Here is a 54167-nt window from a genome sequence, read left to right on the forward strand (position 1 = left end):
CGATATATGTGGGGGGGGCGGGGGTGTAAAGACCGTTCGCACGATTATTGCGCACCTGTGCCCAAACAGGCCTGTTTTCGGGGCGGAGCGGGGATGACGTGCGACGAAATCGCCCGTCGGGAATGCCCGGTCAGGACAGCCGGTCGCGGAAATCCTCGTAGGAAAAGCGCTTCACGATCCTCAGTGAGTCGTTTTCGCTGTTCCAGAGTGCGATCGCGGGAAGCGGCACGCCATTGAAACTGTTGGTCTTGACCATCGAATAATGCGCCTGGTCGAGAAAGGCGATGCGATCGCCGGCAACCGGTGGCGTGGCGAATCGATAGTCACCGATGATATCGCCGGCCAGGCAGGACGGGCCGCCGAGCCGCACAGCCACACCATTCTCGGCTTCGCCGAGCAGCGCCGGGCGATAGGGGGCTTCGATCACATCGGGCATATGGCAGGTGGCGGAGATGTCGGTGATGCCGATCGGCACGGCATTCTCGAACGTATCGAGTATCTCGCCGACCAATATGCCTGCGTCGAGCGCGGTCGCTTCACCGGGTTCGAGGAAGAGTTCGAGCCCGGTCGATGCCCGCACGCCACGGATGAAGTCGACCAGTTCGTCACGCTGATAATCGGCGCGGGTGATATGGTGCCCACCACCAAAATTGAGCCATTTCAGTGATTTGAAATGAGAATTTAATTTCGGTTCGAGTGATTGCCAGGTGCGGCGCAACGGCTCGAAATCCTGCTCGCACAGGGTGTGGAAATGCAGGCCATCGACGCCATCGAGATGTTCGGAGCGCAGCTGCGACACCGGAAAGCCCAGCCGCGATCCGGGCTGGCACGGGTCATATTTGGGGACCTCGCCCTCGCTATGCTCGGGATTGATGCGCAGGCCGATATCGAACACGTCGCCCGCCGCGCGTGCCGCCGCGATCTCGGGCAGGAAGCGGGCATGCTGGGCGGGGCTGTTGAAGATGACGTGATCGGACAGCCGTAGGATCTCCGGCATGTCCTCAGCCTTGTAGCCGGCGCAATAGGTCGCGACTTCGCCGTGATATTTCTCACGGCCCAGCAATGCTTCCCACAGGCCCGAGGCGCAGACTCCGTCGAGATATTCGCCGACGACATCGCCCAGCGACCACATCGAGAACGCCTTGAGCGCGAGCAGCACCTTTGCGCCCGAACGGTCGCGAACATCCTTCAGCGCCGCGAGATTGCGCCGCACCGCTGTCTCATCGACGACGAAGCACGGGCTGGGCACACGGCTCAGGTCGAAATGCGCAAAGGCTCCGGGATCGCCGGCTTTGGTTTCCATTTTCAGGGCCCTTAGAGACCCGTTCGCCCTGAGCTTGTCGAAGGGCTGTCCTTCTTCTGCACTGAGGTAAAGAAGGGCAGGGCTTCGACAGGCTCAGCCCAAACGGGCCTGGAAAACTGAGTTCAGAACTGAAGAGGCCCGTCCAACTCCTTGACCTGCCAGGGCAGGCCATGGAGGTTCAGCATGTCCATGAACGGATCGGGATCGAACTGTTCCATGTTGAACACGCCGTCGCCGCGCCACTTGCCGGTCAGCATCATCGCCGCACCGATCATCGCGGGAACGCCGGTGGTGTAGCTTACCGCCTGGTTGCCGGTTTCCTCATACGCGTCCTCATGGTCGCAGATATTGTAGACATAGACCGTCTTCGCCGCGCCGTCCTTCTCTCCGGTCGCGATGTCGCCAATGTTGGTCTTGCCGTGGGTCGTCGGGCCCAGGCTGGACGGTTCGGGCAGCACGGCTTTCAGGAACTGTAGCGGAATGATCTCGCGGCCTTCGTAGATCACCGGATCGATCCGTGTCATGCCGACATTCTGCAGCACTTCCAGATGCTTGAGGTACGCATCTCCGAACGTCATCCAGAAACGGATGCGCTTGATCTCGGGATAGTGCTTTGCCAGCGATTCCAGTTCCTCATGATACATGAGGTACATGTTCTTCTCGCCGACGCTTTCGAAGTCGAACGTCTGCTTATGGCTGAGCGCGGGGCCTTCCACCCATTCGCCGTTCGCCCAGTGGCGCGACGGCGCGGTGACTTCGCGGATGTTGATCTCCGGATTGAAGTTGGTCGCGAAATGCTGGCCATGGTCGCCGCCATTGCAGTCGAGGATGTCGAGCGTGTCGATGCGGTCGAGCAGGTGCTTCTTGATATAGCTGGCGAAGACCGAGGTAACGCCGGGATCGAAGCCCGATCCGAGCAGCGCCATCAGCCCGGCTTCCTTGAAACGGTCATGATAGGCCCATTGCCAGCCATATTCGAACTTCGCTTCGTCGCGCGGCTCGTAATTGGCGGTGTCGAGATAATCGACGCCGGCCTTGAGGCAGGCATCCATGATCGACAGATCCTGGTAGGGCAGCGCCAGATGGACGACGAGCTTGGGCTTCACGCGCTCGATCAGCGCGGCGGTCGCCTCGACATCGTCGGCGTCGACTTCGGCAGTGTCGATCGTGACGCCGGTGCGCGCCTTCACCGACTCGGCGATCGCGTCGCATTTCGCCTTGCGGCGGCTCGCGAGCGTGATGTGCGAGAAGATGTCGGTGTTCATCGCCATCTTGTGCACCGCGACCGACCCGACGCCGCCTGCGCCGATCACCAGAACCTTGCTCACACCCATCTCCATTTGCCGGGGGAAAGGGCGGCTATATAGGGATGCTTCGTGACAGGGCAAAGTACGACATGACGATGCGCTGGAACGATCACGTCGATGCGAACCCCTGGAGCCCCCCTGATGCGCAAGCCCAATCGAGACGGCGTCCTCGCCGCCGCCGCGAAGATCGCCGAAATCCTTCCGGAAACCCCGTTGCTGTCGTTCGAGCATGAGGGGCACAAATTCTGGTGCAAGGCCGAATCGCTTCAGCCGATGGGCGCGTTCAAACTGCGCGGGGCCTGGCATCGTCTGACCGATCTCGATGCCGATGAGCGCGCGGCCGGCGTCGTCGCCTTCTCCTCCGGCAACCATGCCCAGGGGGTCGCCTGGTCGGCGAAGCGGCTCGGCATGCCGTCGACGATCGTCATGCCGGCCGATGCGCCGCGCAAGAAGCTGGAGAACACCCGCGCGCTTGGCGCCGAGGTCATGCTCTACGATCGGATGAAGGAGGATCGGGCGGTGATCGGCGCAGCGCTGGCGGCAGAGCGTGGCGCGACGCTCGTGCCCAGCTTCGACGATGCCTGGGTGATCGAGGGGCAGGGCAGCGCCGGCATCGAAGCGACGGCGCAGTTGGAGCGAATCGCCGGCGGCGGCCCCGACCGGATCGTCATTCCCTGCGGCGGCGGCGGTCTGTCGGCCGGAATCGCGCTGGCCTGCCCCGAAGCGGAGATCGTGATCGCAGAACCTGAAGGCTGGGATGACATGTGCCAGTCGCTCGCGGCGGGTGAGATCATCCCCGTCGGCCCCAATCCGCCGCCGACCGCATGCGACGCGCTCCAGACGCTGCGCGTCTCGCCACTGACGTTCGATGTGTTGCGGTCGCGCGGCGCGACCGGTGTCGCGGTGAGCGAGGCCGAGGTGGCGGCGGCGATGCGCTTCGCGTTCGATACGCTGCGCCTGGTGATCGAGCCGGGCGGCGCAGCCGCCCTTGCGGCGGTGCTGGCGGGCAAGGTCGCGGCGAGCGAGCGGACGTTGATCATCCTGTCGGGCGGCAATGTCGATGCCGCTCAGTTCGCGGCAGTGTTGGCGGGGTGAGCGGCGTTTATGGCTCGGTCGCATCCTTTGCGGTTGCGGTCGGCCCCGCAATCCTGATGATCGCCGCATTCGCGCTGGCGATCGGTGGTGTCAGCCTGATCCGCAAGGGCAATCGGCAGAAAGGGATATTGATGATTGTCTGTGCCGCTGTGTTCGTCGCCAATGTCGCGATCCTGACGGCATGAGCGGCGCCCGAATCTTCGATTTCACCGACGCGCTGGTACGGACGCCCGCGCCGAGCGTCGCCAACGGCCTGCGTGCCGGGGCGCAGGACGATCCGGACTATGCGGCGGTCCTGGCCGAACATGGCGGCTATGTCGCGGCATTGCGCGCGGCGGGCGTCTCGGTCGAGATCCTGCCGCCGCTCGATGCCTATCCCGATTCGGTTTTCGTCGAGGATCCTGCTTTCGTCATTCCCGAAGGGGCGATCCTGCTGCACCCCGGCACGCCGAGCCGCGCAGGGGAACGTGCGGAGATCGCCGACGCGCTTCGGCGGCGATTCGGTGTGGTGCTCGCGCTCGATCGCGGCCATGCCGATGGCGGTGATATCTTGATCCTGCCTGACGAGATACTGATCGGGCTGTCCGCCCGCACCGATCGCGAGGGTGCCGAGCGCTTCGCCGAACTGGCGGGCGAACTGGGGCGCCGGGTCCGTATCGTCGAGCCGCCCAGGGGCACGCTGCATCTGAAGACCGCTTCGTCGCTGATCGACGAGCGGACGGTGATCGCGACCCCGGCGCTGGCCGGGGCTGATCTGTTCGGCGATGTCGATGTCGTGACGACGCCCGAGGGCGAAGAGGCGGCGGCGAACCTGTTGCGCGTCAATGAAACGGTGCTGGTCGGCGCGGCCTATCCGGCGACGGCCGCGCTGATCGAAGCGCGCGGCCTGTCCGTGGTTCCGCTGGCCGTGTCGGAGATCGCGAAGATCGACGCCGGCCTGTCCTGCATGTCGCTGCGCTGGCGGGCCTAGAGCCTGATCGCTTGAGGTGGAAGTGCTACGCGCTTCCACCGATGGCGTGAATCAGGCTCTATTCAGATGGTTGAGACCAAGATTCACACTTCAGATTGATTCAATCTGAAGTGATCTTGGTCTAAGCCTGATCTCTTCCGGTGGAAACGCTTCACACTTCAGGCTGTTACAGCCTGAAGTGATCGCGGTCCGGCCGATCACTTGATCGGCGAGTTCGGGTCCAGACGCATGTCGAGATAATTGTCGACGGCACGCATCATCTCGTCGAGCTCATGCTCGAAGAAGTGGTTTGCCCGCGGAATCTCGTCGTGATGGATGGTGATGTGCTTCTGCGTGCGCAGCTTGTCGACCAGCTTCTGCACCGCGCCGGGCGTCACCACTTCGTCGCCGGTTCCCTGCACGATGATGCCGGAGGCCGGGCAAGGTGCCAGGAACGTGAAGTCGTACATGTTCGCTGGCGGCGCGATCGAGATGAAACCGCGCACTTCGGGGCGGCGCATCAGCAACTGCATGCCGATCCACGCGCCGAAGCTGAAGCCCGCGATCCAGGTGGTCTGGGCTTCGGGATGGAAGCTCTGCACCCAGTCGAGCGCCGCCGCCGCGTCCGAAAGCTCGCCGACGCCGTTGTCGAACGTGCCCTGGCTCTTGCCGACGCCGCGGAAGTTGAAGCGCAGCGTCGCGAAGCCGCGGCGCTGGAAGGTCTTGTAGAGCGCCTGGGTGATCCGGTCGTTCATCGTGCCGCCGCCCTGAGGGTGCGGATGCAGGATCATGGCGACGGGTGCGCGTGGGCGGGGCGGTGGGCTGAAGCGGCCTTCGAGGCGCCCTTCGGGGCCGGGGATGATGACTTCTGGCATGGCACCTTCGTGCTGAAATTGGATTGGGTGCGTGGCTCCATGCGGGATGGGGCTGTGCGCGGTCGCGCCAGCCTATATAGATGCGCCTCACGGTTTCGCAATCGTCGGGAGCTTTAGCGGGTGAGCGACCGCCTTTATCTGGATCACGCGGCAACGACGCCCGTGCTTTCCGCTGCACAGGCAGCAATGAACGACGCCATGACGCGATGGGCGAATCCGTCCTCGCCGCATGCCGAGGGCCGCGCCGCGCGCGCGGCCCTCGAGGATGCGCGTGCCCGGGCCAAGGCGGCGCTGGGCTGGACGGGCGAACTGATCTTCACCAGCGGCGCGACCGAAGCGATTCGGATCGCGCTGGCCCGCGCCAAGGCCGATGCGGTGCTGGTTGCCGCGACCGAGCATGACGCCGTTCATCGTGCCGCGCCCAAAGCCTTTTTCCTCCCCGTCCAGGGCGATGGCACTGTTGCGGGCCATGCGCTGACGGGGCGACTCGGCGCGCTCGGCGCCGAACGGCCGCTGGTTGCGGTCCAGTCGGCGAACAGTGAAAGCGGTGTCCTGCAGCCGCTTGCCGAATTGATCCCGATCATTCGCGCCAAGGGCGGGCTGGTCTTTGCCGATTGCGCACAGTCGGCGGGCAAGCTGGCGCTGCCCGATGCCGACCTGATCGCGATCTCGGCGCACAAGCTGGGCGGGCCGCCGGGGATCGGCGCCCTGCTGGTGCGCGATCTCGGCGATCTGGCGCCCGAAGGCGGCCAGGAAAAGGGCTATCGCGGCGGCACCGAGAATCTGCCGGCCGCGGTCGGCTTCGTCGCCGCGCTCGAGGCATCGCGGGCCTGGCTCAAGCGCGCCGAGGATCTGCGCGCGCATCTCGACGGCGCCATCGAGGCCGCGGGCGGCCAGGTGGTGGCGCGCAAGAGCCCGCGCATTCCGACCATCGCATCCTATCGCATGCCGGGCATGGCGGCGTCGGCACAGCTCATCCAGTTCGACATGGCCGGGATCGCGGTGTCGGCGGGCAGCGCCTGTTCGTCGGGCACGCTGAAATCAAGCCATGTCCTTGCCGCGATGGGCTGGGACGAGCGCGACGCGGCCGAAGTGATCCGCGTCAGTTTCGGCGCGCAGACGACACGCTCGAACGTCTATCGTTTCGTCGATCAATGGCAGCGGCTCGCCCGCGAAGCCAGGGCCCGCGCGGCGTGAATCGCACCATCTATCTCGACTATCAGGCGACCACGCCGCTGGCGCCCGAAGCATTGGCGGCGATGACGCCCTGGCTCGAATCGGGTTTTGCCAATCCGCATTCCCCCCATGCCCCGGGCCGGGCGGCACGCGCCGCTGTGGAGGTCGCCCGCGATCAGGTGATGGCCGCGCTCGCCGGGCAGGGCGGACGGCTGATCTTCACCTCGGGCGCCACCGAGGCCGCGAATATGGCGATCCAGGGGGCGATGCTCGCCGCACCGGCGGGGCGGACCAGGATCGTCACCATCGCCACCGAGCATGCCTGTGTCCGCGATACGGCGCTGTGGCTCGGCAGCCGCGGCTATGAATGCGTATTGCTGCCCGTTCATGGCGATGGAATCGTCGATCTCGAGGCGGCCGCGAAGGAGATCGACGATCGCACCGCGCTGGTCGCGGCGATGCTGGTCAATAACGAGATCGGTGTGATCCAGCCGATCGCGGCGCTGTCGGCGCTCGCCCGGGCCAGCGGTGCCCGCTTCTTCTGCGACGCCGTCCAGGGTTTCGGTCGCGTCGATCTGGTGCCCGACGCCTGCGACATGATCGCGCTTTCGGCGCACAAGCTGCATGGTCCGAAAGGGATAGGCGCGCTGTGGCTGGCCGATGGCGTCGAGATCGCGCCGATCATCCATGGCGGTGCGCAGGAAGGCGGACTGCGTTCGGGAACGCTGTCGCCCGCGCTTTGCGCCGGCTTCGGTGCCGCCGCCGCGCTGATGGTCGAACGGCGGACGGCAGATATGTCGCATGTCGCATCGCTGGCCGAACTGGCGCGGAAATATTTTGCGGGCTGGGATATTAATGGCTCTATTTCAGAGCGTTATTTCGGAAATCTCAATATTCGTCGTAATGGTGTCGACGCATCCCGATTGATTTCGGAGGTGCGGACGGTCGCCTTTTCGGCCGGTTCGGCCTGCGCCAGCGGCTCGGGGCGGCCGAGCCATGTGCTGTCGGCGCTGGGCCTGACCAATGCCGAGGCGCGCTCCAGCGTGCGGCTCGGTTTCGGTCGCTATACGAGCGAGGCGGAGATTGAGCGTGCCGCGAGTCTGATCGTCGAGGCGGCCGATCGCCAGCAGGCGCTGGCCGCGTGACCCTGGTCCGCTTCGTCAGTGCCGATGGAGAGACCGTGCGTGAGGTCGACGGCCGGCCGGGCGACAATCTGCTGACCCTGGGACAGAATGACGGCCAGCCGCTCGAAGGGACGTGCGAGGGCCAGATGGCCTGTTCGACCTGCCATGTCATCGTCGACGCGGAGGATTTCGCGAAGTTGCCGCGCGCATCCGAGATGGAGGAGGATATGCTCGATCTCGCCGCCGGCGCAACGCGTCACAGCCGGCTTTCCTGCCAGATCTGGCTCACCGAAACGCTCGATAGCCTGACCGTCCGCATCCCCGGCGAAGTGCGTAATATGCAAGGGCGTTGACAAACTTTGTCATCGACCACATTTTGCGGTGATGGCGACCATGAACGTCTCTCTTCCGGACGAACTAAAGCGCTATGTCGAGGCCCAGGTCGCGACGGGCAACTATGCCAATGCCAGCGACTTTGTTCGAGATCTGATCCGGAGCCGGAAAGAGTCGCTCGATCGGCTCGATGCGCTGATCCAGGACGGGCTCGATAGTGGTTGGAGCGAACTCGCCTTCGATGAGATCATCGGAGAAGCCAAGGCTCGAGCATAATCGCCCGCAATCTGCGATTTTCAGAGGCTGCGCGCTCAGATTTGCGCGAAATATGGCTTGAGGGAAATCAGCGATGGGGCGAGCAGCAGGCGGATCGATACGCCGCGATGCTGCGTCGAACCCTTGATGGTTTGCGCGCGTTTCCGCATCTCGGGCCGCTTTATCCTGGTCGTCATGGCAATCTGCGCTCCATCAAGGCCGGCGTTCATCGCATCGTTTATGAAGTGCATGCGGACTATCTCGGCGTCGTTCGTATTCTCCATGCCCATATGGATCATGACCGGCATCTTGGCTGACCTTGCGTTTGTGGCGCGCGACGTCCATATGCGCCGCGGGAGTCGGGCGGACGGTGCTCTCGCCAACCCGGTCAGGTCCGGAAGGAAGCAGCCGTAACGAATTCGCCCCGGGTCGTTCCGGCTCCCACCTCATCCCATTGTTATCCAGCACCGCCCCAGTTCGGCGACAGGCTTCCCTGAGTCCGCTGAAGACCGGAGCAGGCTCGACATTCGAACGCGATCCGGTCGGAAGGCGCCAGCCTTTGCTGGCATGACGGGGGGAGACTGGGTAGGTTGCCGGCAATGTCCGAATCTCCCCAGCCTTATCGCGTCCTTGCACGCAAATACCGGCCGCAGACCTTTGCCGAACTGATCGGCCAGGATGCGATGGTCACCACGCTCGGCAATGCGATCAAGCGCGACCGGCTGGCCCATGCCTTTCTGCTCACCGGCGTTCGCGGGGTAGGCAAGACCTCGACCGCGCGGCTGATCGCGAAGGCGCTCAACTGTATCGGTCCCGATGGGCAGGGCGGCCCCACCATCACGCCCTGCGGCGTCTGCGAGCCCTGTATCGCGATCGCCGAGGGACGGCACATCGACGTCGTCGAGATGGATGCTGCCAGCCATACCGGCGTCGACGACGTGCGCGAGATCATCGAGGCAGTGCGCTACGCCGCGGTTTCGGCGCGCTACAAGGTTTATATCGTCGACGAAGTCCATATGCTGTCGAAGAACGCGTTCAACGCGTTGCTGAAGACGCTTGAGGAACCGCCGCCGCATGTGAAGTTCCTGTTCGCCACCACCGAGGTGAACAAGGTGCCCGTGACCGTGCTGTCGCGCTGCCAGCGTTTCGATCTGCGCCGGATTCCCGCCGAGACGCTGGCCGCGCATTTCGAACGCGTCGCGCGCGCCGAAGGGGTGAATGCCGAACCCGAAGCGCTGGCGCTTGTCGCGCGCGCGGCCGAGGGATCGGCGCGCGACGGATTGTCGATCCTGGATCAGGCCATCGCCCATGCCGACATGGAGGGCAGTCATGGCGTCACGGCCGATCAAGTGCGTGATATGCTTGGACTTTCCGATCGCGGTGCGATCCGGCGTCTGTTCGGTCATTTGCTGTCGGGCGATGCGCCGGCAACGCTCGCGGCATTGAGGGAGCAGCATGATCTGGGTGTCGATCCGGTCGCGGTGCTGCGCGCGCTGCTGGAGACCGTGCATGGTGTGACGCTTGCCAAGGTGGGCGGCGGTGACGATCCGGCGCTTTCCGTCGAGGAGCGCGAGGCGCTGGCGGACTGGGCGAGCCGGCTCGGCTTCGCAGCACTCCACCGGCTGTGGCAATTGCTGCTCAAGGGGCATGACGAGACGGTGCGGGCCGCGCTGCCGATCGAATCGGCTGAAATGGCATTGCTGCGCGTGATCCATGCCGCGCAGCTTCCCGACCCCGGCGAATTGATGAAACGACTGGCGAGCGGAGAGGGGATCGCGGCATCGGGCCAGCCATCCGCGCCGGCGCCGGGCAATGTTGCGCCGCATGCCCCGGTCCAGCGTCTTCCCGCCGATTTTCCCGCGATGATCGCGCTGCTCGCCGACAAGGGCAAGGCGCATATGGCCCAGCAGCTTCACGACTATGTTGGGCTGATGCGCTATGCGCCGCCCGAACTCGACATCCGCCCGGCCAAACCCATGGCGAGCGAATTCAACCGCGATCTCGCGGTGGCGCTGAAAGCGATCACCGGCGAGACCTGGCAGGTCAGTTCACCCGATGGGCCGGCCGAGCCGACTTTGCTCGAACAGGAGCGGATGGATGAAAATCGTGCGCGTGACGCCATATTGGCGACGCCGCTCGTCAAGGCCGCGTTCGACGCCTTTCCCGAGGCGGAACTGGTCGAATGGAAACGGGCCGGGTAGAGCAAGCCGCACGAAATGTGAATCGCGCAGCTTGCTTCAGATGTTTGTGATTGCATCGTTTTTTGCGGAAAACCGGTTCCCACTTTTCCGCACGATGCTCTAATAGCGCGACCCGATGAGCATGACTCGTCGGATCGTGTTATGAGCCGAGCTTGCTTGGCGCTTGAGCGAACCGATCTTGGATGCGTCGGCCTCTTCGAGATCGCGTATGATGGAGTAAAGACATGAAATCCCTCGACGAAATCCTCAACATGGCGAAAAATGTCCAGGACGAGCTTGAGAAGGCACAGGCCAATCTCGATACGATCGAGGTGGAGGGCATTTCGGGCGGCGGCATGGTCAAGGTCCGTGCGACCGCCAAGGGCCGGATCATCGCCGTGGATATCGACGAAAGCCTGCTGGCACCGTCCGAAAAGCAGATGCTCGAGGATCTGGTGGCAGCTGCCTTCAACGACGCGCGCGCCAAGGCGGATGCCGCATCCAGCCAGGAAATGGGCAAGATGACCAGTGGCTTGCCGCTACCGCCGGGCTTCAAGCTGCCATTCTGAATCTGAGGCAGCCGTAACGCAGTCGGAACGTCCCGGAGCCTTGCCGCGTTGAATGCGCGGGAGGCTTTGGAGGATATTGCAATGGCTGAAGAAAGAATCACCGAACGGACCGACGCTGCGGGGAACGTCACCGAGCGAATCATCGAACGCGGAGAGCCAGGTACGACCGTGGTCGAGCGCCGCGGCGGTGGCGGCGTCATTCTGGGTATTATTGCGATCGCGCTGATCGCCGTGGTCGCCTTCTTCCTGCTCGACATGAACAAGGGCGAGACTCGCAAGGACGATGCGGTCGCGGAAGCCGCCGGAAAAGTGGGCGATAGCGCCAAGAAGATCGGCGATGCGGCGGAAAAGGCCGCGGACAAGCTGACGGGCGACAATAAATAATCGCCCGGTTCACGCGACGGGCTATTTCAGACAGCTATCCAGTCCGTCGCGGCGGACCACGCCGACCCAGCGCGCCAAGCGATTGCCGTGGCGGCGCGTGAAGCCCGACGGATCGACCGCTTCGCGCTTCTTGGGCAGCGGCAATACCGCTGCGATCCGCGCTGCCTCCTCGGGCGTCAGCTTGCTGGCGTCGTGGCGGAAATACCGCATCGCGCCGGCATTGGCGCCATAGGTGCCGATGCCGGTCTCGGCGACGTTCAGATAGACTTCCATGATCCGCCTTTTGCCCCAGATCGTCTCGATCAGCACGGTGAACCAGGCTTCCAGCCCTTTGCGGAAATAGCCGCCACCCTGCCACAGGAAGACGTTCTTCGCGGTCTGCTGGCTGATCGTCGATCCGCCGCGGATCCGGCCCCCCTTCGCATTGCGCTTCATGGCGTCCTCGATCGCGTCGCGGTCGAAGCCGCCATGCGAACAGAATTTGCCGTCCTCGCCGGCAATCGCCGCGCGCGCCATGTTCGGATCCATGGCCGACAGGCTCATCCAGTCCTTGCTGAGACCGCGCCCGGCAACGACATCGCCGATCATCGTGGCGGTGATCGGCGGCGGCACGAATTTATAGATCAGCACCCATAAAACGGATCCGGCGACGAAGAAGACGATGCCGCGCCCGATCCACCAGCCGATCTTGTAGGGGAGGGGGCGCTTCTTCGATCGGGTGGTCATGGCGATCTGTTAGCAAGCGGGACCGGGATGGTGAAGAGGCGCGTGTCTCGCCCGTTTCTGCCGCTAGAGCGATTTGTAGTTCGATGGAATCATCGAACGACTCGAGCCGTAGGCCAGCGAAGCTGAAATCGCGACAAGACAAAAACCTGGGGCATGCGATCCGCTTCCAGCGGATCACAGCATGCTCTAGTCGGTCACCGCCTCGATCACGGCGGCACGCAATTCGGGGATGCCCTGGCCGGTTTCGCTCGATGTCGCGATGATCTGGGGATGTGCGGCGGGGCGCTTGCGCGCCTCCGCTTCGGTCTGGGCAAAGGTCTCGGCGAGTTCGCTGGGCTTGATCTTGTCGGCCTTGGTCAACACCAGCCGATAGCTCACGGCGGCATCGTCGAGCATCTTCATGACGTCGCGATCGACATCCTTGATGCCGTGCCGCGCGTCGATCAGCACCAATGTCCGCTTGAGCACGGCGCGACCGCGCAGGAAATCGTTGATCAGGAAGCGCCACTGCTTGACGACATCCTTGGGCGCCTTGGCGAAACCATAGCCGGGCATGTCGACCAGCCGGAAGATCAACGGATCGCCGATATCGAAGAAATTGAGCTCCTGCGTCCGCCCCGGCGTGTTCGACGTCCGCGCCAGCGCGTTGCGCCCGGTGAGCGCGTTGAGCAGTGACGATTTGCCGACGTTCGAACGCCCGGCAAAGGCCACTTCGGGCGCATCCATTCCAGGCAGGAATTTCAGCGCCGGCGCCGATTTCAGGAACGCGATCGGCCCGGCGAAGATCTTCCGCGCCGCTTCGATCGCTTCCGGGTCTGCGCCCGTTTCCGGGGCGTCGGCGGTCATTTCGCCGGCGCCTGCTTGAGCGAGGGATGGCGACTATAGAGCCATTTCTGCTGCGCGATCGAAAGCATGTTGTTGGTCAGCCAGTAGAGCTGGAGGCCGGCGGCGAACGGCGCCATCACGAACATCAGCACCCAGGGCATGATCGAGAACATCTGCTGCTGGACGGGATCGGTCGCCTGCGGGTTCAGCTTGAACTGAAGCCACATCGACACGCCCAGCAGGATCGGCAGCACGCCCAGCGCGATGATGTGCGGCGGGGTGAAGTCGAGCAGGCCGAACAGGTTGATCGGCGTCAGCGGATCGGGCGCCGACAGGTCCTTGATCCACAGCACGAAGGGCTGGTGCCGCATTTCGATGGTGAGCAGCAGCACCTTGTAGAGCGCGTAGAAGATCGGGATCTGCAGCACGATTGGCAGGCAGCCGGCCAGCGGGTTCACCTTCTCCTGCTTGTACAGGTTCAGCATCTCCGCCTGCAGCTTCTGCTTGTCGTCCTTGAAGCGTTCCTGCAGCGCCTTCATCTTGGGCTGGACGGCGCGCATGCCGGCCATCGACTTGAACTGCTTCTGCGCGATCGGGAACATCAGGCCGCGGATGATCACGGTCAGGCCGATGATCGCCACGCCGAAATTGCCGAACAGCTTGAACAGGAAATCGAGCAGCTTGAAGATCGGCTTCTCGAAGATTTCGAACCAACCCCAGTCGATGGCCTTGCCGAAATTGGGGATGCCGAGCGTATCCTCATAGCGATCGAGGTGATTGACCTCCTTCGCGCCCGAGAACAGGCGCGCGGTGGTGCGCACGGCCTTGCCGGGCTGGACGACGGTGGCGGGCAGCGTGAAATCTGCCTGGTAATGGCGATCGGCACCGACGCGGAAATAGGCCTGCAGCGTTGCCGCCTGGTCCGGAATCAACGCGGTCAGCCAATATTTGTCGGTGAAGCCCATCCAGCCGCCGGTCGAACTGCGCGCGACGCCGGCATTGCCCGCTTCGTCGACGGTCGAGAAATTGATGTCGTAATCGACCAGCTTGTTGAACACGCCGATCGGGCCGGTGTGGATCGTCCAGCTGTCGGGATCCTTGGAAACGCCGTCGCGGCTGATAAAGCCATAGGGCTGGACGGCGATCGCGCCGGTCGCGGTGTTGGCAACCGACTGCTCGACGGTGAACATATAGTCGGGATCGACGCGATAGGTGATCTGGAAACGCTGGCCCTGGCCATTGTCCCAGGCCAGCGTGACCGGCGTCGAAGGGGTCAACGTCGACGCGCTTGGCGTCCAGACGGTATCGGGGCCGGGCAGGGCGATATTCTGTCCGGTCCAGCCGAAGCCCGCAAACTGGCTGTCCTTCGCGCCGGCCGGCGAAAGCAGGCGGATCGGCGGGGAATCCTTGGCGATCGTCTCGTTGAACCGGGTCAGCGTCAGATCGTCGATCCGTGCGCCCTTCAGGTTGATCGAGCCCTTGAGCGCGGGCGTGTCGATCGCGACGCGGGGCGCTTCCGCCAGCACCATCGCGCGCTCGCGCAATGCCTTGGGGGCGTTCGATGCGGGGCTGGCCGTTGGGTTGGCGACGGGCACCTGCTTGCCGTCGACGATCTTGGTCGCCGGCGGGTTGGCGGTCGGGAAGAACCGGCTCGAAAGCGCGCTCCAGCCGAGCAGCACCGCCAGCGACAGCACGATCGCGAGGATCATGTTGCGGTTATCGGTCAAGTGTCTTCCCCCAAGATCATGGAAACAGCGGGCTCAAGGAACCGGATCGTGGCCGGAGCCGCCCCAGGGATGGCAACGGGCGAGCCGTCTGGCGGATAGCCAGCCTCCCTTGAGCGCTCCATAGCGCCCCAGTGCGGTGATTGCATAGGCCGAACAGGATGGCGTGTAGCGACAACTGGGCGGCAGGATGCGCGAAGGGCCGATCTGCCACAGCCGGGCGACGCCGATCATGAGCTTCGCGATCATCGCGTGGCCCGTTCCAGCGCCTTGCCAAGTTCCTGGCGCAGCGCGGAGAAATCGCGCTCGACACCGCCGGCGCGGCCGATCAGGACATGATCGGCGCCCGCGATGCCGCCTTGCGGCAGCAGTTCGCGCGCAAGCGCACGAAAACGGCGCTTCATCCGATTCCGGACGACAGCGCCGCCGATCTTCTTGGTGACGGTGAAACCGATCCGCATCGCCGGATCGCCGTCCTCCCGGTTCTTCACCAACAGGACGAAACCGGGCATTGCCACGCGCTTGCCCGAATTCGCCGCGAGGAAATCCGCGCGGCGACCCAATATGCTGAAACTGGGTGGCTTCAGGCCGACAGCGACTTGCGGCCGCGTGCGCGACGCGCACGGATCACATTGCGTCCGCCCGGGGTCGCCATCCGCGACCGGAAGCCGTGCCGGCGCGCGCGCACGAGATTGCTCGGCTGAAAGGTGCGCTTCATCGCTCATGTCCTCATTCGTCAAAACGGAAAAGGGCCGCCTCTGCGAGCGGCCGCTGTTGCGGGCCCGATACGGAAAAGCACCCGGCAAGTCAATCGCTCTCGGTCGGCGTTTCGCGCGCGATCGCGTCGCGTCGCCGCGCGCTGGCGCGGCGCAGGCTCCAGTCGGACCAGCTTCCCCATTTGGGGTGACGCTGTTTGAACCGGACATAGCGACGCTTCGCCCAGCGCGAGTTCTTCAGGATCAGCCCCGCGCCGATTGCGAAGGTGATCACGCCGCCGGGGCCTGGGATGGGTCCGACCAAGGGCGTGATCGCGATGAACAGGCAGCCGATGACGAGCATGGCCCAGCGCATCGGTTCGCCGGCCATGAACACCCTGATCCGATGTCGCATCGTCATGACGGGCGATGTGGGAGCGCTGTTGTAGTCGTGCAAGACACGTTCGCGATATTTCGTCTCGACTCACGGGCGCAAGATCGTAGAAGAAGCGGAACAAAAGGGGGGTATTCGTGGTCTCGATCGTTTCGACCGTGGCCTATCTGGGGCTGGAGGCGCGCGGCGTCGAAACGCAGGTGCAGGTCGCCGCCGGCGTGCCGGCCTTCATCGTCGTCGGCCTGCCCGACAAGGCGGTGGCCGAAAGCCGCGAACGCGTTCGTGCCGCCATTGCTGCGATCGGACTGGCGCTGCCGCCCAAGCGGATCACCGTCAACCTGTCACCCGCCGATCTGCCCAAGGAAGGGTCGCATTACGACCTGCCGATCGCGCTCGCATTGCTCGGTGCGATGGGCGTGATCGATGCCGAAACGCTGTCCTCCTATCTGGTCGTCGGAGAATTGGGGCTGGACGGGCGCGTGGCGAGTTCGTCGGGCGTTCTGCTCGCCGCCCTCCATGCCTCGGAGCGCGGCCTGGGGCTGGTCTGCCCGGCGGCACAGGGGCCGGAAGCGGCCTGGGCGGGCGACGTCGAAGTGATCGCGGCGCCCGACCTGCTGTCCTTGCTCAACCATTTCAAGGGCAGTCGCGCGCTGCCGCCGCCCCAGCCCGGTGCGGTGTCCGATGCGCGGTCCGGCCCGGACCTGCGTCAGGTGAAGGGGCAGGAGACCGCCAAGCGCGCGCTGGAGATCGCGGCGGCGGGCGGGCATAATCTGCTGATGATCGGCCCACCGGGGGCGGGCAAGTCGCTGATGGCGGCATGCCTGCCGGGCATATTGCCCGATCTGACTCCGGTGGAAGCGCTTGAGGTTTCGATGGTCGCATCCGTCGCGGGCGAACTGACCGATGGCCGGCTGGTGCGTGCGCGTCCCTTCCGCAGTCCGCATCACAGCGCGTCGATGGCGGCGCTGACCGGAGGTGGGCTGAAAGTGCGGCCGGGCGAAGTCAGCCTGGCGCATCTCGGCGTGCTGTTCCTCGACGAGCTGCCCGAATTCCAGCGCGCCGTGCTCGATTCGCTGCGTCAGCCGCTGGAAACGGGCACGGTCAGCGTGGCACGCGCCAATGCCCATGTCACCTTCCCCGCGCGCGTCCAGCTGATCGCGGCGATGAATCCCTGCCGCTGCGGTCATCTCGGCGATCCGGCGCTCGCCTGCGCCCGCGCACCGCGCTGCGCCGCGGATTATCAGGCCAAGGTCTCGGGCCCGATGCTCGATCGCATCGACCTTCATGTCGAGGTCCAGGCAGTCAGTGCCGCCGATCTCGTCCTGCCGCCGCCCGCCGAAGGATCGGCCGAAGTCGCCGCGCGCGTTGCTGAGGCGCGGGCGGTGCAGACCGATCGCTATGCCGACAAGGGCGTGCGCAGCAATGCCGAAGTCGATGGCGACCTGCTCGAAGCCGTCGCCACCCCCGATGAAGCCGGCCGCAAATTGCTGGCGCAAGCGGCGGAGGCGATGCGGCTGTCCGCGCGGGGCTATACCCGCATCCTGCGTGTCGCGCGCACGATCGCCGATCTCGCCGGCAGCGACGGGGTCGGACGTATCCATCTCGCCGAGGCGCTGAGTTACCGACGGCAGGCGCCGCGCAACTGACATCCGGATGAAGAGTCGGCCGTCGCCGGGCGCGGGCATTGCATGGCCCGTTCGAGACGGACTTGCGCCTGCATCAGCGGGCAACGCGCCGTAACGCCGTGCTAGCCGATTGCAGAACCGCCACGAACAAGGGCATGCTGTTGACCGATCGGGAAGAACTCGAACCGGGTATCCGCCGGTTCCTTGACGAAATGCGTGCCGATTGGCGCGATCATCCGGCGTTGGAGACGCTGTCATTCCCGGAGCAGCGCATCGTGGCCGAAAAAGTGCGCGCGCGCTGGGCCATGGGCGGGCCGGTCATGTCCAGCACGCGCGAAACGACCTTCGATCCCGGCGCCGGCACACTCAGGATCCGGACATATATGCCGGAGGGCCTGATCGAACCGGCGCCGGTGATGGTGTATCTTCATGGCGGCGGCTTCACTCTGTTCTCGATCGACACCCATGACCGATTGATGCGCGAATATGCGGCGCGCGGCGGCTTTGCCGTGATCGGAATCGATTATCCGCTCGCCCCCGAAGCCAAATATCCCGAAGCCCTGAACCGGATCGAAGCCTTCATGCTCTGGCTGAAGGATCATGGCGGCGAACTGGGCATCGATCCCGCGCGTGTGGCGATGGGAGGGGATTCGGCCGGCGCCAACCTGTGTCTTGCGACTTCGTTGCGCCTCCGCGACCGCAGCGAACTGGGCATCGTGAGGGCGCTGCTGTCCAACTATGGCGGCTTTTCCGCACGGCGGCTGTCCGATGAGGCCGAGGCACGGTTCGGTGGGCCTGAATCGATCATGGACCGGGTCGAGGTTGCGCAATATTGGGCCAATTATCTGCGCGATCCGAGCGACGCGGATGATCCCCATGTCAGCCTTGTCGACGCGGACCTGACCGGATTCCCGCCGGTATTCCTGGTGATTCCTGAACGCGATATCATTGCGGAGCAGAGCATCGCGATGGATGCCCGCTTGCGCGCGGCGGGCATCGAAACCCGCAGCAGGATCTATCGCGGCGCGATCCACAGTTTCCTGGAAGCGATGGAGATATCGGCGCTGGCGCGCGAGGCGATCGAGGATGGCGCGCTCTTCGTCCGGGAACAGCTCGCGCGCTGACCTGCGCTGGCGTTGCCGACCCCCAGTTCCGGGCATGATGTTGCAGGTGATTCTGTTCTGGAAATCGGCCGGACGTTCGCCTATAGGCTCCGCACCATCGATCAGTGCCCGTAGAGCGTGCTGGTTGGCGACGCGGGCGTGGCGAAATTGGTAGACGCACGGCACTCAAAATGCCGCGACATTGTCATGTCGGTTCGAGTCCGACCGCCCGCACCAATCCATTCATCGTCGCTGATATGAAGCCGCCTCAGTTGCGCCAGGGCACGGGGCGCAGCGCGCGCCGGAGCAGGTTCAGGAAATCGGCGACGCGTGCCGATCGTACGCCCCGCCGGCCGAGCAGGGCGGTGATGTCGGCATCGGCAAGCGTCCAGCCGGGCATGAGCTGCACGAGCTGTCCGGTCGCGATCTCGTCGGCGACGTCCCATTCGGACCGCACGGTGATGCCCAGCCCCGAGAGTGCCAGCTTTTTGGTGACCTCACCGTCATTGCTCGTCAGGCAGGGGATGATCCGGACACTCGACTGTTCGCCCTGCGGGCCGCTGAAGCGCCAGAGCGTTACATCCTCGTCATTCTCCCGGAGCGCGATGCAGCGATGGTCGCGCAGCGTGGACGGCTCGGCCGGCACGCCATGTCGCTCGAGATAGGCCGGTGCCGCGCACAGCAGGCGGCGATTGGGCGCGATGACGGTCGCGACCTGATCGCTGTCGCGAATCTCGCCGATCCTGATCAGTATGTCGCAGGCGGAAACGAGCCCAACGCCCGGTCGGTCGGACAGAGTGAGATCGACATGCACATCGGGGCGCGTCGCATGATAGCGCGCGACGAGCGGTGCCATATGGCGGCGGCCGAAGCCGAAAGGCGCGACCAGCCGCAACTGGCCCGACACCGTGCCGCGTCGCTCCGCCAGCTCCTCCTGCAGAGACGACAGCCTCGTCAGAATGTCGTTCGACCGGTCGAGCAGCAACGCGCCATCGGCGGTGATGCGGAGGCCCTTGCCATCGCGTTCGACCAGCCTGAGCCCCAGCCTGCGTTCGATCTGGGCAAGTCGCTGGCTGACTGCGGGCGGCGTCACGCCCAGAGTGCGTGCGGCGGCCGCGAGCGACGGCGACGCGCCGATGGTGGCGAATAATTCGAGGTCGTCGGCGGACAGCATTAAGGTTCAGCTTAATCCATCAATTAGCCGATGTCACATGGCAGTGGCCGCGCCTGATAGTAGAAGCTGTCGCGATCCAGCATCGATGAAAGGTGATCCATGACGGAGCAAATCGGCACATTGCAGACGCCTGCGCTGCTGCTCGATCCCGACCGGATGTCGCGCAACATCGAACGGATGCGCGCCAAGATGGCCGGGCTCGGCGTCGCTCTTCGCCCGCATGTGAAGACCGCCAAATGCCTTGAAGTGATCGGGCGGATGACGGGCGCGCAGTCCGGCGCGGTCACGGTCTCGACGCTGCAGGAGGCCGAGCAGCTGGCCGCGGCGGGCTATACCGACATCGTCTATGCCGTGGGCCTTACGCCCAACAAGTTCGAGCGGGTCCGCGCGCTGCGCCGCACCGGTGTCGATCTGAAGGTGATTCTCGACAGCGTCGGGACGGCCGCCGCGCTGGCCGCCAGCGGCGCGGTCGACGACAGCCCCGTCCCGGTGCTGATCGAAATCGATTCCGATGGACATCGGGCGGGCGTGAAACCGCATGATCGTGACTTGCTCGGCGCGATCGCGACGCAACTGACCGGTGGTGCCCGTCTGGCGGGTGTGCTGACGCATGCCGGCGAAAGCTATTCGGCACGATCGCATGCGGAAATCCGCGACTATGCCGTGCTCGAGCGCGACGGGGCGGTGAATGCGGCGGAAATCCTTCGTGATCTTGGACATGCGGTCGACATCGTCAGCATCGGTTCGACCCCCAGCGTGCTCTATTCGGAGGATATGGCCGGCATCACCGAGGCGCGTGCGGGCGTCTATGTGTTTTTCGACCTGGTGATGGCGGGCATCGGCGTCTGCGCGATCGACGACATCGCACTGTCGGTGCTTGCCAGCGTCAACACCGTCCAGACCGAGCGTGGCCGCTATGTCGTCGATGCCGGCTGGACCGCGATGTCGCGCGATCGTGGAACCGCGTCGCAGCCCGTCGATCAGGGTTATGGCGTGGTCTGCGACGTGCATGGCAATCCCTATCCCGACCTGATCATGACCGAGGCCAATCAGGAACATGGCGCGATCGCGCTGCGCCCCGGCAGCACGGCGACATTGCCGAAGCTGGCCGTCGGCGATCTCGTCCGCATCGTGCCGAACCATGCCTGCGCGACAGCCGGGCAGCATGCCGGCTATCTGGTGACCGACGAGGCGAAGAATGCCATCGTCGATCGCTGGTTGCGTTTTGGAGGTTGGTGATGACCGATATTGTTCCTGTTTTTCCGTCCGACGTTCCGCCCCCGGGGGGGCATTATTCGCCCGGGATCGTCTTTGGCGATCTGGTCTTCGTGTCGGGGCAGCTCCCGGTTTCCGAGACTGGCGATCATGCGCTCGCCAAGGCCGATTTTGAAGCGCAGGCGCGGCAGGTGTTCCGCAATCTGCTCGCGGTGCTGCGTGCGGCAGGTGCCGGCGTGGAGGATGTGCTCAAGGTGACGCTCTATGTCTCCAGCGTCGAGCATTGGGGGCAATGCAACACCATCTATGCCGAGATCTTCGGCGCGTATCGTCCGGCGCGCGCGGTGGTTCCGACCGGTCCGCTGCACCATGGTTATCTGATCGAAGTGGAAGCAATCGCCCGCAAGCCGGCGTGACGGGGCTTCAGGAGATGTAACGATGATCCGTAGGTCGCACGCTGTCTTCATGTTCGCTTCGGCCCTGTTCGCAGTGGCGGCGTCTGCCAGCGATGGCGATACGGTGGCGACCGGCCTGCGGCCGGCGGTGCATATTGCAGGCACCCCGGAAACCCGCTGGACCGTGGCGGAGCGTATGGCGGTTCATGGCGTGGCCGGCACCAGCGTGGCGGTGTTGCGCGACGGCAAGCTTGCCTGGGCACGCGGATATGGCGTGTGCCAGGCGGGGAAGCCTGAGCCGGTGACCGCCGAGACGATGTTCTCGGTCGGATCGCTCAGCAAGGTCGGCACCGCGGCCGTTGTGCTGCGCATGGTCGACGAGGGGCGGCTCGATCTCGATCGTGACGTCAACGACTATCTCAAGCGCTGGAAGGTTCCGGCAAGCCCGCTGGCGCAGGGGCGTGCGGTTACGCTGCGCCGCCTGTTGTCCCACACGGCGGGGCTCAATGTGCATGGCTTTCCGGACTATCAGCCGGGCGCGGCGCTCCCCACCATCATCGATACGCTGGAGGGGCGCCCGCCGTCGCGGACCGAGGCGGTGCGCACGGTCTACACGCCCGGCACGCAATTCCGCTATTCGGGTGGCGGCGTGACGATCGAACAGCTCGTCGTCGAAGACGTGCTGGGCGTCGATTTCGAGACGGCGGCCAGGCGCTATCTGTTCGGGCCGCTGGGCATGACGCGCAGCACCTATCGCCAGCCGCTCGATCCCCGGTTCGGCGATATCGCGATGGCACATGACGCGAAGGGCAGGCCGACCGCGCTGCCGCGCGGCTATGAGACGATGCCGGAAACCGCGGCGTCGGGCCTGTGGACCACGCCCAGCGACTATGCCCGGATGGTCGCGGCGTTCATCGCATCCTATCGTGGCGCGCCGGGCGCATTCCTCAGCCGGGCGCTGGCGGAGCAGATGATGACTGAAGTGGCGCCGGGCACGGTCGGCCTGGGGCCGTTCGTCGAAGGCCATGGTCTGACGCGCCGTTTCCATCACGGCGGATCGAACGACAGCTACCGCGCATGGATGGAGGGCAATCTGGCCAGCGGCAATGGCGCGGTGATCTTCACCAACGGCACCGACGGTGCGCGGCTCTATCCCGAGATCCGGCGCGCGGTCGCCGCCGCGGAGGGCTGGCGGGACACGGGTGTCGAGGATCTGCCGGCAGTGACGCTGCCCGTCCAGCGGCTGGCCGAATTGCAGGGCAGCTATCGCCTGCAGCCGTCGCCGGGCGTGCTCGGAGAGAGGATGCGCATGCAGGCGCCGATCCCGGTCGTTTATGTTTCGGTGGTCGACGGTGCACTCAGGGTCGGCCGCGCCGCCGGCAGCGGCGATGTTCTGGTGCCGGCCGACCGCAGCAATTTCATCTTCTTGGGCGATGCGGACCGCTGGGTCGAATTCGTGACGGGCGGGGACGGCAAGATCGAGCGGATGATCATGCGCAACAATCTGTCGGCGATCGAAGCGGTGCGCGAACCCTGAGCTTTGAATGTTTCGATTTCTCTGGTCTTGCAGATCGCGCCGAGGCTCAGGCCGAACCGCTGCTGCCGACCGCGGAAAGCGCACCCAGCACTGCGCCCTTGATATGCGGCAGCGCGACCAATGTGGCGCCGATCATCGCCGGCAACACGATCGCGAGCGACTGCCATAGCGGCATCAGCCACAATGGCTCGATCAGCAGGATCGGCGCGAGCACGAGATGGCCGACCAGCAGCACGGTGAAATAGGATGCGGCATCGTCGACGCGGTGGCGGCCATTGTCCTCGCCGCAATGCGGGCATGTGGCATGGACCTTGAGATAGCCGCGGAACAACGGACCCTCTCCGCAAATCGGGCAGCGCTTGGCGAAGCCATGCTTCATCCGCGCGAGGAAAGGACCACCCTTGCTCATCTCGCTTCCCCCTTCGCTCAGCCGAGCTCACCGGGGAAGGTTTCGGTACCCACCATCGCCTGCATCTCGGCGCTGTAACGCCCGCCATGGACGGCGTCGCCGAGAAAGAGCGCGTCGACCTGCGACAGGATTTCCGAAGGCGGGGCATGGTCGGCCGCCGCGAGATTCTCTTCCAGATGGGCGATGCTGCGCGTGCCGGGAATCGGCACGATTGTCTCGTGGCGCGAAAGCACCCAGCAGAGAGCGAGTTGGGCCGGGGTCATGCCCGCTTCGGCGGCAAGCGCCTCGAACCGGGTGACCGCCACCAGATTGTGGCTGAGATGCGGCTCCAGGAAGCGTGGCAGTTGGTTGCGCATGTCGCCCTTTTCATAGGCTGCCATGCGCACCGTGCCAGTCAGCATGCCGCGTCCGACCGGCGAAAAGGCGAAGAAGCCGATGCCGAGTTCGCGGCAGGCGTCGAGCACCGCGATCTCGGGATTGCGCACCCAGGGCGAATATTCGCTCTGGACCGCGGCGATCGGGTGGACCTGATGGGCGCGCCGGATCGTCGGTGCGGACATTTCGCTCAGGCCGATCGTGCGGATCTTGCCGGCTTCGACCGCGCGCGACAATTCGCCGACCGATTCCTCGATCGGCACCTGCGGGTCGGGCCGGTGGAGGTAATAAAGATCGACATGGTCGGTGCCGAGCCGGGCGAGCGCATCGTCCAGCGTCTTGCGGATCGCCTCCGGACGCGCGTCCAGCACGCGTTTGCCGTCGACGGCATCGAGAACGCATTTGCTGGCCAGGGTGAATTCCGACCGGCGATGCATCACGGCGCGATTGAGCAGTCGCTCATTGCCGCCGACGCCGTAGATCGCGGCGGTGTCGAGAAAGGTGCAGCCGAGATCGAGCGCGCGGTTGATCAGCCTGATCGACTCGTCGTCGCCGGGCGGTGGGCCATAGCCATGGCTGAGATTCATGCAGCCCAGCCCGATGGCCGAGACGGTCAATGGCCCGATGCGGCGCGTATGTGTCGACATGGCCGTGCTTCAGCAGACCGGTGTGTCGACGGCAAGGCTTTCGCGTATTTCGGCGGCGATCGAGAAGGAGCGCTTGCGCGCATCATGATCGAACATCTGGCAGGTGATGATGAGTTCGTCCGCACCCGTCCGTTTCAAAAATGCCGCGACCTGGCGTTGCACGGTTTCGGGCGATCCGACCGCCGATGCCTGGAGGACATGGTCGAGCATGGTGCGCGCCTGGGGCGGCAGGGTATCGCGATAGCCGGGTAGGGGCGGGGGCAGCTTGCGCGGATTGCCGGTGCGCAGCGCGACAAAGGCCTGCTGCATCGAGCTGGCAAGCAGCTCCGCCTCGGCATCGCTGTCCGCCGCGAAGATATTGAAGCCGAGCATGACATAGGGGGCGTCGAGTTGCGCCGACGGCATGAAGTTGCGGCGATAGAGCGCGATCGCCTCGTCCATGTCGCCCGGCGCGAAATGCGATGCGAAGGCGAAGGGCAGGCCGAGTGCCGCGGCTAGCTGGGCGCCGAACAGGCTCGATCCCAATATGTAGAGGGGCACATCCTCGCCATTGCCCGGTACCGCTTCGATGCCGATGCGCGGATCGCCAGCGAAATAGGCCTGCAGCTCGACCACGTCGCGCGGGAACTGGTTGGCGTCGGAATTGAGATTGCGGCGCAGCGCTTGAGCCACGCGCATGTCCGATCCCGGCGCGCGGCCCAGGCCCAGGTCGATGCGGCCGGGATGGAGTGCCGCAAGCGTGCCGAACTGTTCGGCGATCACCAGCGGCGAATGATTGGGCAGCATGATCCCGCCGGCACCGATCCGGATCGTCGACGTGCCGTCGGCGACATGGGCGAGCGCGACCGCGGTCGCGGCGCTCGCGATCCCCGCCATGCCGTGATGCTCGGCCATCCAGAAGCGCTTATAGCCCAGCGCTTCGGCATGGCGCGCAAGATCGCGTGAGTTGGCGAGCGCGCGGCCCGCATTGCTGCCCTCGACGATCGAGGAGAGGTCGAGGACCGAAAAGGGTATCATGGCGCGGATATGGGGTGCCACCATATCGGCGGCAAGCGCATCATGAATCGTAGAGCGAAAGCGGCTTGCCGAGATCGAAGAAGGATTGCGCGACCGCCTGGGCGGTGGTGAGCACGCCGAGCGTATCGGGCGTCCCCATCAATTCGCCGAGCAGCGCATTGGCGCGGGGCGCATCCTCCAGCCCGGCCTCGATCGCGGTCAGCAGATCCGCTTCATGGCGCGTCATCCGCGTGCAGCAGCATGGGGCGACCATCACCGTCAGCGACGACGCGCGCGCGATCTCCGCCATCATCGCCCGGATGAGCACCAATGGTCGGCGATAGCCCAGCCCGAAATGCGCGAACATGGCATGGGCGGCATGGGCGTCATCCAGGCCATGCACCGCGATACGCCGCACCGCGAACAGCAGGATCCGGTCGCTCCGGCCGCTGGGGAGCGGGCGGGTGGAAGTGGAAAGATCGTCGGTATTGTGATCTGACATCGCGCTATCCTCGCTGATAGCGCCATCATGGCACCAGCTTATTGCAAGTCAATATCAATAGCGACTCTGTCGGAGGGATTTCGGCGCAGATGAAAAACGCTTCCCCACTGTCATCCCCGCCTCCGCGCACTGCTGTCCGGGATTTTACTGTCAGAATTTTCTCGCGGGTCCGATAAATCCCGAGAGGATGCCCACGAACTTACCGTCGAGACATGATCTGGACTGGGAGGGCCAAACCTCTCCTCCCTACGCGCAGCGTGGGGAGGGGGACCACGACGCGAAGCGGCGCGGTGGAGGGGAGTTTCGATGCGTCATTTCCCGCCGCAACGAGCAGAAATTGCGGGATAACGTCGCCGAAAACCGTGCGTGGCGTCAGCATCGCATTTCCCCTCCACCACCACGGCTCACGCCGTGGCGGTCCCCCTCCCCATCTTCGATGGAGAGGAGAAAATCCCGCCATCGCGCATCCCGAATAAAATCCCGGACACCAGTGCGTCTCCGCGGGAATGACAAAAGATGCGTCAATCCAGCCGGATCAATCCCTGATCGCGCGGCGCCCGATCCATCGAATGCCAGGCCGATCGCGTCTCAGGTCGGAATCTGGCCGTTCGCGGCAAGGACCTCGCCCGCAAGATAGAGCGATCCCAATATCAGCACCTGCGCCGGCCCGGCATCGTCGTCGGCGATCCGGCGCAGCGCGGCCGCGACGTCGGTTGCGGGCTGGGACGGAATGCCGAGCGCCGTGCCGATGCGCGCGAGATCGGCGGGCGCGTGATGCTCGTGATCGGGGACGGTCACGGTCTGCAGGCTCGCCGCGATCCCGGCAAAGGGAGACAGCAGGCCCTGTGGATCCTTGTTGGCGAGCATGCCCAGGATGATGTGGAGCCCGGTCGTGCCGGCTTCCCGGAAATGCGCGGCGATGGTCTCGCCCGCGGCCGGATTATGGCCGCCATCGAGCCAGAGCACGGCATCGGCCGGGAGCAGGTCGCGCAGCGGCCCGGCTTCGAGACGCTGGATGCGCGCCGGCCATTCGGCCCAGCCGGTCGCGGCCTTCAGCGCGGCGTCGGGAATGACGATGGAGTCCTGGTGTCGCAGCATCGCGAAAGCGAGCGCCGCATTCATCGCCTGATGCGCACCCGGCAGGCGGGGCAGCGGTGCCTCGACCTTGCCGCGCGAGTCGCGATAATGGAGGCGATCCTGATAGATTGCTGCGTCCCATGCATCGCGCCGGGCGAGGACCGGCGCACCCGCGCTTGCCGCAACCGTGGCGACTCGCGCGGCGAGCGCCGCGCGATAATCCATGGTGACGAGCGGTACGCCGGATTTGGCGATCCCCGCCTTTTCGCCGGCGATCTCGACCTCGCTCGCCCCCAAGAACGCCTCGTGATCGATACCGAGTTGCGCAATGCCGCAGGCGACCGGGTGGCGCAGGGCATTGGTGGCGTCGAGCCGGCCGCCGAGTCCGACCTCGATGACGCAGGCATCGGCCGGATGGCGCGTGAAGGCGAGAAAGGCGGCCGCGGTCGTCGCTTCGAAGAAGCTGGGCTGGATGTCCTCGGAGCAGTCGAGCACCTCGGCGAGCAGCCGCGCGAGTTCGGCATCGTCGATCAGCTGACCGGCGATCCGGATGCGCTCGTTGAAACGGACGAGATGCGGCGAGCTGTAGACATGGGCGCGCAGCCCCGCCGCTTCGATCGCGGCGCGCAGGAACGCGCAGGTCGATCCCTTGCCGTTGGTGCCCGCGACATGAAAGACCGGTGGAAGCTTTTCCTGCGGATTGCCGAGGCGTTCGAGCAGCGCGGTGATCCGCTCGAGCCCCAGAATGTCGCGGCCGGGCGACAGCATCGTCAGCCGATCGAGCTGACGCTGGACGGCGGGATCGGCGGAGCGAGCGGAATCAGCCATGTCGGGGCCTATGGTCAGGCGGCGGCCCGATCCCCGCACAGATATCCGATCAGCCGGCCAAGCGTGGCGGGCAGGTCCTTGCGTTCCGCCACCATGTCGAGCATCCCGTGAGCGAGCAGATATTCGGCGCGCTGGAAGCCTTCGGGCAGCTTTTCGCGGATCGTGCTTTCGATCACGCGCTGGCCGGCAAAGCCGATCAGCGCATTGGGTTCGGCGATCTGGACATCGCCCAGCATCGCATAGGATGCGGTGACTCCGCCCGTGGTGGGATCGGTCATCACAACGATATAGGGCAGGCCGGCTTCGCGCAGTTCGGCGATGGCGACCGTCGTGCGCGGCATCTGCATCAGCGACAATATGCCTTCCTGCATGCGCGCGCCGCCGGCCGCGGTGAAGATGACATAGGGTGCGCGCTCCTCGATCGCGGCACGGATGCCCGCGACGAACGCCGCGCCCACGCCGAGCCCCATCGATCCGCCCATGAACGCGAAATCCTGCACGCCGACGACGGCGCGATGCCCCTGGATCGTGCCGATGGCGTTGAGCAGCGCATCGACCTCTCCGGTGGCGGCGCGCGCGGCCTTGATGCGATCGGTATATCTCTTCGAATCGCGGAACTTCAGCGGGTCGTCCGCCACTTTCGGGTTCGGCACCGCACGATAGCGGCCTTCGTCGAAAAGCTGGGCGAAACGGATCTTCGGGCCGATGCGCCCGTGATGCCCGCATTTGGGGCAGACCGACAGATTTTCCTCATATTCCTTGACGAAGATCATCTGCGCGCAGCCCGGGCATTTGTGCCAGAGATTGTCGGGGGTTTCGCGCTTGGCGATGAAGGGGATGGCGTTGCGGACGCGGTTGATCCAGCTCATGCTGCGAGCTCCTTTCGTGCGGTCGCGAGTGCCGCGGCAAGCGACGCGACATAATGTCTGACCGGCCCGGCGGCGTCGGCACCATGGGTTTCGACCAGTTCGACGATCGCCGAGCCGACGACGACGCCATCGGCGACGCGGCCGATCGCGCCGGCCTGTTCGGGAGTGCGGACGCCGAAGCCGACCGCGACGGGCAAGTCAGTCGCCGCCTTCAGATGCGCTACGGCCGCCTCGACACTGGCCTGTGCCGCCTGTTGCAGCCCGGTGATCCCTGCGACCGAGACATAATAGAGAAAGCCCGACGCGCTTTCGAGCACGGCGGGCAGCCGCGCGACGTCGGTCGTCGGCGTGGCGAGGCGGATCAGGTCGATGCCCGCGGCGCGCAGCGCCGGGCCGAGCGCGTCGTCCTCTTCGCTCGGGATATCGACGCAGATCACGCCGTCGACCCCGGCATCGCGCGCAGCCGCGGCGAACCATTCGGGGCCGCGGCGGACCATCGGATTGGCATAGCCCATCAGCACCAGCGGCGTATCGGGATGGCGGGCGCGAAAGCCGCGCGCGATGTCGAGGATCGCGGCGGTCGTGACGCCTGCGCCGAGCGCGCGGAGATTGGCGCGCTGGATCGCCGGCCCGTCGGCCATCGGATCGGTGAAGGGCATGCCCAGCTCGATCACATCGGCGCCGCCGGCAACGAGCGCGTCGAGGACCGCCGCGGTGCCGTCGGGCGAGGGATCGCCGGCGGTGACGAAGGTCACCAGTGCTGCGCGGTTGTCCGACGCGGCACGAGCGAAAGCACTGCTCAACCTGCTCATCAGCATCCCCCCGTCATTCCAGCGAAAGCTGGAATCCATGCAGTGTCGACGGCAACAGTGATGTGGTTGAGATCGCATGGACCCCAGCTTTCGCTGGGGTGACATTGTGTGGGGACTGACATCACAATTCCACTCCCAGCGCCTGGGCGACGGTGAAGATGTCCTTGTCGCCCCGCCCGGACAGGTTGACGATCACGATCTTGTCCTTTGCCATGCCGGGCACGATCCGTTCGGCGGCGGCCAGCGCATGCGCGGATTCGAGTGCGGGAATGATCCCCTCCAGCTTGCACAGCCGCTGGAAGCTCGCCAGCGCCTCGGCATCGGTGACGGGTTCGTAGCGGACCCGGCCGATATCGTGCAGCCAGGCATGTTCGGGGCCGATCCCCGGATAGTCGAGCCCCGCCGAGATCGAATGCGCCTCGGTGATCTGGCCGTCCTCGTCCTGGAGCAGATAGGTGCGGTTGCCGTGGAGCACGCCGGGCACGCCGCCCGCGATGCTCGCCGCATGACGATCGGTATCGAGCCCGTCGCCCGCGGCCTCGACGCCGACGATCTCGATATCCTTGTCGTCGAGGAATGGATGGAACAGTCCGATCGCGTTCGATCCGCCGCCGACCGGCGCGATCAGCATGTCGGGCAGGCGCCCTTCGGCCTCCAGGATCTGCGCGCGCGCCTCGGTGCCGATCACCGACTGGAAATCGCGGACGAGCTCGGGATAGGGATGCGGACCGGCGACGGTGCCGATAATGTAGAAAGTGTCGTGGACGTTGGCGACCCAGTCGCGCAGCGCCTCGTTCATCGCATCTTTCAGCGTCTTCGCGCCCGATTCGACCGCGCGGACTTCGGCGCCGAGCAGCTTCATGCGGAACACATTGGGCTGTTGGCGCGCGACATCGACCGCGCCCATGAAGATGGTGCAGGGCAGGCCGAACAAAGCGGCGACGGTCGCGGTGGCGACGCCATGCTGGCCGGCGCCGGTCTCGGCGATGATCCGCGTCTTGCCCATGCGGCGCGCGAGCAGGATCTGGCCGACGCAATTGTTGATCTTGTGCGCGCCGGTATGATTGAGCTCTTCGCGCTTGAGATAGACCTTCGCGCCGCCGAGCGCTTCGGTCAGCCGCTCGGCGAAATAGAGCGGGCTCGGACGGCCGACATATTGCCTGAGCAGATATTCGAATTCGTCCCTGAACGCCGGATCCTGCTTCGCCGCGCGATATTCGCGCTCGAGGTCGAGGATCAGCGGCATCAGCGTCTCGGCGACATAGCGTCCGCCGAACTGGCCGAAATGCCCGCGTTCGTCGGGCTGGGTGCGGAGGGAATTGGCGCTTCCCGCGGGGGTGTGCTGAACTGTCATGATGCGGCCACGGCTTTAAGGAATGCCGCGATCTTGTCCACATCCTTGACGCCCGGCGCGGATTCGACGCCCGAAGATGTGTCGACCAGCGCGGCGCCGGTCATGCGGATCGCTTCGCCGACATTGCCGGCGTCGAGGCCGCCCGAAAGTGCCCAGGGCAGCGGATGCGCAAAGCCTTCGAGCAGCTTCCAATCGAAACGCAGGCCCATGCCGCCGGGCAGCAATGCGGCGTCGGGTGTCTTCGCGTCATAGAGGATGTAATCCGCCGCACCGCGGAAACCGGCAGCGGGCGCGAGATCGGCGGCGGTGCGCACCGGCACCGCTTTCCACATTTCCAGCCCCGTACGCGCCTTTATGGCGGCGGTGCGGGCCGGTGTTTCCTTGCCATGGAGCTGAAGCGCGTCGAGCCCGGCCGCGATCGCGGCATCGAGCAGCGCATCGTCGGGGTCGACGAAAACGCCGACCTTGCGGACATGCCCCGGCACGCGCGCTGCCAATGCCCGCGCCTGGCCGAAATCGAGATTGCGGGGGCTGGGCGCGAAGAAGACGAAGCCGACATGGCTTGCGTCGTTGGCGATGGCGGCGTCGAGCGCGGCCTCGGTCGACAATCCGCAGATCTTGGCTTGGGTCGGCATCGGATCCTCAGGGCAGCGGCTTTTCGAGCACGGTCATGAACAATGGCGGCGTCACAGCGATCGGAAAGTCGCGACGCTCGCCGGTCACGCGATAGCCCCGGCGCTCATAATAGGCGACCAGTTCGGTGCGCGCCTCGATCACCGTCATTTCCATGGTTGCGGCGCCGAACCGGTCGCGCGCGATATCTTCCGCCGCGCCGATCAGGCGCCGGCCGAGCCCGGCCGCCTGCAGCCGCGGATCGACGCAGAGCAGGCCGAGATAGCAGCGGCCTGCGCCACGATCGGTGACCTGGACGCAGCCGGCGATCTCCGCCCCGGCCTCGGCGACCAGCAATTGCGTGCCGGGCGTGTCGAGAATGGCGCGGAGCGAGCCCAGGTCGGTGCGCTGGCCATCGAGCAGATCGGCCTCATGCGTCCAGCCTGCATGCGCGGCGTCACCGCGATAGCCGCGCTCGATCACGGGGTGGAGCATCGCAAGGTCGGCGAATTCCGCGGCACGGATGGCAAGCGAGGCGATAGTCATTGCGCGCCCTTACCATCCGGACTTGTAGCCGCAAGTCCGAGCAGCCGTTCCGGCAGGTGGGATGAGGCACCGCGACGGAGCTGGCGCTGCGCAAGGTTCATCGTACGAGAGCCCAAGCGATCAGTGGGTGGTGCCGAGGCCATATTCATGATTCAGGTCGAGCAGATGGTGGCCGAATATCGTATCCCGTTTCAGGTCGATCACGACGACCACGAACACATTGGGATCCTGCGTAACCACCAGAACATGATCGAAGCTGCCATGTGCGTTGCGATAGGCGGCCTCTACGCAACCCTCGACAATCCTGTTTCCGAACAATTGGTCGATCGGGATATTCGAGACATAGGGCCAGATGTCGATGACATTCGTCGCGCAGGCCAGCCCATCGCGCATCGGGGCGGCGACGGTTGCCTGGAATTCGTCGGCGTCGAGCAGTCTGGTCCGCATGGGGCGATCCGGATCGGGAGGGCCCGCCGATATAGCGGGTGCGGGCGGAAGCGGCCAGTCGCGGACGCCGATCATGGTCAAAAGCTGCGATCGGAGAGCCGGTTCTACAGGCCCAGCACCATCACGCTGATCGCCGAATTGAGGAGCGATGCGACAAGCCAGGTCCCCAGCGCGCTGCGGATCGCCGGGAAAGCCCGGAGGCGTGCCTGTTTACGTAGCCAGGCTGCCTCCACGCCGACATACCAGGCGACGGCGGCAAGGCTGATTGCCAGCCCGGCAATCTGCGCCTCCAGGCTGTGCGCACGCGCCAGGATCGCCCCGATGCCGATCGCCAGGGCAGCCGGCGCCGCGATATAGCATTGCGCGAAAAAGGGCTTCCGGAGCGTCTCGCGGTCGAGCGGCAGTTTCTGCCGTTTCAGCCGGCGCATTGCGAACATCAGCGGATAGATGGCGAACAGGATCGATCGCAGGATCAGCAGATTCTGCTCGGACGCCATCAGATCCTTGCCGATGCTGGTCGTCGGCGCAGGCAGCGCCTGATGCGATGCCACTTCGATGGCGTGCGACAACAGGATGGTGATCATCAGGAACAGCGGCGGGCTGAGCAGATCGGTGAACTGCTTGTCCGGCTGGTCGGTCATCTCGATCTCGGAATAGCGCAATATGTCGAGCGGATGACGGATCGCGCGCCACAGCGTCCTGGGATAGAAGACCAGCCAGGACATCACCTCGTAGAGGAATTCCTCCAGCGAGCGGACGATGCGCAGGAAATCCATCCATCACTCCCTATCGGCGCGGCATTGCGCATGCTCCGGGCGAAACACGTTCCTCCAATGCAGGCGATCTGGCAATGGTGACGGCCGGCCGCGCGATCCGCCTTTGCGTGGGCAGCGCGCGACCGGCGCGGGGGATCAGGTCTCCACGATCGCGCGCCTCAGCTTCTCGATCGCGATCCGGTCGTTTTCCTGGTGATCGATCGTCGTCACGAACCGTCCCTTGCGATCCATCAGGAAGATCGAGGCGGTATGGTCGATCGTATAGTCGCCACCCTCCATCGGCACTTTCGCATAATAGATGTGGAAGGCCTTCACGATCCGCGCGATCTGTTCGTCGGTGCCGGTCAGGCCGATGATCGGTGTGCCGAACAGCTCCACATAGCGTCCGATATCTTCGCGCTTGTCATGGCCGGGATCGACCGAGACGAAGACGATGTCGAACTTGCCGCCGTCGGGGCCAAGCTGCTTGCGAAGCTGCGCCATGCGGTTGAGCGTGGTGGGGCAGACATCGGGGCAGCGGGTGAAGCCGAAGAAGATCGCATAAGGCCGTCCGCGCAGACTCTTGTCGGTGACGGTGCGGCCGGTCTGGTCGGTCATGGCGAAGTCGCCGCCAAATGCGGCGGCATAGGCATCGGCGGGCGTGGGCGTCCGCTGCAGGCTCACGACATAGAGTGCGCCGCCGCCGATCGCGGCGAGCAGCACGAGCCCCCAAAGCATAATGCGGAGACGGCCAAGCCTGGAGCGCTCGGGTGGCGGGGGCGGATCAATGGCGTCCATGGCTCGCCTCCGGTCCGGTCGCGCCCACCGGCTGGACGTGCAGGCGGACGGCGATGCTGCCTGCATTCTCGAAACGCAGCGTCACCGGCACCGATGCACCCGGCGCGAGCGGTGCTTTCAGCCCGATCAGCATGATGTGATAGCCGCCGGGTTTCAGCGCGATGCTGCCGCCCGCCGGGATCGGCAGGCCACCGGTCACCGGCCGCATGCGCATCACGCCGCCCGCCATCGACATGCTGTGGACTTCCACCTTGGCGGCAGCGGGCGAAGTGCCGCCGAGCAGCCGGTCGGCTGCCTTGCCGCGATTTGCGATGGTCAGGAAGCCGGCGCCATTGGACTGGCCCGGGGCCGTCTGGCGCGACCAGGGTTGCTCGATCGAGATCGTGCCCTGGCGGACGGTTTGTGCCGTCAGCGGCGCTGTCGCCGTTGCGGCAAGCGCGAGCGGCATGATGAGATATTTCATGAATTTCCTTCCTGTTGCGAGGTCGCTGCCGCGTTCGGCACCGGCATGTCGTTGATGGCGGCGTCGCCGATGCGCGCGATCGTGCAGGCGGCGATCAGCAGCCAGCTCGACCGGCGGATGCGCCGCAGACGTGCGATAAAGGCGCCGGGCGCCTCTGAAGTGGTGAACATCGATGTGCTTTCGCCCATGCCGCCCCGGACAAGAGACGGTGCAGCGCATGGCCGGGCCATACGCGGTTCTGCGGCGATCGGAGATGCGGGGCGCCGCGCGGCCGGTCAGGCGTGGGCGGGCGGCCCAAGCGCAGGTGGCGGCGGCGCGGCTAGGCGATGGACAACCAGATCGGCGATCGCGCGCGGCTGCGGCGGACGATGGCCGCTATCGGAACGGAATGCGAATTCGACCGGTGCGGGTTCGACAAGGCCACCACCCAGTCCGGCGGCAAAGGCGCATGGCGCTTCGGCGGATTTGTGATCGCCGGAACGGTCGTCCTTGCGCTCGATGGGAAGAAAGACCTTGGCGATTCCCTGCCCGGTGCAGAGCGAAACGAAGACGCCCTGCGCGGACTGGACGGGCATGAAGCCCATCGGCACTGCCGCGCGGATCGCGAGCGCACAGATCAGCAGCAGGGCGAACAGGCCCCGCGCCTGGCGCGACTCTCGGATCCGGGCGATCATCGGGGTGGCCTTAGCGCGGCGTTGGCATCTGTCGATTGGTCATCTTGTCCTACCGTTCGAGGCGCGGATGGCCGCCAAGGGGCGGCATCAATCTCTGGGCTGGAAGATCCGACCCGTTGGAAGTGGATCGCATCTCCCAGCTCTTGCAAACAGCGACTTGGAGACGGTCGTTCACCAGCAGCGTGCCGCTGCGGTTGCCGCGCTAAATATATCTGCAATATTCCTCTAGGCGCCAGTGATGGGGTACCGTCTTGGAGCAGTGGCGGGGCATAGTCGCATCAAACGCCTCCGGATTGATAGGCTTCAACCTTGGGCCGCGAGGATGCGTCGATGCCTGGCCGTCGCAGCCGATAGATCCAGGCGGCGGCGAGGAGGATCGCGATCGACCCACCGATCAGCACGCGGAAGCCCCAAACTTTTATCGTCGCGGGTGGGAGGCGAGGCTCGGACGACCATCGGGGCGGACCGGCGCGTTTGCCGGCCAGGTGGTCCAGGAAGGCACGTGTCCACAATACGCTGTTTTCGTAGGGATCTTCGTCAAAAAACTCCGGCCGACTATGAGACGCGGTGATGGGATAAAATTCCTCGCGACAGCCCAGCGCCGTTCGCCTGACCCCATCGGGCCCGATCGGACACCAACTGCTGCCGTACGATGTAGCCGTCCATGATATGCCCTGTTCGAAGCAGGAGAGCGCACGGTATCGTGGGCCGATCACGACATGGCCTTTGCCATCTTCGAAACCCCAAAGGCCGCGCCGTTGGAAGAGGCGTAACCCGCCTGGGCAAGTGAGCGATCGCCTGGGATCCGGCCGCCGCGCCGGTGGGCGCGCGACGGGTTTGGCATGGGTATCGATCCAGCGGGCGGCATCGCCGTCGCCCACCCTATAGATGCCCGCGTCTTCTGGCGTTAGCCGGTCGAAGACGGGTGGCGCGGTGAATCGGCCCTGTCGATTGATGATGCCCCATTTACCGCCCGTTCGAACGGGTATGAAACCATCGCGGAAATCATACTGAGCCTCGAAGCCGTCCGGGCCGCCGATCAGGCGACCATCCTGCGAGATAATATTCGATCTGCCGCCGCGTCGGACGGTGAGTGCTTTGTCACAGCGCCGCGCACCATAGCCGTGATCGAACCTGCCGATCAGTTTGCCCGACACGTCGTGCCGGATTTCGTCCAGATCACCCCGCCGAATAACGGTGAGGCCGCCAGGGCAGCGCAGCAGGCGTTCGCCGTCGAGTTGATCAGGCAGAAGCGCGCCGTTCGACGCGATGCTGTACCATTTACCGCCGGCCTGCACACGCGGCAGCCTGTCGGGGCCAGAGAGATCGACCTTGTCGAAATAGCGATGGGCCAGCAGCGTTCCGTTAGGATGGACGATCGCTTCGCCCAGATTTTGGCGGGCGTCCTCAGGACTAGCGGGGTCGCGCTTCACGGCGATGCCATAGCGGCCACGCCAGTGCAGATGGTCGAACTGCAAGGGGATAACGAGACTGCCGTTGCGATCGACCGCGCCGGAGCGGATAGCATCGCGGCGATCCGTCTGGCCATCAGGCACGCCGCTCACCACGGCGAGCGTGTCCTCCAAGCTTTGGACGTGCCGGTAGCGCGGGCGGACCTGCCATAAACCATCGGCGCGGATCAGACCCCATTTTTCGCCAGTGACGCGATCGTTCACTGCCGCCCAGGCAAGGCCGCGGCCTGGCGTATCGAACCGGCTGAAGCTTAGATTTCGCGCGGTCAGCCAGCCCTTGGTGATATGGTACAGCCCCGCACCGTTCCGTTGATAGGCCATCGGATCGGGAAAGCCGGACAGCGATCCGTCACGCACATCGCTCGTCGCATAACGGGGGCGCCGGGGTGCTGCGATGAAACTGTCAGCGCTGAACGGCATGATCCGGTCGAAATTCGGGTGTACCGCAAAGCGCCCGGCGCGATTGATGATGCCCGATCCCCGGCCGGTCCGAACCTCTGCATGTCCGCGAAGGAACGGCCCCGCCGCCCGGTAGCGCGCGGGGATGACGAGCTTGCCCGATCGGTCAACATAGCCGAAGCGCCCATCGATCCTCACGGCAGCGAGCCCCTCGCTGAAATCCTGAGCGATCTCGAAGCGGAAGGGGATGCGCTGAATGCCGCTGTCCCGCTCGACATAGCCGCACAGCCGGAAGGGGCCGCCGCAGCGAGGCGTCAACTGCGCGGCCGGATCGGGCGGAGGCGCGGCGAAACCCGATAGCGTAAGGCTCAAAAGCACGACCGTCGTGGCGTGCGCGATCGCATATCGATGGAGTTTAGAGAACAAAGCCGCCGATGATCCGTGCGATTTCGATAAGATTGGTTTCTCCGGTGAATTCGAACTTCACCTTGCCGAGGCCGGAGAAATACATTTCAAGTTCGGAATCCAAGTCGAAGGATCCAGCGGTTTCTACAGAGAATACCACGACCTTGCTGTAGGGCAGCGACGTATAGTCCTTTTTTCGGCCTGTGATGCCCTGCACGTTGACCGCGATGATGCGTTTGTCGGTAAAGACAACGCCGTCACGCAGTGCCTTGAATGCACTGATGATGTTCTCGCCTGGAAGGAGCAGGCTAGCAACCATGCCCGCATATTCGTTATTCTGCTTCAGTTTGAAGATCGAACCGTTCTGAAAGTCGATCATGTGCCCTCGCTGTTTTGAACACGCCGCTGGTCCCACGATCTTCGGTTGCCCGCAACGGCGCTTTGCTCGGGAATGGAGCTATTGGGTCGGCCTGCAGCGCATTGTGCTGAGGCTGTGCCGGCGGCGACCATGCGGGGGGATGTGTTCCAGGGTCAGGCCCTCGCGTAGGCCCTTGGAAACGAAGCGGGCATGGCAGGATATACGTGCAGGGGAGGGCTCGTCGCGAAACATATCCGTGCCGCCGATGCGGACAAGGGTGAAGCTGCAACGATACCCTGTGCTGCGTGGGCGGCATACAAGATCCAGGATGCGCATCTCCGGCGGGGTCGGGTTCTCGCTTGCGTTCTGATACCAGGCGCCGGCGACCTGATCACCGGTCCCGATAATCGTGTTGATGAGCAGGTCGTTCCAGATCGCTTCCTCAAAGTGCTCCTGAGGCGGCGCGAGTGGTGAGGCTGGTGCTGCCGCCGCGACCAGGAGCGTGATGAGCATCAAAAGCGCTGAAAATCCCTTTTGCAGCTATGGGCTGATTGGCGATCGCTCCAGGCTTTAAAGCGTGGCTTCGATCTCGCGCGCCGCCAGATCCGGATCTTCGGCCTGGGTGATGGGGCGGCCGACGACGAGCACCGATGCGCCGGCGTCCAGTGCGGCGCGGGGCGTCATCACGCGTTTCTGGTCGCCGATCGGGCCGCCCGGCGGCCGGACACCGGGAACCACGAAATAACCGCCGGGCCATAATTTCCGCGCCGCGGCGACTTCGTTGCCCGAACAGACCACGCCGTCGAGCCCGGCTTCGCGGGCAAGTGCGGTCAGGCGCATGACCTGCTCGTGCGGATCGGCGGCAAGGCCGACCGAGGATAGATCGTCGCCGTCGAGGCTGGTCAGCACGGTGACGCCGACCACTTTGGTGCCCAGCGGTGCCGCGGCCTTGGCGTCCTCCATCATCGCACGGCCACCCGAGGCATGGACGGTGATGATCGCGGGTTCGAGCGGGCGCAGCGCCTGCACCGCCTTTGCGACGGTGTTGGGGATGTCGTGGAATTTGAGGTCGAGGAAGATCGGCAGGCCGAGCGTCGCCATCTCACGGATGCCGGCGCGACCGTTAGCCGAGAAGAATTCGAGCCCGAGCTTGATGCCGCCGACATGGTTGCGGACGCGGGTGGCGATCGCCTTGGCGCGTTCGATGTCGGGCGTGTCGAGCGCGACGTAGATCGGGCTGCTCATGCAACCCCCGGCGGCACGGCGGTGGGAATCGACGCTGGCGGGATCGATTCGCGCGCCTCGGGTACCGCGGGGACGATGCCGCGCGCCTCGTTCAGTGCGCGCTCCATGCTTTCTAGCCGTTTGCGCAGGCGCCAGCGCGTCGCGCGATGGATGATCAGCATCGGCACCAGTCCGACCAGAAATGCGCCGACCATCAGCACCGGCAGCTTCGAATCGACCTGGACGTCTCCCCACAGTTCGAGCGTGACGGGCGTCCAGTTGCCCAGCGAGAAGACGACGGCGACCACGGCCAGAATCACCCAGAAGATCGTCTTCAAAAACTGCATGCCGATGATCCTGCCGGTAACGGGAGAACAACATTAGGCCGGATGTCCCTTCGGACTCAAGCCGGAGGAATCTCGGTACGCAGCTTGCGGAACAGTTCGGGCACTGCGGTCAGCCTTTCTTCCTCTTCGTCGAGGATGGCGAGGAACGCCGCCCGCTTGAGCGATGCGGCCTCGCCCGGCTGCAGCGTCCGGCCGGCGGGAAGGCTGGACAGCAATATGTCGATCAGCCTGTCGGCGCCGTGAAGGCGACCCCAGAGATAGTCGTTCTCGCGATAGGCACGACTGAAGAAGGCGCCGAAGCTGTTGAACTGGATGCCCTTCAGCGTCGCTTCCGCGCCGCCCTCGCGGATCGCCGTCGCATCGTCGGGCGAGATGCGGTCGACCTTGACGGGTTCATATTCGTCGAGCCCTTCGCCCTGGAGCAAGGGCAGGGTGGAAATATCGTAATAGGGAAAGCCGAGATAGGCGAGGAGCATGGGGCGGCGCTGCTCCTTGGGCAGTGCCGCCAGCGCCTCGGCGATGCGTTCGTCGGTCATGTCGTCGATCGCCCGCAGGTTGCGCGCGGCGGCGAGGGTGTCGAGCGCGCCCTGCGGATTCTCCACCGCCTGCGCGGCGGCTTCGCGTACCGCCATCGGATAGAAATCGCGCATCTCACGGTCGAGATAGAGCGCCAGGCAATGATAGATCGCATCGCGCATGCCGTCGATTGCCGCCGCCGGCGCGATCTCCGCATCGGCCAGTGCGGTCAGCCGGCGTGCCAGCAGTCGCAGGCGACGGACGCGGAAGCCCAGATCATGCGAGCGGAAAAAATCGATGGCCGCCTGGGTGGCGCCGCTGCGGCCGCTGATCCGGTCCAGCCCGCTCGTCTGGAGCGCGCCCCAGACCGCGTCGTCCAATGTGGCGCGAGAGACGCTGCCATGCTGGCCCGACAATGCGAACAGCATCGACACCGTCTCTTCCACCACGCTGGACAGCTTGAGGTGGCCATAGGCGGGATAGGCATGGCCCGCCGATTTTGCCGCGCGGTCCTGCGCCTTGGCGCGCCATGCGCGCAGGCGCGCCGGGGTGGGGCGGTCGAGGAACAGGGTGATACCGAACAGCGATTCGATCGATTCCTCGACCTCGGGGCGCAATGCCTCGATGACGCCGCGCATTCGCCGGATCCGGCTGGAGCGCAGCTCGATCTCCTCCAGATTGTCGCGGATCGGCTGGCTGCGCGGCAGGTTGGACAGTGCGCCGAAGATCGTGCCGAAAAAGCCGGGTAGCGCATCCTCGCCCGCGCCCTGGGGCAGGCCGATGCTGCGGATGCCGGGCTTGGGATCGATATAGACGAAGCGGCGATCGACTTCGCGCCGGGCCGGCCGGTTCTTGAGCGCGTCGATCGCGGGCCTGAACGGCGCATTGGCAAGCACCGATCCGTCGATCAGCACTGTGCGATCGAGCATCTCGGCAGCGCTTTGGCGCGGCAAGGCACGTTTGAGGAATGCCGTGCGTCCCGGCCAATCGCGCTTGCGCGAGGCCAGGACGGTATCGAGCTCACCGACGGTGAAGGGCGGGAAGGCGCCCGGAAAGCTCGCGGTCGCGCGCGCCGCAAAGGCGAGTTCGGCGGCATGGCCGATACCGCGCGCATCGCGGTCGCGGTCGGAGAAGCCGAGCACCAGCCGATGCTCGGTCTCCACCACTTCGGGCGGACTGTTGAGCCGCAGCCGTTCGGGATGGCCGTGGAAATCGGTCACTGTGACGAACAGGTCGAGCGGCTGGCTGTCGGGTAGCAGGCGCGGCCCCCGTTCCGAAGCCGCCATCGCGTCGAGCGCGTCGATCAGCAGGTTGACGAAGCCCGGCCCGCCAAAGGGCGGGGCGAACCAGCGGGCCCGCACGAAGCTGGAGAGTTTCGACTTCACTTCGTCGCGGGTCTCGGGATCCACTGTCTGGTCGACGGTGCCGCCGGGTTTGTTCGCGGCCATCCAGGCGATCGGCGTCGCCCAGAATTTGGTGAGGCGGCTCAAGGGGCGCGCATCGGGGTCGAGCAGCTTCTCGACATCCGCGCATTCGAGCCACAAGGCGGTCAGGGGTTCGAGTGACTGGCCGGTCGAGATCGCCTGGGCGAGGAAGATGCCGTTGATCCCGCCGGCCGATGCGCCCGCGACGATATCGGCGAACACGCGCATCCGTACGCCCGCTTCGGTTTCGATGAGTTCGAGCAGGCGGTGATAGACACCCTGCGTTCCGGATTCCGCGGGCTTGCCGTCGAGGAAGTTACGGCTGGCGCGCGCGAGCTTCCAGATCTCCTTGGTGATGCCGTGCATATACACTGCGAGCGAGATGCCGCCGTAGCAGACCAGCGCCAGCCTGAGTTCCTTCTCCCGCATCGCCGCGATGGATGACAGGGGCGAGGCGGAAAGTCGAGCACAGGCCGGTTTTCACCCGCAAAAACCGGCGGAAAAGTTCGGAAGTGGCCAGCGGCCCGCCAATTGACAGTAAATATTGTCAATTGTAGAATTGGGCTATGGTGGAGAGTGAATCGCTCAATCTTGTCGGCGATCCGGTGGCGGCGCGGGTGGCCCTGTCGCCGCTCCGGCGGCAATTGCTCGAACGGCTGACCGAGCCGGTTTCCGCAACGGGGCTGGGCGACGCGCTCGACCTGCCGCGTCAGCGGGTGCGGCATCATCTCAAGGTGCTCGAACAGGCTGGGCTGATCGTCGAGGCCGGGGAACGCAAACGGCGCGGCTTCGTCGAGAAACTCTATGTCGCGCGGCCCGGGGCGATGATGATCGATCCGATGCTGCTCGGTGGGTCACCACCCGATCCCGATCATCGTGAAAGGCAGGATCGCCATTCGGCCGAACATCTCGTGCGCACGGCGGCGCGGATGGTGCATGAGGTGGGGCGGATGCGCGGTGAGGCCGAGCGCGAAGGGCGCCGCCTGCTGACCTTCACCATCGAGGCGGACGTCGGTTTCGCGACGCCGGCCGAGATCGATATGTTCACCGCCGCGCTGACGCGCGCGGTAAGCGATCTGGCAGGCGCCTATCCCGCGAGCGGCGATCGCCGCCGATTCCGCCTGACCGCGACGGGACATCCGGCGGTGGGCACATTGACCGGAGATGCAGAGGGCAAGACGTTGAACTGAGGAGGATGCGATGGCCGACCGGGTTCTTGTGGAAATGACGATCGCGGCACCGGCGGATGCCGTGTGGGATGCGCTGACCGATCCCGCCAAGATCTACAACTGGCATGGCTGGGACGATCCGAGCCTGAAGGACGAGGTCGAATTCATCTACGTCAAATATGGCCGCCCCGATCATGCGACGCGCATCTTCGGTTTCGAAGGCATGGGCGATCGCTTCGAAGTCGAGGCGCGAGGCGGCCAGACCGTGCTTCGCGTGATCCGCGCGGTGCCCGACGGCGAAAGCTGGGACGATGTGTATGAGGATATGGTCGAGGGCTGGATCAGCTTCGTCCAGCAGCTTCGCCTTGCCGTCGAAAGCCACGGTGTCGGCCCGCGGCGGACCATCTATCTGAGCGGATCGGACGCGGTGCCGAGCGAAGCGCTGGGTCTGGCGGCCCTGCTCGCTACGCCGCCGGGCCAGCCCATCTCGGTGACGCTGGCGACGGGGGACCGCATCGACGGCATCGCCTGGCATCGGACATCCTGGCAGTTCGGCATGACCGTCCCGCAATGGGGAGACGGGTTGCTGATCGTCACCGACAAATCGAAGACCAGCGAAACACCCGACGGCCGCGGCATGGTCATCCTGACCACCTACGGCCTGAGCGACGCCGATTTCGACGCGCTCGAAACGCGCTGGACGAGCTGGTGGAACGCGACTTTCGCGCCGGCGAAGGAGCAGGGCTGCGGATAGTCGGCAGGCTCCCGGAGTCTTGCGTGGCAGCTCTGGAAACTTCAGCTCCAGCTGAGATCCTGTGTCAGAAATGGCTGCCGCCGCAATCTCTTGCCCGTCGCGCGAAAAATGGCGTTACCCACCGCCGGGCCGACGGTGCCGACCGGCGGTTCTCCGATCTCGCTATACCGGTCGGCGCCGGATAGCCCACCGAAATGGACGTTGATCCGCGGCGCATCGGCCATGCGCAATATGGGATAGCTATCGAAATTGCCCTCCACCATCTTGCCGTCGGCGACGTTCATCTCCTCGTGAAGCGCCATGTTGAGGCCGAATATCAGCCCGCCCTCGATCATGTTGATGGTCTCGTCGCGGTTCATCACCTTGCCGGTATCGAACGCGCAATCGAGCTGCTTCACGCTGAGCAGACCGGCTTTGGTCACCGCCACCGTCGCAATCACCGCGATGCAGGTGCCGAGCGTTTTCTGGCCGTTCAATCCCCAGCCGGTAATCGCCACGCCTTGCGCGGTGCCCCGCGGCAGTTTCTTGCCCCAGCCCGCCTGCTTCGCCACTTCGCGCAATGATTTGGTCCAGCCCGGATTGGGGAAATCGGCGAGCAGGCGCAGCCGATAGTCGACCGGATCGGCGCCCGCCGCATGGGCGCATTCGTCGATGAACGTCTCCTGGAAGAAGGTGTAGCTGTTGTAGCCCGGCCCACGATATGGCCCCGGCGTCACGTGCAGCGGCAATTCCCGCGCATCGACGCGGACGGCCGGAATGCATCCCATGAAATAGGCGGTGTCGGCAAAGCGCGGATAATGGCCGCGCGAGGCCTGGCGTGCGATCGCTGCGACGGGCAGGCCGGTCTCGACATCCAGCGCGGCACTCAGTTTTGCTGCCATCATCGGCCGGTATTTGCCTTGCCTGGTCATTTCCTCGCGCGACCAGATCACATGCACCGGTCGTCCCGGAAAGCGCTTGGCGATCGCGACGACCATGCGCACATCGTCGCTTTCCAGGCGCCGTCCGAAAGCGCCGCCAACCAGGGTCTGGTGGAAAAAGACACGCTCCGGCACGATGCCGGCTTCGTCGGACGCGACCCAGAAGGCCTGCTGCGAATTCTGCGCGGGATGCCACACGTCGACACGCTCGGGCGTGACGAGCGCGGTGCCGTTCAGCGGCTCCATCGGGGCCTGGTCGCAATAGGGTGTCAGATAGACCTGCTCGACCTTGCGCGCGGCCGTCGCGATGCCGGAGACATCGCCATAGGCGTGCTCGACCCGTGAGTTCTCGTCGGTCTCGACCGCGGCCGTGGCGGCATCGTAGATTTGCCGGGTCGTCTTCCACTGGGCGCCGCGACCATCGTCCCATTCGACGGGAAGCGCTTCCAGCGCCTTGCGCGCCTGCCAATAATGCTCCGCGATCACCGCCACGGCGGCGCGGGGCGCCGTCAGCGAATAGCCATAGGGGGCACCCGACATCATCGCCACGCCTCTCGGCTCGTCGGGATCGACAGTGACCACCGCCAGCACGCCGGGCATGCCCTTCACCGCCGCCGCATCATGGCTTTTCAGCCGGCCGCCATGCACGGGCGATTGCATGAGTGCCGCATAGACCATGCCGGGCACGCGCACATCGATGCCATATTCCGCCGAGCCATCGACGATCGAGGGGATGGTGAGCTTTGACGGGCTCGTCTTGCCCATCAGCGTCCATTCGGCGGGTTTCTTGATCACCGGCTCGGCGCTCAGCTTCACCTTCGCCGCCTCCGCGACCAGTTCGCCATAGCGAAGCGTCCGCGCGGTTGCCGTATGGGTGACGACGCCTTTGCTGGTCGTCACTTCAGCCAATGGTACGGACCAGCGCGCCGCCGCAGCCGCGCGGATCCGTTCCCGCGCATTCGCGCCGACCTGTTGCATCGCCTTGATGCGCTGACCCATGGTTGAGCGGCCACCGAAAAACGCCGCGGCGGGATGGATCGGCGAATAGCCGCCATAGCTCCGGTAATCGCGGTTGGTGGACGCATATTCCGTCCGGATGTTGGCCCAGTCGCAATCAAGCTCTTCGACGACCATCAGCACCGACTGCGTCATGGCGCCGTTGCCGAACTCGGGGGAGGCCACGCGGATCGTGACGGTGTCGTCGGGGGCGATCAATATCCATGGGGTGAGTTCGGTATTGGCGTCCGCCCCCACGGAGCCGAGTGCGGCGTGGAAGGGAACCAGGCCGATCGCCAGGCTGCCGCCGATCAGGCCACTGCGAACCAGAAAGGCGCGCCGGTCGAGAGTGTTGCTATCGCTCATCGCTCAAGCCTTTCGCGATGTGATGCCGGCGACTTCGCGGATCGCGGACCGGATCCGGTTATAGGTTCCGCAGCGGCAGATATTGTCGACGGAGGTCGAGATGTCGTCGTCGCTTGGCCTGGGCTTTTCTTTCAGCAGCGCGGCAGCCGCCATGATCATCCCGGCCTGGCAATAGCCGCATTGCGGCACATTGTTCCTGATCCAGGCCTGTTGCAGCGGGTGCGATCGATCCGCCGACAAGCCTTCGATGGTCGTCACGGCGCCGGAAACTTCGCCGGCCGGGATCATGCACGATCGTGTCGCGGCGCCGTCGATATGCACCGTGCAGGCGCCACATTGGGCGATGCCGCATCCGAACTTCGTGCCGGTCATTCCCAGATGATCGCGAAGCACCCATAGCAGAGGCGTTTCCGGATCGACCTCCACTTCATGGATTTTGCCGTTGATCGTCATCTTCAACGGCATGGTCGCGCCTTTCTCATGTCTTCCACACCGACCTCTCCCGATATTTATTATAATGATACAGACCATTAAATCTCTGTCCGATGCCGATCTGCGATGCCTGAAGTGCCAAAAAGGCAGATTTCGGCAAAATCGGCATTGCTACGATTCAATCGCCATAACCCATTCGTATCAGGTCATATTATCGACGCCGCCAAGGCTTGGTAGCCGAAAATACGGGCCATTGTACCAATATGACTATTATTATAACCAAAGCCGCAATGAGCCAGGTTCAACTGGCTGAGCAAAGAGGGGATGACCATGACGCGCAGCTTCGTGAAGCGGAGGATTTCGTCGAAAATCGCAGTGAATGCCACGTGCTCGATCATGGCCGTTGCGGCGGGATTGTCCGTGGAGGCACCTGCTTTCGCTCAAAGTGCCGGCGCCGCCGCTGCCGATGCGGCGGCCGAGGACCCCGCCGGCCCCGGGCTGCAGGACATCATCGTCACTGCGCGCCGACGTGCCGAAAGTGCCCAGTCCGCACCACTGCCGGTCACGGCGATATCCGGCGCACAGATCGATCAGTTGGCGGTCGCCCGCCTGTCCGGCATCGCGCAACTGGCGCCGAGCCTGAAAGTGACGCAGGCGTCCGGCAGCGCCAATGCGCCCGTGGTGTTCATCCGCGGTATCGGGACGATCGCGACCACGCTCTACAGCGAGCCATCCGTCGGCATCTATATCGACGGCGCCTATACGCCGCGGCCCCAGGGCAACTCGCTGGACCTGCCCGATATCGAGCGGATAGAGGTTCTGCGTGGTCCCCAGGGGACATTGTTCGGGCGCAACACCGTCGGCGGCGCGATCCTGCTGGGCACGACCGAGCCCAAGGACGACGCTTCGGGTCGGGTGCAGTTCGGTTACGGAACCAATGACGAGACGATCCTGTCCGCCGTCGTCCATACCGGCCTGATCGGAGGATCGAGCTGGAAGGTGAAGTTTGCCGGGCAGATGCACGAGCGGGACGGCTGGGTGCGGACCGTCGGCTTCAACAAGACGGACTGGGGCGGCAATCAGAAGGATGTCAGCCTCGGGGTGGGGATTATGGGCGAGATCGGCCCGATCAAGGTCGACAATCGCGCACGTTACGGAAAGAACACGTCCTTCACCGGCTGGCAGGTCGTCGGCGGCACGCCGGCAGCGCTTACGGCCTATCGGAATGCCGCTGCCGCCAACCCTTCAGGCCCGCCCTTCGTGGTCGGCGACCGGCCGCTGGACCTCAGCTATCGCGACCCACGCGTACGCGGCAATTCGCAGATCGAGAATTATGGCGATACGCTGACGCTGACATATGACGCTTCGGACGCGCTGCAGGTGAAATCGATCACGTCCTATTCGCGCCTGAAAGAGGTTCTGGTCGGCCAGTTGGGCGGCAGTTACGTTCTGGGTCAGGTGTTGAACCCCGCCGTTCCGGGCAACCCGATCGAACCGGTCAGCGTCCATTCGACGCCCACCAATCCCGGACGCCAGCGCCAGTTCAGCCAGGAATTGCAGTTTTCCGGCGATCTCAAAGATATCAGCTATCTGCTGGGCCTCTATTATTGGGACGAGAAGGTTCACGAGAATGTGACGACGGTTCTCGGCGCGCTGGCTGGCCCCGCCTTTGTGCGGGTCAATCGCAGCGTGATCTATGACCAGACGACGCGTTCCCACGCCGCGTTCGGTCAACTCGTCTACAAACCACAGGCACTGGACGAGAAGCTCGAGGTTTCGATCGGCGGGCGATACACGAAGGACAAGAAGGCACTGACGACGGGCATCGTGCAAACCACGACGACGACGACACGAACGAACCAGGCGATCGGCGACGAATGGACCAACTTCGGCTATAGCGGCACCATCAGCTACACTTGGGCGCCGGGCGTGATGACATATGCCAGGATCGCCTCGAGCTTCCGGGCCGGCGGGTTCAATGCCGTGTCACCGGGCTCGCCGGGCTATGACCCCGAAAAGGCGCTTGCTTACGAGGCCGGGTTCAAGGCCGATCTCTTCGATCGCCATCTGCGCTTGAATGCCAATATCTTCCGGATCGATTACGACAATCTGCAGGTGAACCAGTATAACAGCACGACGCTGACCAATTTCGTCGTGAACGCCGGCAAGGCGACGTACAAGGGCGTCGAAGTCGAAGGCACGCTTCTGCTGGGCGAGCATATCCAGATCGACGGCAATGTCGGTTATGTCGATCCGAAATATAAGGAATATCTGCTCATCCAGGGCGGGGTTCCGGTCAATGTGGCCGGCACGGCGCACTTCCCCTATCTGTCCAAATGGACGACGCATCTCGGCGTGCAGTTCAAATCGGGCGAAACGCCGATAGGCGTCTTCACGCTGCGCGGCGATTATGAAACGAAAAGCAGCTCACGCCTTGCGGTGATCGATTTCCTGTCGCCGACGCTGCAAAATTTCCGCACGGGCAAACAGAAGGATCTGAGCGCGCGGATCATATTGAGCGACATTCCCGTCGGAGACGCCATTCGCCTGTCCGCGCAGATCTACGGTGCCAATCTCACCAACAATCGCTTCATCACCTTCGCAACCGATTTTGGCACCCTGGCGACAGCCAGCTTCAATCGGCCGCGCAATTACGGCTTGCGGGTCACGGCCGCTTTCTAAGCGTATCGCGCGGAAGGCCTTGAAGGCCTTCCCCGCGCCATCGCACTATTTCATTCCGCAGCGATCGCCTCTTCGAACCGGTCGGACGCGCGGATCAGCCCCGACATCTTCCATTGCTGTTCGAGTACGCCCGGGCCGTAATTCTGCGATCCGCCCAAAGTCTCGGCGAGCGCCTGGAGCCGTGCACCCTCTTCGAGCAGGACGATGTAGTTGGCGAGCGCGAGCAGGCCCTTGCGGCCCCAGGCGGTGGAGCCGCCATTGGCTTCGAGGATCGCGGGCACCTGGGGATCTTCGGCCAGCACCTCGAGAATGAAATTGGCCTCGCCCTGGCGGCGATCGATATAGATTGGCAGTTCGCGGGCCCGCGTCCAGCGCTGGACGGGGACGTAGCGGATCGGCAGCGCGCGGTGGCTTTGCGACCAGGCGCCGAGATAGGGCGTGTGGACATGGCTGACGGTGGTGATGTCGTCATGCGCGCGGAAGATCGGCAGATAGCGTCCGCCGCCGAGATTGGCATTGGGCGGGCCCTGAAGCACATCGCCCTCCAGGCTGTAGATCGTCGGCTTGAGCTCGGCATCGGGCGCGAATGGCCCCGGATAGCCGATCGAGACGACCGCGGCCTCACCGGGCACGCGCTCGACGAAATTGACGGTGCCGCTGGGCGAGATGGTGTGGGTGTCGCGCAGCCCCGCGAAAGCGGTGGCGGCGTCGCGCACGGCTTGCGCCGCGAAATCGGTGATGGTGGTGTTGAGAATGGTCATGGTCGGTCTCCTGGCGGGTCATTCGGCGGCTTGGAGCAGCGTCTCGGCCTTGCGGCCGAGCAGCGGCAGCACTTCCTCGCCGACGCGATAGGCTTCTTCGAGATGCGGCGTGCCCGCGAGGATGAAGGCATCGGTGCCGCGCGAGATCAGTTCGTCGAGCTTCGCCGCGCATTGCTCGTAGCTGCCGACGATTCCGAGCGCGGGGCCGCCGCGCAGCAGGTTGAAGCCGCCCCAGAGATTGGGGGCGACGATCAGTTCGTCATAGCGTTTCGCCTCGGTCGGCTTCAGCGCGGCCTGGCGCGCCGCGCCGACGGAATCGGTGGGCTGGCCACGCCAGCGCGCACGCGTTTCGTCGCTGACATTCTCGAAACCGATGCGGATATCGCGCCAGGCTTCCTCTTCGGTCGCGCGCGCGACCAGATCGACGCGGACGGCGCATTTCTGCTCGCCGCCGAGCGCCGCGGTGCGTTCCTTCACGCGCGCGAACTTGTCTGTGAGCTGGTCGAAGGGTTCGAGCCAGGAGAGATAATAATCGGCGTGCTTGGCCGCCGATTGCAATGCCGCGTCCGACGAGCCCGAGAACCAGATTTCGGGAATCTCCTCGCGGCCGAGCAGGGGCGGAAGGCCGCCATGCTCGACCTTGTAGAAGCGGCCGTCATAGCTGAAATCCTGATCCTTCCAGACACCCTTCAGCACGTCGAGGAATTCGGTGGTGCGGCCATAGCGGTCGTCATGGCTGAAACTGTCGCCCCACCAGAGCTGCGAAGGACCGCCGCCGCCGGTGATGATGTTGTAGACCGTCCGCCCGCCCGTCGCGCGCTGCAGGCTCGCGGACAGCCGTGCGGCCTGCACCGGATTGAGGAAGCCGGGCTGGAAGGCGATCATGAAGCGGAAGCTCTTGGTCTCGCGTGCGAGCAGCGGGGAGATCACCCAGGGATCGTCGGTATTGGGAAAGGACGGGATCAGCCCGCCGATAAAACCGGAGATCTCGGCTGCCTTCGCGATCTCGGCAAGGTGATCGATGTAGCGATAGCCGTCATCCTCGCCCGACGCGGTCAGACCCGGCGTCTGGTTACCGGGTACCAGCGGCGACCAGTCGCCCCGGTCGTACGAACCGCGACGGACGCTGGCGTGGCACCCATGGGTGGGCAGGCGCCAATAGAAATCGATGGACATAAATGTCTCCTGTTCAGGCGGCGCGCGCAGGCGCCACACGGGCACGCAGGCGCGGAAGGACGAATTGGCCGATGCGATAGGCTTCCTCGAAACCCGGCTGCGCAGTCAGCACGAAATGGCCGATGCCGAGCGATGCCAGTTCGGCGAGGCGATCGGCGACCTCGTCATAGCTGCCGGCAAGGCCCGGCTCATTGCCCTCATGCGCTTCGTCATCGGTCTCGCGCGCGACGAGCGGCTGGAGGATGCCATATTCGAGATTGCGGCCTTCTTTCAGCGCAAGCCGGTCGAGCGTCTCGATATGGCCGCGCAGTTCGTCGATCGGCGCATCGTCGAACAGATGAACGTCCGCATGGCGCGCGGACAGGGCAAGCGCTTCCTCGCTGGTGCCGCGCAGGAAAACCTTGGGAAAGGCGACGCTGTTGAGCGGTGCCTCGAAACCACCGCCCTCGACCTCGAAGAAACGCCCCTTGTAGCTGAATGGACGTTCGCCATGGACGCCCCGCGCGACGATCAGGAATTCTTCGGTTCGCGCGATCAGATCGTCCTCGGCCACCTGGTCTGCGCCGCGCGCGCGGGTGGCGGCATCGGCGTCGGGTGCGATCGCCCAGCCGAGCCGCTCATGGGCGAGGCGCTGGAAGCTGACCGCCTGCTTGGCGGCATAGACCGCCGAACCGACCGAAGCTGGGAATTCGGGAATGATCGTCAGCCGCGGCGCCGAACGCGCGACCGCCGCGGCGACGATCTGGCTGTCGTCGGCATCGGCGCGATGCGCGACGAACAGGCCGTCGAACCCCGTCAGCGCGGCGGCGCGGGCGATCTGCGCATAATAATCGTAGCGATTGATCGATGCGGTCCGGATATCGCGGACCACGGGCTGATAGCGTGGCCGTTCGGTCGGTTCGGACCGGCCATTCTCGGCGGCGACGTCGAGCTGCCAATAAATGCGGATCGTCATGCGGCGTTCCTCCCTGTCGGAAATGTGGGCGTCGGAAATGCGGGCGCACCGAAACGCCCGGAAAAGATGGTCTCGGTAAGCGGCTTGCGGCCGTTGGGCAGTTCGGCCGCGCGGAAATCCTCGTGCAGATCCTCTGGATCGGTGCGCCGGCTGAGCGCGATCATCGCCTGCACGTCATGATCGTCGGGAATGCCCAGGCGCTCGCGCGCCGCGTCGCGATCGAAGCCGCCAATGCCATGGGTATGCCAGCCGAGCAGCAGCGCCTGATGCGCGAAATTGGCCCAGGCCGCGCCGGCATCGAAACTGTGGCTGGTGATCGCGACGGGCTTGCCGTCGCGTTCGAACGCCCTGGCAGAGACGACGATGATCAGCGCGGAGGCGCGGTTCGCCCACAGCGTATTGCGCGGGTTGAGAAAGGACAGATAATCCGCCCAGCTCTGATCCCCCGGCCGCGCGAACAGGAAGCGCCAGGGCTGCGCGTTGAAGGCGGAGGGCGCCCAGCGTGCGGCCTCGAAGGCGCTTTGCAACACCGTATCGGGCACGGGTTCGCCGGAGAAACTGCGCGGCGACCAGCGTTCGACGAAGAACGGCTCGATGGGATGATCGGCCTTGCGCGCGATGGGACCGGTCATCAGCGCGCCTCCTGTCCCGGAAAGCGGACAAGGTTCTCGGGATCCGGCGCACCGGTGAGCTCGGCCAGGATCTCGTCGCGCAGGCGGTGGAGCACCGGCGAGCTGCGATCGCGCGGATGCGGCAGGTCGACATCGACGATGCGGCGGATGCGCCCCGGATTGGGCGCCATGACGATGACGCGATCGCCCAGATACAGCGCTTCCTCGACGTCGTGCGTCACCATCAGCACAGTCGAGCGCTGCCGCATCCAGATGCGCTGGAGCTCGGTCTGGACATGGACGCGGGTCAGCGCGTCGAGCGCGCCCAGCGGTTCGTCGAGCAGCAACAGCGTCGGTTCGGTCACCAGCGCACGCGCGATCGCCGCGCGCTGCGCCATGCCGCCCGATAGCTGGTGCGGATAGGCCTTTTCAAAGCCGGTCAGATTGACCAGCGCGATATGCTCGGCAACGATGCGCGCGCGCTGTTCCTTCGGGATTTCGCTGTTGAGCAGCGCGAGCCCGATATTCTCCTCCAGCGTCATCCAGGGGAACAGGCGGTGATCCTGGAACACGATGCCGCGATCGAGGCTGGTGCCGGTGATGCGTTTGCCGTCGAGCCTGATCTCGCCCGAATAATCGGTGTCGAGCCCGACGATCAGCCGCAGCAGCGTCGATTTGCCGCAGCCGCTCGCGCCGACGATGCTGACGAATTCGCCGGGGCGGACCGACAGGTCGATGCCGTCGAGCACGGGCAGCGCGCGGCCGTCGATCGCGAAGCTCTTGGAGAGGCCGGTAAGCGTGAGCGCGCCCTTTGCGGTGGCTTCGGCGGTGCCCGGCTGGGGCAGGATCCGGGGTCTGGCAGTCATGATGCGTCTCCGTTCACGCGGCATTGCCCTGCCAGCGCAGCAAATGGCCGCGCAGCCGGGCGAAGAGATGGTTGATGGTGAAGCCCAGCAGGGCGGTGACGGTGATGGCGACCAGGATGATGTCCATGCGCTGCTGCGCCTGTGCGATTCCCATCGTCGCACCCAGCCCGCCACCGGCGCCGAGCAGGATCTCGACGCCGATCGTGGCGATCCAGGCAAAGGCGATCGCCTGGGTGATGCCCGTCAGGATCAGCGGCAGCGCGGCGGGCAGCAGCACATATTGGAAGCGCTGAAGCGCGCCGAAACCATAGACGCGGCCGACATCGAGATAGCGGCGTTCGACATGCGCGATCCCTTCGTAGGTGCCGAGCACCGTCGGGTAGAAAGCGGCGAGGCTGATGATCAGCAGCTTGGCGGATTCGCCATTGCCGAGCCACAGCCCGATCAGCGGCAACCAGCCCAGCAGGGGGACCTGCCGGATCGCGTGGTAGAGCGGACCGATCAGCCGATCGACGGGGCGCAGCGTCGCCATCGCGACGCCGAGCGCGACCCCGGCAAGGCTGCCGAGCAGCAGCCCGGTCACCGCGCGGGACAAGGTGGTGAGCGCGTCGCTGAGCAGCAGGCCGCCCGTCGCAAGCTCGGCAAAGGTCGCTGCGATCGTGCCCAGCGGCACGAAGGCGAGCGCGCGCGCGCCGCCGCCACCCGATTGTGCGGTCCACCAGACCAGAATGAGCGCGGGCACGATCAGGCCGAGCGCGATACGGGGCAGGGTGCGGTTCATGCGACCCTCCAGCGCGTGTAACGGCGCTCGACCAGCTTGACGCCGCGATCGAGCGCGAAGCCGATCAGGCCGCTGACGATGACGCCGGCAAGGACGACGTCGATCCGGAACAGCTGGCGCCCCATCTCCATCATCTGGCCGATGCCGTTATCGGCCGCGAGCAGTTCGGCGGCGACGAGCACCAGCCATGCGCGCGTCAATCCCAGCCGCAATCCGGTGAGCACCGGCGGGACGGTGGCGGGGATCAGGATGCGCATGAGCAGGGACGGGAAGGGCGTGCGATAGACGCGCGCGACCTCCAGCCATCCCTTTGGAATGCCGCGCACGCCGTCGAAGGTGGCGAGCGCCACCGGGAAAAAGGCGGCAACCGCGACGACGGTGATCTTGAAGCCTTCCTCGATCCCGAGCAGCAGCACGAGCATCGGG

Annotated in this window: 62 protein-coding genes, 1 tRNA gene and 1 other RNA gene (1 of these 64 running past the window's edge); 21 read left to right on the forward strand and 43 right to left on the reverse strand. The window is 65.0% G+C overall.

Features of this window, described 5'->3' with window-relative positions; all coding sequences use genetic code 11:
* Positions 1–130: 130 nt before the first annotated feature.
* The gene (locus AC3WN8_RS18985) at positions 131–1303 is read right to left on the reverse strand and encodes a carboxynorspermidine decarboxylase (protein ID WP_492671041.1); all 1173 of its coding nucleotides are present in this window, start codon (positions 1301–1303) and stop codon (positions 131–133) included.
* A 122-nt stretch (positions 1304–1425) separates the two neighbouring features.
* A complete protein-coding gene (locus tag AC3WN8_RS18990) occupies positions 1426–2631 on the reverse strand; it encodes a saccharopine dehydrogenase family protein (RefSeq protein ID WP_492671042.1) in 1206 nt (401 codons plus the stop codon).
* Between the two features lie 120 nt (positions 2632–2751).
* Between AC3WN8_RS18990 and AC3WN8_RS18995 the strand changes: the two genes are divergently transcribed.
* From AC3WN8_RS18995 to AC3WN8_RS19005, 3 genes are read left to right on the forward strand one after another with little or no spacing between them, the layout of a single operon-like run.
* A complete protein-coding gene (locus AC3WN8_RS18995) occupies positions 2752–3705 on the forward strand; it encodes a threonine ammonia-lyase (RefSeq protein WP_492671043.1) in 954 nt (317 codons plus the stop codon).
* Positions 3702–3890, forward strand: coding sequence for a hypothetical protein (locus AC3WN8_RS19000; RefSeq protein WP_492671044.1), 189 nt, complete (start codon positions 3702–3704; stop codon positions 3888–3890). The genes AC3WN8_RS18995 and AC3WN8_RS19000 overlap by 4 nt, the downstream gene beginning before the upstream one ends.
* Positions 3887–4675: a dimethylarginine dimethylaminohydrolase family protein gene (locus AC3WN8_RS19005; RefSeq protein ID WP_492671045.1), complete on the forward strand. Its 789-nt coding sequence runs from the start codon at positions 3887–3889 to the stop codon at positions 4673–4675. Before AC3WN8_RS19000 ends, AC3WN8_RS19005 begins: the two co-directional genes overlap by 4 nt.
* 197 nt (positions 4676–4872) lie before the next feature.
* On the opposite strand, the gene AC3WN8_RS19010 is transcribed toward AC3WN8_RS19005, so the two are convergent.
* Positions 4873–5529 carry an alpha/beta hydrolase gene (locus tag AC3WN8_RS19010; protein WP_222988235.1) on the reverse strand — a complete coding sequence of 219 codons (657 nt, stop codon included), beginning with the start codon at positions 5527–5529 and terminating at the stop codon, positions 4873–4875.
* 120 nt (positions 5530–5649) lie between these two features.
* Between AC3WN8_RS19010 and AC3WN8_RS19015 the strand changes: the two genes are divergently transcribed.
* The 9 genes from AC3WN8_RS19015 to AC3WN8_RS19055 all read left to right on the forward strand — a co-directional run bounded on the left by AC3WN8_RS19015 (position 5650) and on the right by AC3WN8_RS19055 (position 11550).
* A complete protein-coding gene (locus AC3WN8_RS19015; RefSeq protein ID WP_492671046.1) occupies positions 5650–6726 on the forward strand; it encodes a cysteine desulfurase family protein in 1077 nt (358 codons plus the stop codon).
* Positions 6684–7850 (forward strand): cysteine desulfurase family protein, encoded by a 1167-nt coding sequence (locus AC3WN8_RS19020; RefSeq protein WP_492671047.1) that lies wholly within the window; start codon positions 6684–6686, stop codon positions 7848–7850. The genes AC3WN8_RS19015 and AC3WN8_RS19020 overlap by 43 nt, the downstream gene beginning before the upstream one ends.
* Entirely contained in the window at positions 7847–8182 is a 336-nt protein-coding gene (locus AC3WN8_RS19025; RefSeq protein ID WP_492671048.1) for a 2Fe-2S iron-sulfur cluster-binding protein, read from the forward strand. Before AC3WN8_RS19020 ends, AC3WN8_RS19025 begins: the two co-directional genes overlap by 4 nt.
* A 31-nt stretch (positions 8183–8213) precedes the next feature.
* The gene (locus AC3WN8_RS19030; RefSeq protein WP_492671049.1) at positions 8214–8438 is read left to right on the forward strand and encodes a type II toxin-antitoxin system ParD family antitoxin; all 225 of its coding nucleotides are present in this window, start codon (positions 8214–8216) and stop codon (positions 8436–8438) included.
* A 41-nt stretch (positions 8439–8479) separates the two neighbouring features.
* Positions 8480–8734, forward strand: coding sequence for a type II toxin-antitoxin system RelE/ParE family toxin (locus AC3WN8_RS19035; RefSeq protein WP_492671050.1), 255 nt, complete (start codon positions 8480–8482; stop codon positions 8732–8734).
* A 34-nt stretch (positions 8735–8768) separates the two neighbouring features.
* Positions 8769–8866, forward strand: an RNA gene (gene ffs, locus AC3WN8_RS19040) — signal recognition particle sRNA small type.
* Between the two features lie 150 nt (positions 8867–9016).
* Positions 9017–10618 (forward strand): DNA polymerase III subunit gamma/tau, encoded by a 1602-nt coding sequence (locus AC3WN8_RS19045; RefSeq protein WP_492671051.1) that lies wholly within the window; start codon positions 9017–9019, stop codon positions 10616–10618.
* A 224-nt stretch (positions 10619–10842) separates the two neighbouring features.
* Positions 10843–11166, forward strand: a complete 324-nt coding sequence (locus tag AC3WN8_RS19050; protein ID WP_492671052.1) for a YbaB/EbfC family nucleoid-associated protein — start codon at positions 10843–10845, stop codon at positions 11164–11166.
* A gap of 48 nt (positions 11167–11214) precedes the next feature.
* Positions 11215–11550 (forward strand): hypothetical protein, encoded by a 336-nt coding sequence (locus AC3WN8_RS19055; protein ID WP_492671053.1) that lies wholly within the window; start codon positions 11215–11217, stop codon positions 11548–11550.
* 21 nt (positions 11551–11571) lie between these two features.
* Here the strand turns inward: AC3WN8_RS19055 and mtgA are convergent, their stop codons facing one another.
* The 7 genes from mtgA to AC3WN8_RS19090 form a co-directional block, all read right to left on the reverse strand.
* On the reverse strand, positions 11572–12276 hold the full coding sequence (mtgA, locus tag AC3WN8_RS19060) for a monofunctional biosynthetic peptidoglycan transglycosylase (RefSeq protein ID WP_492671054.1): 705 nt from the start codon (positions 12274–12276) through the stop codon (positions 11572–11574).
* Between the two features lie 186 nt (positions 12277–12462).
* Positions 12463–13122, reverse strand: a complete 660-nt coding sequence (yihA, locus tag AC3WN8_RS19065; RefSeq protein ID WP_492671055.1) for a ribosome biogenesis GTP-binding protein YihA/YsxC — start codon at positions 13120–13122, stop codon at positions 12463–12465.
* Positions 13119–14828: a membrane protein insertase YidC gene (yidC, locus tag AC3WN8_RS19070; protein ID WP_492671056.1), complete on the reverse strand. Its 1710-nt coding sequence runs from the start codon at positions 14826–14828 to the stop codon at positions 13119–13121. The genes yihA and yidC overlap by 4 nt, the downstream gene beginning before the upstream one ends.
* A gap of 33 nt (positions 14829–14861) precedes the next feature.
* Positions 14862–15074 (reverse strand): membrane protein insertion efficiency factor YidD, encoded by a 213-nt coding sequence (gene yidD, locus AC3WN8_RS19075; protein ID WP_492671057.1) that lies wholly within the window; start codon positions 15072–15074, stop codon positions 14862–14864.
* Positions 15071–15388 (reverse strand): ribonuclease P protein component, encoded by a 318-nt coding sequence (rnpA, locus tag AC3WN8_RS19080; protein WP_492671058.1) that lies wholly within the window; start codon positions 15386–15388, stop codon positions 15071–15073. The genes yidD and rnpA overlap by 4 nt, the downstream gene beginning before the upstream one ends.
* 20 nt (positions 15389–15408) lie before the next feature.
* Positions 15409–15543 carry a 50S ribosomal protein L34 gene (gene rpmH, locus AC3WN8_RS19085; protein ID WP_489064584.1) on the reverse strand — a complete coding sequence of 45 codons (135 nt, stop codon included), beginning with the start codon at positions 15541–15543 and terminating at the stop codon, positions 15409–15411.
* A gap of 89 nt (positions 15544–15632) precedes the next feature.
* Complete coding sequence (locus tag AC3WN8_RS19090) at positions 15633–15911, reverse strand: hypothetical protein (RefSeq protein WP_492671059.1); 279 nt, start codon at positions 15909–15911, stop codon at positions 15633–15635.
* A gap of 140 nt (positions 15912–16051) precedes the next feature.
* Here AC3WN8_RS19090 and AC3WN8_RS19095 point away from each other — a divergent pair, with 140 nt between their 5' ends.
* The 3 genes from AC3WN8_RS19095 (at position 16052) to AC3WN8_RS19105 (ending at position 18879) form a co-directional block, all read left to right on the forward strand.
* The gene (locus AC3WN8_RS19095; protein WP_492671060.1) at positions 16052–17560 is read left to right on the forward strand and encodes a YifB family Mg chelatase-like AAA ATPase; all 1509 of its coding nucleotides are present in this window, start codon (positions 16052–16054) and stop codon (positions 17558–17560) included.
* A 140-nt stretch (positions 17561–17700) separates the two neighbouring features.
* Positions 17701–18663 carry an alpha/beta hydrolase fold domain-containing protein gene (locus AC3WN8_RS19100; protein WP_492671061.1) on the forward strand — a complete coding sequence of 321 codons (963 nt, stop codon included), beginning with the start codon at positions 17701–17703 and terminating at the stop codon, positions 18661–18663.
* A 132-nt stretch (positions 18664–18795) separates the two neighbouring features.
* Positions 18796–18879, forward strand: a tRNA-Leu gene (locus AC3WN8_RS19105).
* A gap of 31 nt (positions 18880–18910) precedes the next feature.
* On the opposite strand, the gene AC3WN8_RS19110 is transcribed toward AC3WN8_RS19105, so the two are convergent.
* Entirely contained in the window at positions 18911–19816 is a 906-nt protein-coding gene (locus AC3WN8_RS19110; protein ID WP_492671062.1) for a LysR family transcriptional regulator, read from the reverse strand.
* A 99-nt stretch (positions 19817–19915) separates the two neighbouring features.
* Here AC3WN8_RS19110 and AC3WN8_RS19115 point away from each other — a divergent pair, with 99 nt between their 5' ends.
* The 3 genes from AC3WN8_RS19115 to AC3WN8_RS19125 are packed head-to-tail and all read left to right on the forward strand — an operon-like array spanning position 19916 to position 22963.
* Positions 19916–21055, forward strand: coding sequence for an alanine racemase (locus AC3WN8_RS19115; RefSeq protein WP_492671063.1), 1140 nt, complete (start codon positions 19916–19918; stop codon positions 21053–21055).
* Positions 21055–21447, forward strand: a complete 393-nt coding sequence (locus AC3WN8_RS19120) for a RidA family protein (protein WP_492671064.1) — start codon at positions 21055–21057, stop codon at positions 21445–21447. The genes AC3WN8_RS19115 and AC3WN8_RS19120 overlap by 1 nt, the downstream gene beginning before the upstream one ends.
* A 22-nt stretch (positions 21448–21469) precedes the next feature.
* Positions 21470–22963: a serine hydrolase domain-containing protein gene (locus tag AC3WN8_RS19125; protein ID WP_492671065.1), complete on the forward strand. Its 1494-nt coding sequence runs from the start codon at positions 21470–21472 to the stop codon at positions 22961–22963.
* A 46-nt stretch (positions 22964–23009) separates the two neighbouring features.
* On the opposite strand, the gene AC3WN8_RS19130 is transcribed toward AC3WN8_RS19125, so the two are convergent.
* The 22 genes from AC3WN8_RS19130 to AC3WN8_RS19235 all read right to left on the reverse strand — a co-directional run bounded on the left by AC3WN8_RS19130 (position 23010) and on the right by AC3WN8_RS19235 (position 41701).
* Complete coding sequence (locus tag AC3WN8_RS19130; RefSeq protein WP_492671066.1) at positions 23010–23372, reverse strand: DUF983 domain-containing protein; 363 nt, start codon at positions 23370–23372, stop codon at positions 23010–23012.
* Between the two features lie 17 nt (positions 23373–23389).
* Entirely contained in the window at positions 23390–24394 is a 1005-nt protein-coding gene (locus AC3WN8_RS19135; RefSeq protein WP_492671067.1) for an aldo/keto reductase, read from the reverse strand.
* Positions 24395–24403: 9 nt separating this feature from the next.
* Entirely contained in the window at positions 24404–25411 is a 1008-nt protein-coding gene (locus tag AC3WN8_RS19140; protein WP_492671165.1) for an LLM class flavin-dependent oxidoreductase, read from the reverse strand.
* 40 nt (positions 25412–25451) lie between these two features.
* Positions 25452–25892, reverse strand: a complete 441-nt coding sequence (locus AC3WN8_RS19145; protein ID WP_492671068.1) for a DUF6628 family protein — start codon at positions 25890–25892, stop codon at positions 25452–25454.
* Between the two features lie 588 nt (positions 25893–26480).
* Positions 26481–27797, reverse strand: a complete 1317-nt coding sequence (locus tag AC3WN8_RS19150; protein ID WP_492671069.1) for a bifunctional folylpolyglutamate synthase/dihydrofolate synthase — start codon at positions 27795–27797, stop codon at positions 26481–26483.
* A 14-nt stretch (positions 27798–27811) separates the two neighbouring features.
* Positions 27812–28666, reverse strand: coding sequence for an acetyl-CoA carboxylase, carboxyltransferase subunit beta (gene accD / locus AC3WN8_RS19155; protein WP_492671070.1), 855 nt, complete (start codon positions 28664–28666; stop codon positions 27812–27814).
* Entirely contained in the window at positions 28663–29478 is an 816-nt protein-coding gene (gene trpA, locus AC3WN8_RS19160) for a tryptophan synthase subunit alpha (RefSeq protein ID WP_492671071.1), read from the reverse strand. Before trpA ends, accD begins: the two co-directional genes overlap by 4 nt.
* A gap of 121 nt (positions 29479–29599) precedes the next feature.
* The gene (gene trpB, locus AC3WN8_RS19165) at positions 29600–30832 is read right to left on the reverse strand and encodes a tryptophan synthase subunit beta (protein ID WP_492671072.1); all 1233 of its coding nucleotides are present in this window, start codon (positions 30830–30832) and stop codon (positions 29600–29602) included.
* A complete protein-coding gene (locus tag AC3WN8_RS19170) occupies positions 30829–31467 on the reverse strand; it encodes a phosphoribosylanthranilate isomerase (RefSeq protein WP_492671073.1) in 639 nt (212 codons plus the stop codon). Before AC3WN8_RS19170 ends, trpB begins: the two co-directional genes overlap by 4 nt.
* A gap of 7 nt (positions 31468–31474) precedes the next feature.
* Positions 31475–31990 carry a GNAT family N-acetyltransferase gene (locus AC3WN8_RS19175; protein ID WP_492671074.1) on the reverse strand — a complete coding sequence of 172 codons (516 nt, stop codon included), beginning with the start codon at positions 31988–31990 and terminating at the stop codon, positions 31475–31477.
* Between the two features lie 120 nt (positions 31991–32110).
* Positions 32111–32437 carry a hypothetical protein gene (locus AC3WN8_RS19180; RefSeq protein ID WP_492671075.1) on the reverse strand — a complete coding sequence of 109 codons (327 nt, stop codon included), beginning with the start codon at positions 32435–32437 and terminating at the stop codon, positions 32111–32113.
* A gap of 104 nt (positions 32438–32541) precedes the next feature.
* Positions 32542–33213 carry a hypothetical protein gene (locus tag AC3WN8_RS19185; protein WP_492671076.1) on the reverse strand — a complete coding sequence of 224 codons (672 nt, stop codon included), beginning with the start codon at positions 33211–33213 and terminating at the stop codon, positions 32542–32544.
* A 135-nt stretch (positions 33214–33348) separates the two neighbouring features.
* Entirely contained in the window at positions 33349–33990 is a 642-nt protein-coding gene (locus AC3WN8_RS19190; RefSeq protein ID WP_492671077.1) for an SCO family protein, read from the reverse strand.
* The gene (locus tag AC3WN8_RS19195) at positions 33977–34453 is read right to left on the reverse strand and encodes a copper chaperone PCu(A)C (RefSeq protein WP_492671078.1); all 477 of its coding nucleotides are present in this window, start codon (positions 34451–34453) and stop codon (positions 33977–33979) included. Before AC3WN8_RS19195 ends, AC3WN8_RS19190 begins: the two co-directional genes overlap by 14 nt.
* Positions 34450–34623, reverse strand: coding sequence for a hypothetical protein (locus tag AC3WN8_RS19200; RefSeq protein WP_492671079.1), 174 nt, complete (start codon positions 34621–34623; stop codon positions 34450–34452). The genes AC3WN8_RS19195 and AC3WN8_RS19200 overlap by 4 nt, the downstream gene beginning before the upstream one ends.
* 105 nt (positions 34624–34728) lie before the next feature.
* Positions 34729–35127, reverse strand: coding sequence for a hypothetical protein (locus tag AC3WN8_RS19205; RefSeq protein ID WP_492671080.1), 399 nt, complete (start codon positions 35125–35127; stop codon positions 34729–34731).
* 278 nt (positions 35128–35405) lie between these two features.
* Entirely contained in the window at positions 35406–37376 is a 1971-nt protein-coding gene (locus AC3WN8_RS19210) for a WG repeat-containing protein (RefSeq protein ID WP_492671081.1), read from the reverse strand.
* 37 nt (positions 37377–37413) lie between these two features.
* Positions 37414–37782, reverse strand: coding sequence for a PH domain-containing protein (locus tag AC3WN8_RS19215; protein ID WP_492671082.1), 369 nt, complete (start codon positions 37780–37782; stop codon positions 37414–37416).
* A 78-nt stretch (positions 37783–37860) separates the two neighbouring features.
* Entirely contained in the window at positions 37861–38274 is a 414-nt protein-coding gene (locus AC3WN8_RS19220) for a hypothetical protein (RefSeq protein WP_492671083.1), read from the reverse strand.
* Between the two features lie 57 nt (positions 38275–38331).
* On the reverse strand, positions 38332–39006 hold the full coding sequence (pyrF, locus tag AC3WN8_RS19225) for an orotidine-5'-phosphate decarboxylase (RefSeq protein ID WP_492671084.1): 675 nt from the start codon (positions 39004–39006) through the stop codon (positions 38332–38334).
* Complete coding sequence (locus AC3WN8_RS19230; RefSeq protein WP_492671085.1) at positions 39003–39332, reverse strand: lipopolysaccharide assembly protein LapA domain-containing protein; 330 nt, start codon at positions 39330–39332, stop codon at positions 39003–39005. Before AC3WN8_RS19230 ends, pyrF begins: the two co-directional genes overlap by 4 nt.
* Before the next feature lie 56 nt (positions 39333–39388).
* A complete protein-coding gene (locus AC3WN8_RS19235) occupies positions 39389–41701 on the reverse strand; it encodes a patatin-like protein (protein WP_492671086.1) in 2313 nt (770 codons plus the stop codon).
* 137 nt (positions 41702–41838) lie between these two features.
* Here AC3WN8_RS19235 and AC3WN8_RS19240 point away from each other — a divergent pair, with 137 nt between their 5' ends.
* Both AC3WN8_RS19240 and AC3WN8_RS19245 read left to right on the forward strand, forming a co-directional pair.
* Positions 41839–42462, forward strand: coding sequence for an ArsR/SmtB family transcription factor (locus AC3WN8_RS19240; RefSeq protein WP_492671087.1), 624 nt, complete (start codon positions 41839–41841; stop codon positions 42460–42462).
* A gap of 10 nt (positions 42463–42472) precedes the next feature.
* Entirely contained in the window at positions 42473–43195 is a 723-nt protein-coding gene (locus tag AC3WN8_RS19245) for an SRPBCC family protein (RefSeq protein WP_492671088.1), read from the forward strand.
* Positions 43196–43236: 41 nt separating this feature from the next.
* Here AC3WN8_RS19245 and AC3WN8_RS19250 read toward each other — a convergent pair whose 3' ends face one another.
* The 3 genes from AC3WN8_RS19250 to AC3WN8_RS19260 form a co-directional block, all read right to left on the reverse strand.
* The gene (locus AC3WN8_RS19250) at positions 43237–45477 is read right to left on the reverse strand and encodes a xanthine dehydrogenase family protein molybdopterin-binding subunit (protein WP_492671089.1); all 2241 of its coding nucleotides are present in this window, start codon (positions 45475–45477) and stop codon (positions 43237–43239) included.
* Positions 45478–45480: 3 nt separating this feature from the next.
* On the reverse strand, positions 45481–45942 hold the full coding sequence (locus tag AC3WN8_RS19255; protein WP_492671090.1) for a (2Fe-2S)-binding protein: 462 nt from the start codon (positions 45940–45942) through the stop codon (positions 45481–45483).
* A gap of 173 nt (positions 45943–46115) precedes the next feature.
* Positions 46116–46307 carry a hypothetical protein gene (locus tag AC3WN8_RS19260; protein WP_492671091.1) on the reverse strand — a complete coding sequence of 64 codons (192 nt, stop codon included), beginning with the start codon at positions 46305–46307 and terminating at the stop codon, positions 46116–46118.
* A gap of 22 nt (positions 46308–46329) precedes the next feature.
* Here AC3WN8_RS19260 and AC3WN8_RS19265 point away from each other — a divergent pair, with 22 nt between their 5' ends.
* Positions 46330–48591 carry a TonB-dependent receptor gene (locus AC3WN8_RS19265; RefSeq protein WP_492671092.1) on the forward strand — a complete coding sequence of 754 codons (2262 nt, stop codon included), beginning with the start codon at positions 46330–46332 and terminating at the stop codon, positions 48589–48591.
* Between the two features lie 50 nt (positions 48592–48641).
* Here AC3WN8_RS19265 and AC3WN8_RS19270 read toward each other — a convergent pair whose 3' ends face one another.
* The 7 genes in view from AC3WN8_RS19270 to AC3WN8_RS19300 are tightly spaced (at most 18 nt apart) and all read right to left on the reverse strand, a layout consistent with a single transcriptional unit that may run on beyond the window.
* Positions 48642–49352, reverse strand: coding sequence for a class II aldolase/adducin family protein (locus AC3WN8_RS19270; RefSeq protein ID WP_492671093.1), 711 nt, complete (start codon positions 49350–49352; stop codon positions 48642–48644).
* Positions 49353–49370: 18 nt separating this feature from the next.
* Positions 49371–50528, reverse strand: a complete 1158-nt coding sequence (locus tag AC3WN8_RS19275) for an LLM class flavin-dependent oxidoreductase (RefSeq protein ID WP_492671094.1) — start codon at positions 50526–50528, stop codon at positions 49371–49373.
* 13 nt (positions 50529–50541) lie between these two features.
* On the reverse strand, positions 50542–51483 hold the full coding sequence (locus AC3WN8_RS19280; RefSeq protein ID WP_492671095.1) for an LLM class flavin-dependent oxidoreductase: 942 nt from the start codon (positions 51481–51483) through the stop codon (positions 50542–50544).
* Entirely contained in the window at positions 51480–52115 is a 636-nt protein-coding gene (locus AC3WN8_RS19285) for a nitroreductase family protein (RefSeq protein WP_492671096.1), read from the reverse strand. Before AC3WN8_RS19285 ends, AC3WN8_RS19280 begins: the two co-directional genes overlap by 4 nt.
* Complete coding sequence (locus tag AC3WN8_RS19290) at positions 52115–52960, reverse strand: ABC transporter ATP-binding protein (protein ID WP_492671097.1); 846 nt, start codon at positions 52958–52960, stop codon at positions 52115–52117. The genes AC3WN8_RS19285 and AC3WN8_RS19290 overlap by 1 nt, the downstream gene beginning before the upstream one ends.
* Positions 52961–52973: 13 nt before the next feature.
* The gene (locus AC3WN8_RS19295; protein WP_492671098.1) at positions 52974–53741 is read right to left on the reverse strand and encodes an ABC transporter permease; all 768 of its coding nucleotides are present in this window, start codon (positions 53739–53741) and stop codon (positions 52974–52976) included.
* On the reverse strand, positions 53738–54167 hold the 3' portion of the coding sequence (locus AC3WN8_RS19300; protein WP_492671099.1) for an ABC transporter permease. It continues 329 nt past the right edge of the window; the window shows 430 of its 759 coding nt (coding positions 330–759); its start codon lies beyond the right edge, outside the window — the gene reads right to left on this strand; the stop codon is at positions 53738–53740. The genes AC3WN8_RS19295 and AC3WN8_RS19300 overlap by 4 nt, the downstream gene beginning before the upstream one ends.

The organism is Sphingobium sp. FW305-3-2-15-F-TSA7, from assembly GCF_058787155.1.

Excerpts from the sequence above, each read along its gene's own strand:
- AC3WN8_RS19230 (WP_492671085.1), bottom strand. The coding sequence starts at position 39,332 with ATGCAGTTTTTGAAGACGATCTTCTGGGTGATTCTGGCCGTGGTCGCC.
- AC3WN8_RS19145 (WP_492671068.1), bottom strand. The coding sequence starts at position 25,892 with ATGTCAGATCACAATACCGACGATCTTTCCACTTCCACCCGCCCGCTC.
- AC3WN8_RS19200 (WP_492671079.1), bottom strand. The coding sequence starts at position 34,623 with ATGTTCACCACTTCAGAGGCGCCCGGCGCCTTTATCGCACGTCTGCGG.
- AC3WN8_RS19140 (WP_492671165.1), bottom strand. The coding sequence starts at position 25,411 with ATGATACCCTTTTCGGTCCTCGACCTCTCCTCGATCGTCGAGGGCAGC.
- AC3WN8_RS19130 (WP_492671066.1), bottom strand. The coding sequence starts at position 23,372 with ATGAGCAAGGGTGGTCCTTTCCTCGCGCGGATGAAGCATGGCTTCGCC.
- AC3WN8_RS19185 (WP_492671076.1), bottom strand. The coding sequence starts at position 33,213 with ATGGATTTCCTGCGCATCGTCCGCTCGCTGGAGGAATTCCTCTACGAG.
- AC3WN8_RS19260 (WP_492671091.1), bottom strand. The coding sequence starts at position 46,307 with ATGATCGAGCACGTGGCATTCACTGCGATTTTCGACGAAATCCTCCGC.
- AC3WN8_RS19255 (WP_492671090.1), bottom strand. The coding sequence starts at position 45,942 with ATGCCGTTGAAGATGACGATCAACGGCAAAATCCATGAAGTGGAGGTC.
- rpmH (WP_489064584.1), bottom strand. The coding sequence starts at position 15,543 with ATGAAGCGCACCTTTCAGCCGAGCAATCTCGTGCGCGCGCGCCGGCAC.
- mtgA (WP_492671054.1), bottom strand. The coding sequence starts at position 12,276 with ATGACCACCCGATCGAAGAAGCGCCCCCTCCCCTACAAGATCGGCTGG.
- yidD (WP_492671057.1), bottom strand. The coding sequence starts at position 15,074 with ATGATCGCGAAGCTCATGATCGGCGTCGCCCGGCTGTGGCAGATCGGC.
- AC3WN8_RS19045 (WP_492671051.1), top strand. The coding sequence starts at position 9,017 with ATGTCCGAATCTCCCCAGCCTTATCGCGTCCTTGCACGCAAATACCGG.
- AC3WN8_RS19195 (WP_492671078.1), bottom strand. The coding sequence starts at position 34,453 with ATGAAATATCTCATCATGCCGCTCGCGCTTGCCGCAACGGCGACAGCG.
- AC3WN8_RS19150 (WP_492671069.1), bottom strand. The coding sequence starts at position 27,797 with ATGGCTGATTCCGCTCGCTCCGCCGATCCCGCCGTCCAGCGTCAGCTC.
- AC3WN8_RS19115 (WP_492671063.1), top strand. The coding sequence starts at position 19,916 with ATGACGGAGCAAATCGGCACATTGCAGACGCCTGCGCTGCTGCTCGAT.
- accD (WP_492671070.1), bottom strand. The coding sequence starts at position 28,666 with ATGAGCTGGATCAACCGCGTCCGCAACGCCATCCCCTTCATCGCCAAG.
- AC3WN8_RS19110 (WP_492671062.1), bottom strand. The coding sequence starts at position 19,816 with ATGCTGTCCGCCGACGACCTCGAATTATTCGCCACCATCGGCGCGTCG.
- AC3WN8_RS19010 (WP_222988235.1), bottom strand. The coding sequence starts at position 5,529 with ATGCCAGAAGTCATCATCCCCGGCCCCGAAGGGCGCCTCGAAGGCCGC.
- AC3WN8_RS19205 (WP_492671080.1), bottom strand. The coding sequence starts at position 35,127 with ATGATCGCCCGGATCCGAGAGTCGCGCCAGGCGCGGGGCCTGTTCGCC.
- AC3WN8_RS19120 (WP_492671064.1), top strand. The coding sequence starts at position 21,055 with ATGACCGATATTGTTCCTGTTTTTCCGTCCGACGTTCCGCCCCCGGGG.
- AC3WN8_RS19270 (WP_492671093.1), bottom strand. The coding sequence starts at position 49,352 with ATGACCATTCTCAACACCACCATCACCGATTTCGCGGCGCAAGCCGTG.
- AC3WN8_RS19135 (WP_492671067.1), bottom strand. The coding sequence starts at position 24,394 with ATGTCGACACATACGCGCCGCATCGGGCCATTGACCGTCTCGGCCATC.
- AC3WN8_RS19280 (WP_492671095.1), bottom strand. The coding sequence starts at position 51,483 with ATGACGATCCGCATTTATTGGCAGCTCGACGTCGCCGCCGAGAATGGC.
- AC3WN8_RS19290 (WP_492671097.1), bottom strand. The coding sequence starts at position 52,960 with ATGACTGCCAGACCCCGGATCCTGCCCCAGCCGGGCACCGCCGAAGCC.
- AC3WN8_RS19250 (WP_492671089.1), bottom strand. The coding sequence starts at position 45,477 with ATGAGCGATAGCAACACTCTCGACCGGCGCGCCTTTCTGGTTCGCAGT.
- yihA (WP_492671055.1), bottom strand. The coding sequence starts at position 13,122 with ATGACCGCCGACGCCCCGGAAACGGGCGCAGACCCGGAAGCGATCGAA.
- AC3WN8_RS19030 (WP_492671049.1), top strand. The coding sequence starts at position 8,214 with ATGGCGACCATGAACGTCTCTCTTCCGGACGAACTAAAGCGCTATGTC.
- AC3WN8_RS19090 (WP_492671059.1), bottom strand. The coding sequence starts at position 15,911 with ATGGCCGGCGAACCGATGCGCTGGGCCATGCTCGTCATCGGCTGCCTG.
- AC3WN8_RS19050 (WP_492671052.1), top strand. The coding sequence starts at position 10,843 with ATGAAATCCCTCGACGAAATCCTCAACATGGCGAAAAATGTCCAGGAC.
- pyrF (WP_492671084.1), bottom strand. The coding sequence starts at position 39,006 with ATGAGCAGCCCGATCTACGTCGCGCTCGACACGCCCGACATCGAACGC.
- AC3WN8_RS19190 (WP_492671077.1), bottom strand. The coding sequence starts at position 33,990 with ATGGACGCCATTGATCCGCCCCCGCCACCCGAGCGCTCCAGGCTTGGC.
- AC3WN8_RS19125 (WP_492671065.1), top strand. The coding sequence starts at position 21,470 with ATGATCCGTAGGTCGCACGCTGTCTTCATGTTCGCTTCGGCCCTGTTC.
- AC3WN8_RS18985 (WP_492671041.1), bottom strand. The coding sequence starts at position 1,303 with ATGGAAACCAAAGCCGGCGATCCCGGAGCCTTTGCGCATTTCGACCTG.
- AC3WN8_RS18995 (WP_492671043.1), top strand. The coding sequence starts at position 2,752 with ATGCGCAAGCCCAATCGAGACGGCGTCCTCGCCGCCGCCGCGAAGATC.
- AC3WN8_RS19175 (WP_492671074.1), bottom strand. The coding sequence starts at position 31,990 with ATGACTATCGCCTCGCTTGCCATCCGTGCCGCGGAATTCGCCGACCTT.
- AC3WN8_RS19220 (WP_492671083.1), bottom strand. The coding sequence starts at position 38,274 with ATGCTCATCACGCTCCTGGTCGCGGCGGCAGCACCAGCCTCACCACTC.
- trpA (WP_492671071.1), bottom strand. The coding sequence starts at position 29,478 with ATGAGCAGGTTGAGCAGTGCTTTCGCTCGTGCCGCGTCGGACAACCGC.
- AC3WN8_RS19005 (WP_492671045.1), top strand. The coding sequence starts at position 3,887 with ATGAGCGGCGCCCGAATCTTCGATTTCACCGACGCGCTGGTACGGACG.
- trpB (WP_492671072.1), bottom strand. The coding sequence starts at position 30,832 with ATGACAGTTCAGCACACCCCCGCGGGAAGCGCCAATTCCCTCCGCACC.
- AC3WN8_RS19180 (WP_492671075.1), bottom strand. The coding sequence starts at position 32,437 with ATGCGGACCAGACTGCTCGACGCCGACGAATTCCAGGCAACCGTCGCC.
- AC3WN8_RS19240 (WP_492671087.1), top strand. The coding sequence starts at position 41,839 with ATGGTGGAGAGTGAATCGCTCAATCTTGTCGGCGATCCGGTGGCGGCG.
- AC3WN8_RS19285 (WP_492671096.1), bottom strand. The coding sequence starts at position 52,115 with ATGACCGGTCCCATCGCGCGCAAGGCCGATCATCCCATCGAGCCGTTC.
- AC3WN8_RS19215 (WP_492671082.1), bottom strand. The coding sequence starts at position 37,782 with ATGATCGACTTTCAGAACGGTTCGATCTTCAAACTGAAGCAGAATAAC.
- AC3WN8_RS19235 (WP_492671086.1), bottom strand. The coding sequence starts at position 41,701 with ATGCGGGAGAAGGAACTCAGGCTGGCGCTGGTCTGCTACGGCGGCATC.
- AC3WN8_RS19020 (WP_492671047.1), top strand. The coding sequence starts at position 6,684 with ATGGCAGCGGCTCGCCCGCGAAGCCAGGGCCCGCGCGGCGTGAATCGC.
- AC3WN8_RS19275 (WP_492671094.1), bottom strand. The coding sequence starts at position 50,528 with ATGTCCATCGATTTCTATTGGCGCCTGCCCACCCATGGGTGCCACGCC.
- AC3WN8_RS19295 (WP_492671098.1), bottom strand. The coding sequence starts at position 53,741 with ATGAACCGCACCCTGCCCCGTATCGCGCTCGGCCTGATCGTGCCCGCG.
- AC3WN8_RS19245 (WP_492671088.1), top strand. The coding sequence starts at position 42,473 with ATGGCCGACCGGGTTCTTGTGGAAATGACGATCGCGGCACCGGCGGAT.
- AC3WN8_RS19170 (WP_492671073.1), bottom strand. The coding sequence starts at position 31,467 with ATGCCGACCCAAGCCAAGATCTGCGGATTGTCGACCGAGGCCGCGCTC.